A 56,665-nucleotide genomic window follows, 5' to 3' on the forward strand; every position below is an offset into this window, starting at 1 on the left:
GGGATCGGGGCCGGGGCGGAGACGGACGCGCAGGTCCTGGTCTGGACGGACATGATGGGGCTGACCGGGGGGCGGATGCCCAAGTTCGTGAAGCAGTACGCGAATCTTCGACAGGTCATGGGCGACGCGGCGAAGGCGTTCGCGGAGGACGTCGTCGGCGGAACGTTCCCTCAGGACGAGCACTCGGTCCACTAGAGCCATCTCGGTACGACGGCAGCCCGCCGACCATCCCCCAGTCGGCGGGCTGCCCCTTTGCGTTTCCCGCCCCCGCCGCCCCTTCCCGACCCGAACCTGGGGGCTGCCGCCCCCCAGACGCCTGCGTCCTCGAACTCCCCAGAGGGGGGACCCCCGGACGGGCTGAATTACCTGACTGGCTCTTTTCATCCCCTTGGGCCCGGCCCTGTCGGCGGGATGTCGGCGGCTGTCGGTCGGGTGTAGGTCGTCTGTCGGTGGGGGGTGGCACCGTCAGTGACATGACACGCATCGACAACAACCCCAACGGCGCGTCCCGCGCCGTCACCGTGCGGGGGCTGGTCAAGCACTACGGGGAGACCAAGGCACTGGACGGGGTCGACCTCGACGTGCGGGAGGGCACCGTCATGGGGGTGCTCGGCCCGAACGGCGCCGGTAAGACCACCCTCGTGCGGATCCTGTCCACGCTCATCGCTCCCGACGCCGGCCGGGCGACCGTCGTCGGCTACGACGTCGTACGCCAGCCCCGCCAGCTCCGCCGCGTCATCGGCCTCACCGGCCAGTACGCCTCCGTCGACGAGAAGCTCGCCGGCTGGGAGAACCTGTACATCATCGGCCGGCTGCTCGACCTGCCCCGCAAGGAGTCCAGGGCCCGCGCGGACGCACTGCTGGAGCGGTTCTCGCTCACCGAGGCCGCCCGGCGTCCGGTGGGGACGTACTCCGGCGGTATGCGACGACGACTCGACCTCGCCGCGTCCATGATCGGCCGGCCCGCCGTCCTCTTCCTCGACGAGCCGACCACCGGCCTCGACCCCCGCACCCGCAACGAGGTGTGGGACGAGGTGAAGTCGATGGTCGGCGAGGGAGTGACCGTCCTGCTGACCACCCAGTACATGGAGGAGGCCGAGCAGCTGGCCTCCGAGCTGACCGTCGTCGACAAGGGCAAGGTCATCGCCACGGGCGGCATCGAGGAGCTGAAGGCCCGCGTGGGCGGACGGACCCTGCGGGTGCGCCCGGCCGACCCGGTGCACCTGCGCCCGCTGGCCCACGCGCTGGACGAGCTGGGCATCACCGGCCTCGCCAACACCGTCGTGGACACCGAGCGCGGTTCGGTGCTGGTGCCGGTGCTGAGCGACGAGCAGCTCACCGCCGTGGTCGGCGCCGTCACCGCGCGCGGTATCACGCTCTCCTCCATCACCACCGAACTGCCCAGCCTGGACGAGGTGTTCCTGTCCCTCACCGGCCACCGTGCCGGTGCGCCGCAGGGCACCGTCCCCGCCGACAACACCCTCGAGGAGGTCGCCGTATGAGCGCCGCCACCGCCACTCTCACGCCGGCCGACCTCCAGGGCGCCGACGCGCCGATCTCGCTGCGGGCCCACCTGCGGCACACCGGCGCGCTGGTGCGCCGCAACCTGTTGTGGATCCGGCAGGACCCGGAGTCGATGTTCGACGCGATCCTGTTCCCGGTCGTCTTCACCCTGCTGTTCGTGTACGTCTTCGGCGGCTCCATCGGCCAGTCGCTGGGCGGCGGTCAGGAGGCGTACGTCCAGTACGTCGTGCCCGGTCTGCTGGCCATGACGGGGATGAACATGGCGCAGGGCGTGGGCACCGGGTTCAACCAGGACTTCAACTCCGGTGTCATGGACCGCTTCCGGTCGCTGCCGATCGGGCGCGGCTCGGTGCTGTTCGCGAAGATCGCGGTCGAGCTGATGCGGATGCTGTTCGCGACGGTGGTCCTGGTGATCGTCGCGGTGCTGGTCGGCTTCGACATCACCAGCTGGCCCGGTCTGCTGGCCTCCGTGGGGCTGTCCGCGGCGTTCGGGTTCGCGCTGATGTGGGTGTTCCTCACGCTCGGCGTGACGATGAAGAACGCACAGTCCGTGCAGGCGATGGGCTTCCTGGTGCTGATGCCGCTCCAGTTCGGCTCGTCGATCTTCGCGCCGACCGCCTCGATGCCGGGCTGGCTGCGCAACTTCACCGAGTTCAACCCGCTGTCGGCTCTCGCGGACGCGGCCCGCGGGCTGATGATCGGCGGTCCGGTCGCGCACGGTCTGTGGGTGACGCTGGCCTGGTCGGTGGGGCTCACCGCGGTGATGGCGCCGATCTCGATCCACAAGTTCCGCACCAAGAGCTGACCGGGTGCGTCACACCAGGGCGGCGGCCTCCTCGTAGGAGAGGCCGCCGCCCTCGGCGTATGCGGCGGTGTACGCCTCCTCGCCGAGCGCGGCGCGGGCCCCGGCCCTGGCCCGCTCCCGGCTCTCGGCCTCCAAACGCGGCGCGATGTGCCGGGGCGGGAGGTGGGCGTCGGCGGCGCCCAGGCAGCGGGCGGCGGCCCCGGCGCGGGCGCCGTCTCCGGTGTCGGTCCCGCTGAGGGCGATGGCGGCGATGGTCAGGTAGAAGGAGCGCAGGTGCGGGGCGATGGCCGTGGACAGCGGGTCGTGGGCCTGTCGCAGGGCTTCGCGGATCGCCGCCAGCGCCTCCTCGTACCGCTCCTCGACCGCGTCCAGCCAGGCCTCCGCGCCCAGGATCATCGCGTCGAAGACGACGAAGTGCGCGAGGCCGAACTCCTCGCGCAGCATCCGCAGCTGCTCGCGTCCCTCGGTGGCGCGGCCGGTCATGGCGAGATGGCCGCAGAGGAAGAGCCGGGCGGCCGGCAGGGCCTCGTTGACGGCGCCGTCGACGCGGTCGATGACATCGCGCAGCATGCGTTCGCCGCGCTCCGCCTCGCCGGCCTCCAGGAGTGCGCCGCCGAGCCGGGCCTCCAGAACCGCCGACTGGCTGCGGGCGTCGAGCCGTTCGGCGTACACCATGGCGGCCTCGTAGTCGGCCGCGGCCCTGCCGTAGGCGCCCATCCGTTCATGGGCCTCGGCGCGCGCCGAGAGTGCCTCGGCGGTGCCCCAGGCGTCGTCGAGACGGCGGAAGATCTCCAGGGACTCGTCGGCGTCGCGGGTCGCGTCGCCCGCCCAGTCGGAGCGGTTGGCCAGCAGGTTGGCGCGCATCTGGAGGCAGCCGGCCAGCTCCCACTCGTAGCCGGGGGTCTCTCGGGCGGTGCGGATGTTGGCGTCGATGATGACGCGGATGCGTTCCATGTCGCCGGTGAGCATGACGGCGTAGAACCAGAGCAGGCCGGGGGTGCGGCAGGTCTGCGGGAGGCCGGGGCTGTAGGTGTCGGCGATCGCCCGCAGCTTGGCCTGGGCGGCCGGGGTCTGCCAGGCGTCCAACTCGGTGTCCATGCAGGCGAGATGGGCGAGGTGGACGCCCCGCCGGGCCTCCGCGAGGACCTCGCCGGTCATCGGCGGCGGGGCGTCGGTGCAGGGTTTCCACACGGGGGCGGCGGGGCGTACGGGCTCGGCGAAGGGGTCGGGGCCGAGGGACATCACCTCGCTGCACCAGCTGCGGGCCTCGATGCGCAGGTCGCGCATCTGCCAGTACGTGACGAGCGAGTGGACGAGGCAGAGCGCCTCCTGCTCGTCGCGCTCGGCGACGGCGCGGCGCAGTGCGGTACGCAGGTTCTCGTACTCGAGCTGGAGCCGGTCGATGGCGGCCCGCTGCCCTCGGCCGCGCAGCAACGGCTCGGTGGTGCGGGCGAGTTCGCGGTAGTACGTCAGGTGCGCGCGCTCGGCCCGGGGGCGGTCGCCGGACTCGTCGAGGCGGGCGGCGGCGTACTCGGCGACGGTCTCCAGGAGCCGGTAGCGCATGGCGCCGCCGGGGGCGGGGGCGGCCACGACGAGGGACTTGTCGACGAGGGAGCCGAGCGCGTCGAGGGCGGCCGGACCGCACACGGCCTCGGCGGCGGCGAGGTCGCAGCCGCGGGCGAAGACCGACAGATGGCGCAGGACCTCGCGTTCGTCCTCGTCGAGCAGGTCCCAGGACCAGTCGACGACGGCCCGCAGGGTCTGCTGGCGGGGCAGGACGGTACGACTGCCGGAGGTCAGCAGCCGGAAGCGGTCGTCGAGCCGGTCGGCGATCTGGCGGGGGGTGAGCATGCGCAGGCGGGCGGCGGCCAGTTCGATGGCGAGCGGCAGGCCGTCCAGGCGGCGGCAGATCTCGGCGCAGGCCTCGGGGTCGCCGTCGACGCGGAAGCCGGGGCGGGCGGCCGCTCCGCGCTCGGCGAGCAGCCGCAGCGCGGCCGGTTCGGGCAGCGGCTCCACGGGCCGCAGCAACTCGCCCGGTACGCCGAGGGGTTCGCGGCTGGTGGCGAGGACCGTCAGCTCCGGGCAGCGCTTGAGCAGCTCCTCGACCAGGCGCGCGGCGCCCTCGACGACGTGCTCGCAGTTGTCGAGGACGATCAGCATCCGGCGGCGGGCGCAGTGCTCGACGAGGCGCTCCACGGGGTCGTCGAGCCGCTCGGCGACCGCCGCCCGCATCTCCTCCGCGCCGGCACCGTAGAGCACGGTCTCGCGTGCCCCGACGGCGGTCAGGACGGCCTGCGGTACGGCGTCCGGGTCGGCGACCGGCGCCAGCTCGGCCAGCCACGCCCCGTCCCGGGCGACGTCCCCCGCGCTCTCGGCGGCCTCCTGCGACAGCCGTGTCTTCCCGGCGCCACCGGGCCCGAGCAGCGTGACCAGCCGGGCGCCGGCCAGGTCCCCGTGGATGGCCTCGATGTCCCCTTCCCGCCCGACGAAGGAGGTGAGCCGGGCGCGGAGGTTGCCGGGGGGCCGGGTGGGGCGAACGGGGGCCGGGGCGTTGGGGCGGGCCGGCGCGGGCGGGGGTTCCGCGGGGCTGAGGAGTTCCGTGTGGAGGGCGCGGAGTTCGGGGCCGGGGTCCGAGCCGAGGCGGTCCGCGAGCAGGCGCCGTACGGACTCGTAGGCGGCCAGGGCCTCGGCGGTGCGGCCCGCGTCGCGCAGGGCGCGCAGGCGCAGGGCCTGGAGGGGCTCGTCCAGGGGGTGGGCGTCGCACAGGGCGGTCAGCTCGGGCAGGGACTGCCCGGCGTGGCCGAGGGCGAGGGCGGCGGTGTGCCGGGCGCGTACGGCGTCCAGGCGGCGGGCCTCCCGGCGGGCCGCCTCGGCGGTGCGGTCGGGCAGGTCGGCGAGGGCCGGGCCCTGCCACAGGGCGAGGGCGTCGTCGAGGAGGACGGCCGCCTCGGCGGGGTCGCCGTCGGTGAGCGCGCCCAGGCCGTCGGCGGTCAGCCGCTCGAACCGGTGCAGGTCGACGGCGTCGGGCGGGGCGGTGAGCCGGTAGCCGCCGTCCGCGGAGGCGATGGCGTCGGCGCCGACGGTCCGGCGCAGCCGGCCGACCAGTGCCTGCAGCGCGGCGGGCGCGTCTGCGGGCGGGTCACCGGCCCAGACCTCCTCCACCAGCAGGTCCACGGGCACGGTCCGCCCGGCCCGCAGCGCCAGCACGGTCAGCAGCGCGCGCAGCCGCGCCCCGCCGACGGCGACGGCGGTGCCGTCGGTCCGGAGTGCCTGGGTGGTGCCGAGGATGCGATAGCGCACGGGGTCCATTCTCTCCGGTGGGAGCGGGAAGGGTCACAGGGTTCCGGGCGGGGGCGGCGTGGCAGGAACGGCGGCCGGACGGCCGCCCATGGAGGGATTGCCCCGCTCTCCCAGGAACCGATGACCGGCCGCGAGACGTTTTCCCCTTGCGCCCGGTACGGTCGGGCAGCCGGACACCCGGTCCCGACACCGCACCCCAGGAGCATCCGCTGATGACCACCGCCCTCTCCCGCCACAGCGACCGGCGGATCAGCCCCGTCTTCCTCGGGATACTGGCCGTCACGGCGGTCACGGGCTGGGCCACCTGGACCGGCTTCGCCGAGCAGCCCGGTCTGGCCGTGTTCCTGTTCGTGACCGGCGCCTGGATCGTCTCCCTCTGCCTGCACGAGTACGCGCACGCGCGCACCGCCCTGCACAGCGGCGACATCTCGGTCGGCGCCAAGGGGTACCTGACGCTGAATCCCCTCAAGTACACGCACGCGCTGCTGAGCATCGTGCTGCCGGTGCTGTTCGTGATCATGGGCGGGATCGGCCTGCCGGGCGGCGCCGTCTTCATCGAGCGCGGCCGGATCCAGGGGCGCTGGCGGCACAGCCTGATCTCGGCGGCGGGCCCGCTGACGAACGTGCTGTTCGCCGTCGTGTGCACCGCCCCGTTCTGGCTGGACGCGCTGGACGGCGTGCCGGCCGACTTCCGGTTCGCCCTCGCGTTCCTCGCCCTCCTCCAGGTCACGGCGGCGATCCTGAACTTCCTGCCGGTGCCCGGCCTGGACGGCTACGGCATCATCGAGCCCTGGCTGTCGTACGACGTGAAGCGGCAGGTCGAGCCGTTCGCGCCGTTCGGACTGCTGTTCGTGTTCGCGCTGCTGTGGGTGCCGACGGTCAACGGGGCGTTCTTCGACGTGGTCGACTCGGCGCTGAGCGGTCTCGGCATCGGTGACCTCGAGACCTACTGCGGTGAGACGCTGTACCGCTTCTGGCAGGACACGCCGGACATCTGCTCGATCAACTCGTGACGGACCGGCGGATCTTCTCGCGCTTGAAGTAGTACCAGGTCATGTTGGACGACAGGCCCGCCAGCAGCACCCACACGACGCCCAGGAAGCTGCCCTGGACGAAGGACACGACCGCCGCGGCGACGGCGAGGAGGCAGACGATCAGGGCGTAGACGGCGAGGCGGGGCATGGGGGCGGTTCTCCTGTCGGGGGACACTGCTGACGTCGGCATCCAGTGTCCCCCATCCGCTCAGACGTCGGTGACGCGGAGCCCGGCGTGTGCCTTGTAGCGGCGGTTGACGGAGATCAGGTTGGCGACCAGGGACTCGACCTGGTGGGCGTTGCGCAGCCGTCCGGCGAAGACGCCCCGCATGCCGGGGATGCGGCCGGCCAGGGCCTGCACGATCTCCACGTCGGCACGCTGCTCGCCCAGCACCATCACATCGGTGTCGATCTCGTCGATCTCCGGATCCTGGAGGAGGACCGCCGAGAGGTGGTGGAACGCGGCGGTGACACGCGAGTCGGGCAGCAGGGCGGCGGCCTGTTCGGCGGCGCTGCCCTCCTCCGGCTTGAGCGCGTAGGCGCCCTGCTTGTCGAAGCCGAGCGGGTTGACGCAGTCGACGACGAGCTTGCCCGCCAGTTCCTCGCGCAGCGACTCCAGCGTCTTGCCGTGGCCGTCCCACGGCACGGCGACGATCACGATGTCGCTGCGGCGGGCGGTCTCGGCGTTGTCGGCACCCTCGACACCGTGCCCGAGTTCCTCGGCGGCGGCCTGCGCGCGGTCGGCGGCACGCGAGCCGATGATCACCTTCTGGCCGGCCTTGGCGAGGCGGTAGGCGAGGCCCTTGCCCTGCGGTCCGGTCCCGCCGAGGACGCCGACGACCAGCCCGGAGACATCGGGAAGGTCCCACGGGTCCTTGGCGGGGGCCTTCGCGGGAGCGTTGTGTGCACTGTCGGTAGAGGTCATGGGCCGACCTTACGTGCGCGGGGGCAGCCCCATCGGGTGACGGCCGTCACGGCCGCCGGGCGGGTCCCCAGGTCGGGGGAATCGGCGGCGAACGCCGGTCCCCGGGCGCCCGATTGGGGCAGGATGCGGTCGCATGGACGCCGTACGGGTCGCGCTGCTGCGGGAAGTGCTCGCCGGGACGGAGTGGCTCGGGGCCACCCGCCGGTTCGCCGGGGTGCTGCGGGGGTCGGTGGTGTCGCACGGGGGCGGGCTGCTGCTGGTGGGCACCGCGGCGTACGAACCGTGGCATCTGGCCGCCCATCTGGTGGACGAGGCCGCCTGGTCCGGTACGCCGGAGCTGGCCCCCACGCTCGTACGGCACGGCGCCCGTCCGTCGGACCCGGCGCATCTCGCGGTGGGCCTCGGCCGGATCGAGGCGGCCCGGCGGGGCGAGACCCTGCTGGTGGTGACGCCGGAGGGGGACGCGCCCCTGCTGCAGCGGGTGTCGGACGCGCGGCGGGCGGGGGTGACCGTGCTGGCCCTCGGTCCGGGCGAGGGGGAGCTGACGGGCCTGGCCCACGAGACGCTGGCCGTGCCGGACGGCTCGGAGCTGGACCTGGACACGGTTCAGCACCTGGTGAGCGCGGCGGCGGGCGAGCAGGCGGTGCCCTCCCCGAGGGGACGCCGCCGGCTGCGCGACAGGTTGTCGAGGCTGGCGGAATCCCTGACGGCACCGCCGCCGGCCCCTTGGTGAGGGGGTGCGGTCATCGGTCCGGCCGCGCGGACCGACGCACACGCGGTGCGGCGGCCCGGGGAAGCGTGCCGCCGCGCCCGTGGGGGGGAAGACTGATCAGTCGTCGTCCTCGGTGGCGCCCGCCGGAGCGTCGTGCCACTTGGGGTCGTTCTCCCACTGGAGGTTGCGCTCGCGGGCCGTCTGCATGGCGTGCTCGGCCTCGGCTCGGGTGGTGTAGGGGCCGAAACGGTCCTTGGCCGGGCACTCGGGCCCTTCCTCGACCTTCTTGTGTTCCAGGCAGTAGTACCACTCGCCCGGCTTGCCGACCGTGCGCTTCTTGAACAGGGCCATGACCAGCTCCTCTCGCCACCGTCATGTTCCCCCATGGCCGCTGGTTAGACTCGCTGGCATGTCTGGCCAGTCGCTGCTCGCGCCCGGGGAGCTGTCCCCCATCCGTTCCGTGCCCGGAAACATCCGCCGTCCCGAGTACGTCGGCAAGCCCGCGCCGACCCCGTACACCGGGCCGGAGGTGCAGACGCCCGCGACGATCGAGGCGATGCGCACCGCCGGGCGGATCGCCGCGCGGGCCATGGCGGAGGCGGCGAAGCTGATCGCGCCGGGCGTCACCACCGACGAGCTGGACAGGGTGGCGCACGAGTACATGTGCGACCACGGCGCCTACCCCTCGACGCTGGGCTACCGCGGTTTCCCCAAGTCCCTGTGCACGTCCGTCAACGAGGTGATCTGCCACGGCATCCCGGACTCGACGGTGCTGCGGGACGGCGACATCGTCAACCTGGACGTGACGGCGTACATCGGCGGGGTGCACGGCGACAACAACGCGACGTACCTGGTGGGGGACGTCGACGAGGAGAGCCGGCTGCTGGTGGAGCGGACCCGGGAGTCGCTGGAACGTGCGATCAAGGCGGTCCGGCCGGGGCGGCAGATCAACATCATCGGCCGGGTCATCGAGTCGTACGCCAAGCGGTTCGGGTACGGCGTGGTGCGGGACTTCACGGGGCACGGCATCAACTCGTCGTTCCACTCGGGGCTGATCATCCCGCACTACGACAGCCCGCACGCGACGACCGTGATCCGGCCCGGCATGACGTTCACGATCGAGCCGATGCTGACGCTCGGGACGCACGAGTACGACATGTGGGACGACGGCTGGACGGTCGTGACGAAGGACCGCAGGCGGACGGCCCAGTTCGAGCACACACTGGTGGTGACGGACACCGGCGCGGAGATCCTCACGCTGCCCTGAGCCGTCCCTCCCGCCCGTTTCCCCGGGTTCCCGCGTTCAGCCCGCTCTCCCTTTCCCGGAGGGCGGGCTTTCTGCCGTCCGGGTAGGTTTTTACCGACGCGCTGTCGGAAAAGTTACCGACAGCAAGTCGGCAAGACATTGACTTAGGTAACCCTAACCAGAGAAACTCGGGTCATGGACTCCTTCTCGACAGTCATCCGGACCGCCTCCCACGAGCAGCACGTGGAGGCGGAGACCTCCACGTTCATGAGCGACCTGCTCGGCGGCCGGCTCGGCGTCGACGCGTACGCGCGCTACACCGAGCAACTGTGGTTCGTGTACGAGGCACTGGAGGCCGGGGCCGGGCGGCTGGCGTCGGACCCGGTGGCGGGGCCGTTCATACGGCCGGCACTGTTCCGGCTCAGCGCGCTGGAGCGGGACCTGGCGCATCTGCGGGGTGCCGGCTGGCGGGCGGGGCTGTCCGCACTGCCGGCGACGCGGGCGTACGCGGAGCGGGTGCGCGAGTGCGCGGAGTCCTGGCCGGGCGGGTACATCGCCCACCACTACACGCGCTACCTCGGCGATCTCTCCGGCGGGCAGATCATCCGCGACCGGGCCGAGAAGGCGTGGGGCTTCGAGAAGAAGGGCGACGGCGTCCGCTTCTACGTCTTCGAGGAGGTCGGCAACCCGGCCGCCTTCAAGCGGGAGTACCGGGAGCTGCTGGACGCGGTGCGCGCGGACGACCTGGAGAAGCAGCGCATCGTGGCGGAGTGCAAGAAGGCGTTCGCCCTGAACACGGGCGTGTTCCGGGCGCTGGGCGAGGAGTTCCCGCTCTCGGCTTGACCCTCCCCCACACGCCCGGGCCGGGCCCGCCCCCTCGACCGTGAGGGGGCGGGCCCGGAGCCGCGTCAGTTCTCGTGGCCGACGGCGTACTCCGAGCACTGGGCCCCGCCCCAGACGAGCTTGCTGGTGACCGTCTCGATCCCTCCGAAGTACGGGCTGCAGACGACCTTGTCGTCGCCGTCCTCGAAGTGACGGTCGGCCGCGCCGGCGCTGGTGGCGCCCGCGGCGGTGAGGGCGGCGCCCAGGACGACGGCGGCCAGGGCAGAACGGATGCGCATGGTGCTCCTCTCAACGTGACTGAGTGATCACGCCCAGAGGTCCCCGTTCGCCGCCTCCCGCACACGCGGCTCCACCCGTACGGGGGTGCGCCTGACCACCGATGCCACGCCGGGTCAGCGCTCCAGGAGGACCCGGCCGCCGATCTCGACCCAGCCGTACGGCTGCGGGGCGGTGAGGATCTGGGATCCCGCCCCCTGGGTGACGTTCAGGGCCCGGCCGAGCAGGTCGGTGAGGAGCAGGGCCGCCGCGCCGGTCGCCTCGTCCTCGTCGACGCCGTCGTCGCGGCCGGGGAAGCCCCGCGCCCGGACGCGTCCCGCCGGCTCGTCCTCCCAGGCCCAGGCGTAGATCCACTCGCCGGGCGGCGGCACGGGCAGGTCGTCGACCTCGGCGGCGGACGCGTACTGACGCAGCGTGCGCGGCGGGACCCATTCGGCCCGTGCCTCGATCCAGCTGAACTCGCCGTCCAGGCGGGCGCCCACCACCCCGGCGGGGGTGACGAGTTCGGGTACGTCGAGCAGCCACGCCGTGCCCACGCAGGGGTGTCCGGCGAACGGCAGCCGCAGGGTGGGCGTGTAGATGTCGACGACCCCGCGCTCGGGGTCGTCCACGAACACGGTCTCGCTGAAGCCGAGCTTCGCCGCGAGGGTCTGCCGGTCGTCGCGGTCGGGCAGCACCGATCCCTCGCGGACGACGCCGAGTTCGTTGCCGTATCCGCCGTTCGGTGCGCAGAACACGCGGAGCACGTCGTAATCAGTCACCGGGGAATTGAAGCACTGGCACGGGCCGCGCCGCCCCCCTGACCGGGTGGCGGGCGAAGGTAAGGCTAACCTAAGCTTCCGGCATGACCGTCCTGGACAAGCGCGCCGAGCCCGCCGCAGAGGCAGCGGTCGCCGTCGGCCCCCTCAAGAAGCGCGGCACCGCCTGGCTGTTGACGGCCGGGCTCGTCCTCGGGCTGCTCGTACTCGTGCCGGTCGCCGCCGGGCTCGGGGCCTATCCGGTGCCCGTCACCGATGTGCTGTCGTCCGTGCAGCACCGGCTCGGGCTGGGCGGCACCGGGTTGGACCGGGTCGCCGAGTCGGTGCTGTGGAACGTGCGGTTCCCGCGGATCGTGCTCGCACTGCTCGTCGGGGCCTCGCTCGGCTGCGCGGGCGCGCTGATGCAGGGCGTGTTCGGCAACCCCCTCGCGGAGCCCGGCGTCATCGGGATCTCCTCCGGCGCTGCCGTCGGCGCGGTCGCCGCGATCGCGTTCGGGGTGAACTTCCTCGGCACCTGGACGGTGTCGGCGTTCGCCTTCGCCGCCGGCCTCGTCACCGTCCTGCTGGTGTACGTGCTGTCACGCTCCGGGGGCCGTACGGAAGTGGTGACGCTGATCCTCACCGGCATCGCCGTGAACGCCTTCGCGGGGGCGCTGATCGGGCTGTTCCTGTTCTTCGCGGACACCGCGGCGATCCAGCAGATCACCTTCTGGCAACTCGGCTCGCTCTCCCAGGCGACCTGGCCGAAGGTGCTCGCGGTGCTGCCGTGCGCGGCGACCGGGCTGGCTCTCGCGCCCCTGTACTCGCGCCGTCTCGACCTGCTGGCGCTGGGCGAACGGCCCGCCCGCCACCTGGGCGTGGAGGTGGAACGGCTGCGGACCGTGCTGATCCTCGTCATCGCGCTGCTGACCGCGGCCGCGGTGAGCGTGTCCGGCATCATCGGCTTCGTCGGCCTGGTCGTGCCGCACCTGCTGCGGATGGCCGCCGGTCCAGGGCACCGGTTCCTGGTGCCGGGCAGCGCCCTGCTCGGCGCGCTGGTGCTGCTCGCCGCCGATCTGGCGTCCCGCACGGTCGCGGTCCCGGCCGAACTCCCCCTCGGGGTCCTGACGGCGCTGCTCGGCAGCCCGTTCTTCTTCTGGCTGCTGCGCAGGACGCGGCGCAGGCAGGGCGGTTGGGCCTGAGACCCGTACCGCGGCCGTCCCGAACCCACTCAAGGAACCCGTATGAGACTCCTGCGCCCCCGCCCGGCCCCGCCCGCTCCCGCCGCCCCCGGCGACCTGGTCGCCGAGGCCGGCTCCCTGCACGTACGGCTCGGCGGCCGGGAGGTGCTGCGGGGCGTGGACGTGGCCGTCCGGGCCGGGGAGGTGCTGGCCCTCGTCGGCCCCAACGGGGCGGGCAAGTCGACCCTGTTGGGCGCGCTCGCCGCCGATCTGCCGGCCGCCGAGGGCGCCGTACGGATCCACGGCCGGCCGGTCGGGGAGTGGACGGCGCCCGAACTGGCCCTGCGCCGGGCGGTGCTGCCGCAGGCGGCGGCGCTGTCCTTCCCGTTCGCCGTGGCGGACGTGGTGCGGATGGGCCGGGCACCGCACGCCTCCTCCCCCGCCGAGGACGACCTGGCGGTGGCCGGGGCGATGGCCGCGACCGAGGTGACCGCCTTCGCCGCCCGCCCGTTCTCCGCGCTGAGCGGCGGCGAGCGGGCCCGCGTCGCGCTCGCCCGCGTCCTCGCCCAGGGCGCCCCCCTGCTGCTGCTCGACGAGCCGACCGCCGCCCTGGACCTCAGACACCAGGAGTTGGTGCTGCGGCTGTGCCGGGCGCGGGCGGCGGCGGGCGACGCGGTGGTGGTCGTACTGCACGACCTCGGGCTCGCGGCCGCCTACGCGCACCGGGTCGCGATCCTGCGGGCCGGCCGGGTCGCGGCGGACGGCCCGCCCGCCGAGGTGTTCACCGAGGGGCTGCTGTCGGAGGTCTACGACCAGCCGGTCGAGGTGCTGCCCCATCCCCGGACGGGCGCGGTCCTGGTGACCCCGCGCCGCGGCCTTTGAACTCCCTTTGTCCTCCCTGTGGGTGGGCTTGACCGGACCATGGGGTCCGTTTTGAGCCACCGTGATCGGGTCGTGCTCTTACGGTGTCCATGAGAGGTGAATCACGGTCCGAGGGGGTATCGCGCAGGTAAGCCTTGGATAAGTTAGGCAAGCCTCACTGAGACTTGTGAACCCCGTCACGTAATTTTTCAGCCACGCTGGGAGCCTTCATGCGCGCCGCCAGACTCTCCGTCGCCACCGCCGCCGCAGCCGTCGCGGCCCTGACCGCCGTCACGGGCTGCACCGAGAAGAGCGACGCCGGCGCCGGCGACCGGGTGATCGGCGTGACCGCGACCGACGACAAGTGCGAGACCACCACCGAGGAGATCTCGGCCGGACACGTCGAACTCGCCATCGAGAACAAGGGCTCCAAGGTCACCGAGGTCTACCTGCTCTTCCCCGACGACCGGGTGGTGACCGAGCGGGAGAACATAGGCCCCGGCACCAAGCAGCGGGTCACCGCGGAAGTGAAGGCCGGTAGCTACCTGATCGCCTGCAAGCCGGGCATGAAGGGCGACGGCATCCGCCAGGACCTCAAGGTCACCGGCGGCGGTGCGACCGCCGCGCGCGACCCGCGCCTCGACAAGGCCGTGGCCGCCTACCGGGCCTACTCGCAGCAGCAGGCCGACGAGACCCTGCCCAAGGTCGAGGCCTTCGTGAAGGCGGTCGAGGCGGGAGATCTGGAAGCCGCGAAGAAGGCGTACGCGCCCTCCCGCATCGGCTGGGAGCGCACGGAGCCGGTCGCGGAGTCCTTCGGCGACATCGACCCGAAGGTCGACGTCCGTGAGGACGGTCTGGAGGACGGGCAGAAGTTCACCGGCTGGCACCGCCTGGAGAAGGCCCTCTGGCAGGACAAGAAGATCACCGCCGAGGAGAAGACCCTCGCCGACCAGCTCGTCACCGACCTGACCGACTGGCAGAAGCGGGTCGGCAAGGCCGAGATCAGCCCGACCTCCATGGCCAACGGCGCCAAGGAACTCCTCGACGAGGTCGCCACCGGCAAGGTCACCGGCGAGGAGGAGCGCTACTCGCACACCGACCTGGTCGACTTCAAGGCCAACGTCGAGGGCGCCGAGAAGGCCTTCGACCTGCTGGAGCCGGTCGCCAGGGAGAACGACCCGGCGCTGGTCACCGAGCTGGACAAGCAGTTCACCGCGCTGAACACACTGCTCGACAAGTACCGCCCGAACACGGCCTCCTACGAGTTCACCTCGTACGACAAGGTCGGCGCCGCCGACCGCAAGGAGCTGTCGGACGCGGTGAACGCGCTCGCGGAGCCGCTCTCCAAGCTCGCCGCCGCCGTGGCCAAGTAACGGAGGGCCACCGACATGACGGACACCGACAGCACCCCGCCCGCGCCCAGCCGGCGGGCGCTGATCGGCTGGGGCGGTGCGGGCCTCGCGCTCGGCGCCGCCGCGGCCGGCGGCGCGGCGGCGATGACCCGCACCGGCAACGACGTCGACCCGGCCGGTGCCGGGGCGGGCGGCGCGATCCCCTTCCACGGCGCCCGCCAGGCGGGCATCGCCACGCCCGTCCAGGACCGGCTGCACTTCGCCGCCTTCGACGTGACGACCACCGACCGGGCCGAGTTCGTCGAGCTGCTGAAGGACTGGACGGAAGCCGCCCGGCGGTTGACAGCCGGCCGGCCGGTGGGTGAGGGCGCGTACGGCGGGCTCGCCGAGGCGCCGCCGGACGACACCGGCGAGGCGCTGGGCCTCAAGCCGTCCCGGCTGACGCTGACGATCGGCTTCGGGCCGTCCCTGTTCACGAAGTTCGGGCTCGCCGGGCAGCGGCCCGAGGCGCTGGTGGACCTGCCGAAGTTCGCCGGGGACAACCTGGACGCGAACCGCAGCGGCGGCGACCTGTGCGTGCAGGCCTGCGCGGACGACCCGCAGGTCGCGGTGCACGCGATCCGCAACCTGGCCCGGATCGGCATGGGCAGGACCGTCATCCGCTGGTCGCAGCTCGGCTTCGGCAAGACCTCCTCCACGACGCCCGACGCGCAGACCCCGCGCAACCTGATGGGCTTCAAGGACGGCACCCGCAACATCGCGGGCACCGAGACGGACCGGCTGGAGAAGTTCGTCTGGGTCGGCGAGAAGGACGGTCCCGCCTGGATGACGGGCGGCTCCTACCTCGTGGCCCGCCGCATCCGCATGCACATCGAGACCTGGGACCGCACCTCGCTCCAGGAGCAGGAGGACATCTTCGGCCGCGACAAGGGCGAGGGCGCCCCGGTCGGCAAGGCCAAGGAGCGCGACGAGCCGTTCCTGAAGGCCATGAAGCCCGACGCGCACGTACGGCTCGCGCACCCCGACTCCAACCACGGGGCGACGCTCCTGCGCCGCGGCTACTCCTTCACCGACGGCACCGACGGTCTGGGCCGGCTGGACGCGGGCCTGTTCTTCCTCGCCTACCAGCGCGACGTGCGCGAGGGGTTCATCCCCGTACAGCGCAACCTCGCGACCGACGCGCTCAACGAGTACATCCAGCACGTGGGTTCGGCCGTCTTCGCGATCCCGCCCGGCGTCCGGGACGCGGACGACTGGTGGGGCCGCACCCTGTTGGCCAAGGAGGCCTAGCCCGTGTTCTCCAACTACCTGATCGGACTGCGCGAGGGCCTGGAGGCCAGTCTCGTCGTCTGCATCCTCATCGCCTACCTGGTCAAGACCGACCGCCGCGACGCCCTGAAGCCGGTGTGGGCGGGCATCGCCGTCGCGGTGCTGCTCGCGCTGGGCTTCGGCTCCGCCCTCGAATTCGGCTCCCAGGAGCTGACGTTCGAGGCGCAGGAGGCGCTCGGCGGCTCCCTGTCGATCCTGGCCGTCGTCCTGGTGACGTGGATGGTGTTCTGGATGCGGCGCACCGCCCGGCATCTGAGGTCCGAGCTGCACGGCAGGCTGGACGCCGCCCTCGCCATGGGCACCGGCGCGCTGGTCGCCACCGCGTTCCTCGCGGTGGGCCGGGAGGGCCTGGAGACGGCCCTGTTCGTGTGGGCGTCGGTGCACGCGGCCGGTGACGGCACCCCGCGCCCGCTGATCGGCGTGGCCCTCGGCCTGGCCACGGCGATCCTCCTGGGCTGGCTGTTCTACCGCGGCGCCCTGCGGATCAACCTGGCGAAGTTCTTCACCTGGACGGGCGGCATGCTCGTCGTCGTCGCGGCGGGCGTGCTGGCGTACGGCGTCCACGACCTCCAGGAGGCCGACTGGGTACCGGGTCTGACGGACAAGGCCTTCGACATCAGCGGCACGATCCCGCCCGACAGCTGGTACGGCACGCTGCTGAAGGGCGTGTTCAACTTCCAGCCGGATCCGACCGTCGTCCAGGTCACGGTGTGGCTGCTCTACCTGGTCCCGACACTCGCGCTGTTCCTCGCCCCGGTAGGGTTCGCCTCCGGGAAGGGGAGGGTGAACGCACCTGATGACCAGGGAACGCAGCCTGACGACCGGCCGTCCGCGGCGCCGCGGACGTGACCGTGACGCACTGATCGCCGTCTCGCTCACCGCCGTCACACTGACGGCGAGCGGATGTGTCGTGGTGCACGGGGAGCGCGAGGTGCTCCCCACTGCCACGAAGGCCGAAGCCGCCAAGGCGGTCGAGCAGTTCACGACCGCCTACAACAAGGCGGACGCCGCGTACGACCCCTCCCTCGACGCCGAGTACACCACCGGGGCGCTCGGCGCGATCGACGCGGCACGGCTGAAGGCGGGCCGCGTCAACAACCCGGACGGCAACCCGCAGCACACGCCGCTGACGCTGACCGACGTCAACTACACCATCCCCAAGAAGCCCGGCTGGCCCCGCTGGTTCGTCGCCGACGCGCAGGCCAACAAGGGCGGCGACGCGCGCTGGGTGCTGGTGTTCACCCGCGGCGGCCTGTCCGAGCCGTGGCAGGCGGCGTACCTCACGCTGGTGGCGCCGGGCGCGCTGCCGGAGTTCCCCAAGGACAAGGACGGCTGGGCCGAGGCCGTACCGGTCGACACCGCCGGACTGACGCGCTCGCCCGCCGGCCTGAGCGCCGACTACACGACGTACCTCAAGGACGGCGGGGACACGTTCGCCGACGGTGCCTACACCAGTGAGCTGCGCGCCACGCGCGCGAAGAACGCCAGCAAGCCGGGACTGGCCACGCAGTACATCGACGAGCCGCTGAGAGACGGCGACTTCGCGCCGCTGGCGCTGCGCACGGCGGACGGCGGAGCCGTGGTGTTCTTCGCCACGCACCACTACGTGAAGCAGACGGCGGCGGCGGGCGCGGCGGTGCCGACGCCCAACCGGAACGTCCGGGCGTTGACCACCGGGGAGATCAAGCAGTCCTTGACGATGGAGTTCGTCGCCAACGAGATGGCCGTGGTGCCGGCCGCCTCCGGCGCGGGCAAGGTGTCGATGACGAGCCGGCTGGAAGGGCTCACGGCGGCGAAGGGGGAGTAGGGGCGCTGCCCCCGCTCAGTGGCGGGTGGGCCAGGTCGCCGTCGCCTGGTCCTCGCCCACGTACTTGGCGCAGGCGTCCGTCAGGGACTCCAGGAGGGTCAAGGGGTCCGGCAGGGGGTGTTCGGGGCCTCGGAGCCAGTGCATGGCCTGGCCGTCGTCGCCGGGGAGGCGGGCCGGGGGGACCAGGACGTAGGAGCCCCGGCAGTGCCAGCGCAGGCCTGGGTGCTCGTCCATCGTCTCGGGGTGACAGTCCAGCTGGCAGGGCCACCACTCGTCCTCGTCCTCGGGGGTGCCCCGGGTGAGGGTGAAGAACAGCATGCGCCCGTCGTCGCTCTCGGCGACCGGGCCGACCTCGATGCCGGCGCCGAGCAGCCGCTCCAGGGCCTCGCGGCCGGCGTCCAGGGGTACGTCGAGGACGTCGTGGGTGGTGCCGGTCGCGGTGATGAAGTTGGCCTGCGGCTGGTGCCGGGCCCAGCGCTCGATCTGGGCGCGGTCGGTCGTGGACTGCGTGTGCCAGGCGAAGGAGAGCGGGTGCCGGCCGGGCGTCGGGCAGCCGACGCGGTCGCAGGAGCAGCGGTAGCCGGAGACCGGGTGGGCGGCGGGCGCGAGGGGCAGTCCCGCTCCGGCGGCGGCGAGGAGCAGGGCTTCACGGCCGCCGTCGTCGGCGGCTTCCTTGGGGCGGCGGCCCCGCAGCCACTGGGAGATTTTGCCCTGCTTGCCGGTCCGGCCGCCGAACTCCGCGCTCATCTATCCCCTCGCCTCGCTGTGGTGCGGACAGCATGCCCTATGGTCCCACCATCTGGCGCATCGGGGGTCCGGAGCCCCAAAAGGGGCAGGTGGGGCGAGGGTACCGATGTGCCCCACGGGGACCCCGGGCACATGGCGCCGGAGTGGTCAGCGGGGCGCGAGGCCGTACAGGGCGTAGTCGACGAGGGTGTCGGTGTACTCGTACGAGATCGGGCCCGTGTACTGGAGCCAGCGCTGGGCCAGTGGGGAGATGAAGAACTCCAGGGCGATCCGCGGGTCGACCTCGGGGCGGACCTGGCCCGCCCGCTGGGCGGCGCGCAGCCGGTCGACGTACAGCTGGAGGCTGGGTTCCATGAGCTGGGTCATGAAGCGGCGGCCGACCTCTTCGTTGACCACGCCCTCGGCGGCGAGGGCCCGGGAAGGCGCCTCGAAGCGGGGGTCCGTCAGCTGGTCGACGGTGGCCCGCAGCACGGCCTTGATGTCGGCGGCGAGGTCTCCGGTGTCCGGGATGGCGAAGTCCTCGCCCGCTTCGCGGGAGGCCTGATGGCTGAGGTCGAGGAACGCCTCCAGCAGGACGTCGGCCTTCGAACCCCACCAGCGGTAGATCGTCTGCTTGCCGACACCGGCGCGGGCGGCGATGCCCTCGATGGTTGTCCTCGGGTAGCCGACCTCCGCCACCAGGGCGAGCGCGGCGTCGTAGATCGCACGCCGGGACCGCTCGCTGCGGCGGGTGGTGTCGGGGGCCGGCTTTCCGGGTTGGGTGACCATGGGACGACGGTACCAAGAATATGAGACGGGCCGTCTCGCCATCCGGTCCGGTCGGGCGCCTACTCGCCCGGGTACCGCACGCCGATCCGTTCCCGGACGGTGTCCAGCGTCCGCATCACGGCGAGGGTGCCGTCGAGCGGGACGAGCGGGGACTCGGTCTCCCCGGCCCGCAGCGCGCGCATCACCTCACGCGCCTCGTGCCGCATCGTCGCGCGGGGCCCGTCGGCCGGGTCGGCGGTGAACTCCTCCGGGTCGCGGCCGGCCCGGTGCAGGACGAGGCGGTCGGGGTGGAAGAAGCCCGACGGGATGTCGATGCGGCCCCGCGTGCCGGTGACCGACGCGGTGACGCCCGTACCGCCGACGAGGGAGCAGTGCAGCGCGGCCAGCGCGCCGGAGTCCCAGGACAGGGCCGCCACCGTCTGGAGGTCGACGCCCTCGGCGGAGATCACGGCCTGCGCGGAGACGCTCGTGGGCTCGCCCAGCAGCAGGTGGGCGAAGGAGACCGGGTAGACGCCGAGGTCGAGGAGGGCGCCGCCGCCCTGGGCGGGGTCGCGCAGCCGGTGCGAGGGCGGGAAGGGGCCCTCCAGGCCGAAGTCGGCCTGCACGGTCCGCACGTCACCGATCGCGCCGTCGTCGACGAGCGCCTTCAGCCGGCGGATGACGGGGTTGCAGTACATCCACATGGCTTCCATCAGGAAGCGGTTGTTGTCGCGGGCCAGCCCGACGAGTTCGGTGGCCTCGCGCAGGTTCAGCGTGAACGCCTTCTCGCACAGCACGTTCCGGCCGGCCTCCAGGCAGAGCCCGGCGGCGGTGCGGTGCGCGGAGTGCGGGGTGGCGACGTAGACGACATCGATGTCCGCGTCCTTGGCCAGCGTCTCCCAGTCGCCGTACGCCCGGGGTATCCCGAAACGCTCGGCAAACGCTTGCGCCGACGTTTCGGTGCGTGACGCGACCGCCACCACCTCCGCGTCCGGCAGGTCGATCAGGTCCGCGGTGAACGCGGCGGCTATCCCGCCGGTCGCCAGAATCCCCCACCGCACCGTGTCCGTCGTCATGCGCCCACCCTCATGCCGTCCCAGCAGTCCGTACGATCCGTACGAGCTGAGAGCATAGGTGGCGCAGACGTCACCGAGGGAGGGGCCACATGGCCGAGGGTGGGGCGATACCGGACGTGTCGCAGGCGGCCGTGACCGGACAGGGGGCACCACCGCGGGCAGCGCGCCGGGCGGGGCTGCTGGTCACGCTCGTGCTGGGCGGCCTGACCGCCACTCCCCCGCTCGCCATGGACATGTATCTGCCGTCGCTGCCGGAGGTCACCGACGCGCTGCACGCGCCCGCCACCACCGTGCAGCTCACGCTGACCGCGTGCCTGGCCGGAATGGCGCTGGGGCAGCTGGTGGTCGGCCCGATGAGCGACCGCTGGGGCCGCCGCCGCCCCCTGCTCGCCGGGCTCGCCGTGTACGTCGTGGCGACCGCGCTGTGCGCGCTCGCGCCGACCGTCGAGCTGCTGGTCGCCTTCCGGCTCGCCCAGGGCCTCGCGGGCGCCGCCGGAATCGTCATCGCGCGGGCCATGGTGCGCGACCTGTACGACGGCGTGGCCATGGCCCGCTTCTTCTCCACCCTGATGCTGATCTCGGGCGTCGCCCCGGTGGTCGCGCCGCTGATCGGCGGGCAGATCCTGCGGGTGACGGACTGGCGGGGCGTGTTCGTGGTCCTCACCGCCGTCGGCATCCTGCTGACCTGTGTCGTCGCGGCCCGGCTCCCCGAGACGCTCCCGGCCTCCGAACGCCACTCCGGCGGCGTCGGGGAGGCCCTGCGCTCGATGCGCCGGCTGCTCGCCGACCCGCCCTTCACCGGCTACCTGCTGACCGGCGGCTTCGCCTTCGCCGCGCTGTTCGCGTACATCGCGGCGTCGCCGTTCGTGATCCAGGAGATCTACGGCGCCTCACCGCAGACGTTCAGTCTGCTGTTCGGCGTGAACTCCGTCGGGCTGGTCGTGGTCGGGCAGATCAACGGCAAGGTGCTGGTCGGGCGGGTCAGCCTGGACCGGGTCCTGGCGGCCGGCCTCGTGGTCGTCACGCTGGCCGCGACCGCGCTGCTGCTGATGGCGACGGGCGTGTTCGGCGAGGCCGGGCTGGTGCCCGTGTCGGTTGCCCTGTTCGTGCTGATGTCCGCGATGGGCGTCACCCTGCCCAACGCCCAGACCCTCGCGCTGTTGCGGGTACGCCACTCCGCCGGGTCCGCCTCCGCGCTCCTCGGCACCACCTCCTTCGCGATCGGCGCCGTCGCCTCCCCGCTCGTCGGTGTCGCCGGCGAGGACACGGCCGTCCCGATGGCCGTCGTCCAGTTGGTGGCCGCGGTGGTGGCGCTGGCCTTCTTCGTGGGAATGTGCCGTCCCTGGAAGGACACGGGGGCGACGGGGAGCGAGAATCCCGCCAAGGGGCCTTCCGAGCCTTCCGCTCGTGCGAGGCCGGAAGTGGGAGAGGACAGCTGAGCGCTCCGAGACTGCGGGTCGACACCCCGGAACGGGCCGGGCTCGACCCCGAGGAGATGCGTCACCTCGCGCGCGGGGTCCACGAACTGACCACCGGGGAACGCCCCTGGGCGGCCGGCGTCGTCGTGGTCGCCGGGCGCGGGCCCGTCATCGCCGTGCAGGAGGCGGCGGGCTGGGCGGTGCGGTACGCGCGCTACGACCCGGAGGCCGACGCCGGAGTGGAGCTGCCGGCCGCGTCCCGCGTCCCGATGACCGTCGACACGCCCTTCGACCTCGCGTCCCTCACCAAACTGTTCACGGCGGTGGCCGCGGTGCAGCAGATCGAGCGCGGCACGCTGGGGATCGACGCGCGCGTGGGTGCGTACCTGCCCGACTTCCGGGCCGCGTCCGCCCATGACATCACCGTGCGCGGGCTCCTCACCCACACCTCGGGGCTGCGGCCCGAACTGCCGCTGTACGACTGCGCCGACGACGCCGGGCGGCTGGAGCTGCTGCGGGCGGAGGCGCCGGTGAGCGAGCCCGGGACGTACGTCTACTCGGACCTGAACATGCTGCTCCTCCAGCAGCTCCTCGAACGGCGCACCGGCCGGACGCTCGACATCCTGATCCACGACGGGATCACGCGTCCGCTGGGCATGACCTCCACCGGCTTCGGGCCCTGCCCCGGTGCGGCCGCCACGGAGGACCAGCGGCGGCCGTGGGCGAAGGCGGACCGGGGGCTGCTGCGGGGCGAGGTGCACGACGAGAACGCCTGGGCGCTGGGCGGGGTGGCCGGTCACGCGGGCCTGTTCTCGACCGGGCGTGACCTCGCGGTGTTCTGCCGGACCTTGCTCGCGGGCGGCTCGTACGGCCCCGCGCGGATCCTCGGACCCGACTTCGTGGAGCTGCTCCTGACCCCGCCGGGGCTGGGCTTCTCGGTGGACCAGGCCTGGTTCATGGGGGAACTGGCGGGGCGGGGTGCGGCCGGACACACGGGGTTCACGGGAACGTCCCTGGTGATCGACCCGTCGACGGACACCTTCCTCGTCCTGCTGGGCAACACGGTGCACCCTCGGCGGCGGGGGGTGGGCAGCGCGCCCCGGGCGGCGGCGGGGACGCGTCTGAGACGGGCGGTCCGGTGAGGGCGTCTGGGAGGAGGTCCGGGGGGCTGGGGCGGAGGCCTCCGGGGCGGGGCCCGGCGCGGTGGGGGCGCGTTTAGAATTTGCGGGTGAACGACCCCGTATCTCCGGCGGACGCCCTCCATGAGTTGCTCGACGGGCTTCCGGCCCGGCAGGCCGGTCAGGCCGTGGAGCGGCTCATCGCGAACTATCGCGGGGCGACCCCGACCGACACCCCGATCCTCCGCGACCGCGCGGACGTCGCCGCGTATGCCGCGTACCGCATGCCGGCCACCTTCGAGGCGGTCCGCTCGGCGCTGGAGGCGTTCGCGGACGCCGTCCCGGAGTGGACGCCCGGCAGCCATGTCGACGTGGGCGGGGGTACGGGCGCGGCGACCTGGGCGGTCAGCGCGACCTGGCCGGGCCGCCGCCCGGTGACGGTGCTGGACTGGGCGGAGCCCGCCCTGGCCGTCGGCCGGGAGCTGGCCGCGTCGAACCCGGCCCTGGAGCAGGTCCGCTGGCAGCGTGCCCGGATCGGCTCGGCGCTCACCCTGGAGCCGGCCGACCTGGTCACCGTCTCGTACGTGCTCAACGAACTGCCCGCCCCCGACCGCGCCGCCCTCGTGGACGCGGCCGCCTCCGCCGCGCAGGCGGTGGTGATCGTCGAGCCGGGCACCCCGGACGGCTACGGCAGGATCATCGAGGCCCGGGACCGGCTGATCGCGGCCGGCTTCCGTATCGCCGCGCCCTGCCCGCACAGCGCCGCCTGCCCGATAGTGCCCGGTGAGGACTGGTGTCACTTCTCGGCGCGGGTGAGCCGTTCCTCGCTGCACCGGCAGGTCAAGGGCGGCTCCCTGCCGTACGAGGACGAGAAGTTCGGCTATGTGGCCGCCGCCCGCTTCCCCGTCGACCCGGCCCCGTCCCGCGTGGTACGGCGGCCGCAGATCCGTAAGGGCCAGGTGCTCCTCGACCTGTGCGAGGCCGAGGAGCGGCTGACGCGGACGACGGTGTCGAAGCGGCACGGCGACCTGTACAAGGCGGCGCGGGACGCCGACTGGGGCGACGCCTGGCCGCCGCCCGCCCCCTGACTCAGGCGGGCTTGAGTCCCTGGTCGCCGACCTCGGTGAGCCGCGGGGCAGGTCGGCAGCAACCGCTCCCGTACGCTGCGGGGCCATGAACGCCATCAACGCCATGCGAACCGCCGGAGAGGCGGTGTCGGAGTCGAGGCCGGAGTCGAGGATCGCGGTGGTGACCGGTGCCGGTTCCGGCATCGGCCGCGCGGTCGCCGTGGAACTGCTGCGCGCGGGCTGGTCGGTGGCCCTGGCCGGCCGCCGCACCGGGACCCTGGAGGAGACGGCCGCACTGGTGCCGGACGCCCCGAGTCTCGCCGTACGGACGGACGTCTCACATCCCGACGAGGTGGCGGCCCTGTTCACCGCCGTGCGCGACCGGTTCGGCCGCCTCGACCTGCTGTTCAACAACGCGGGCACGTTCGGGCCGGGCGGGGTGCCGGTCGAGGAACTCCCTTACGACGCCTGGCGGCACGTGGTGGACACCAACCTCAACGGGGCGTTCCTGTGCGCGCAGGCGGCGTACCGGCAGATGAAGGAGCAGGAGCCGCGGGGCGGGCGGATCATCAACAACGGGTCGATCTCCGCGCACGCGCCCCGCCCGCACTCCGTCGCCTACACGGCCACCAAGCACGCGCTGACCGGCCTGACCAAGTCCCTGTCGCTGGACGGGCGGGCGTACGGCATCGCGGTCGGGCAGATCGACATCGGCAACGCGGCGACCGACATGACGGCGAGGATGCAGACGGGCGCGTTGCAGGCCAACGGCGAGATCGCGCCGGAGCCGGTGATGGACGTGGCCGATGTGGCGCGCACCGTGCGGCACATGGCGGAGCTGCCGTTGGAGGCGAACGTGCAGTTCGCGACGGTGCTGGCGACGGCGATGCCGTACGTGGGGCGTGGCTGAATCGTCAACCTGCACAAGTGGAGTTGAACATTCTGCGCCATAAGGACCGGTCGGAGGCTTATGCTCGACACCTCCTCCACAATTGCTTCACAGTTGGAGGGCAGAGCTTCCGCCGACCGCACCGAGGGGGGAGGACGGCAGCCGTTCCGCCGCACCGGATGGGGGTGGACCTCGCGTGAACGCCCGCGAGGTGCGCACCGGACCGCGGAACGGCTGCCGTGCACCACACACGCAGACCCAGGTGGCGGAGGTCTGGATAAAGATCCGGTCTCGGAAGCGTTTTCCCAGCTCGCGCACATCCCTTGCCCAGGGTCACTCAAAGGTTCCTCCCTAGTTTGAGGCCGCGCCCACAGCGGGCGCCAAGAACCTCTGGGGAACGGGATGTTTGGCATCTATCTCAAGCGCGAACTGGGCCGGCGCAAGAAGGCGGCCCTGGTCATCGCACTGGGTCTGGCGCTCGGTATCGCCCTGGTCATCACCGTCAACTCGGTGTCGGCCGGCATGACACAGGCACAGGACAAGGTTCTTCAGTCGCTGTACGGCCTCGGCACCGACATGACCGTCACCAAGGCCCGGACGGCGCCCACGGGCGACAGTTCCGGCGGCCCCAGATTCGAGTTCGACGCGAAGTCCGACGACGAGAAGACGGAGCAGAGTTCGGACCGGGTGACGACACAGGGAGGTCAGGCCCTGAAGTCCTCGCTCGTGGCCCAGGTCGCCGAGCAGAAGGGTGTGGCGAGCGCGGTCGGCGCCCTCACTCTCAACGTCACCAAGGTGGACGGCTCGTTCACCCAGGGCAAGGCGGAGAGTTCGACCGGCGGCCAGGCCCAGGGGCAGGGCGGCCCCGGCGGGGGCGGCGGCAGCACCGCGGCACCCCAGGTGCAGGGCGGCGGCGCCTCCTTCGACGTCAACTCGTACTCCGTGTCCGGCGTCGACGTGAGCGACCAGACCCTCGGCCCGCTGGCCGGCTCGGAGATCAGCTCCGGCGTGACCTTCACCGCGGCACAGAGCAACGCGAAGGTGGCGGTCGTCAGCACGTCGTACGCCAAGGAGAACTCGTACAAGGTCGGCTCGACGCTGACCGTCTCCGGTACGAAGTACAAGGTCATCGGCCTCGCCACGCCCGAGAGCAGCGAATCGACGACCGACGTCTACCTGCCGCTGAAGCAGGCGCAGACCCTCGCCGACGCGGCCGGCCAGGTCACCACCATCTACGTCAAGGCGACCGACTCGAAGCAGATCGACACCGTCAAGGCGGCCATCCAGAAGAACATCGCCGGTACGACGGTGACGACCTCCGCCGACCTCGCCGACACCGTCTCCGGCTCCCTCTCCACCGCCTCGGACCTCGCGGCCGGCGTCGGCAAGTGGCTGTCGATCGCGGTGCTCGTCGCGGCGTTCCTGGTGGCCGCGCTGCTCACCTCCTCGGCGGTGTCCCGGCGCGTGCGCGAGTTCGGCACGCTGAAGGCGCTGGGCTGGCCGAGCCGCCGGGTCACCCGGCAGGTGGTCGGCGAGTCCATGCTCAACGGCCTGCTGGGCGGTGTCCTCGGCATCGCGCTCGGTCTCGCTGCGGCGTACACGGTGACCGCGATCAGCCCCAAGCTGACGGCCGAACTCGGCGGCACCGGCGGTGGCGGCGGCATGGGCGGCGGTCCCGGCGGGGGCGGCCCCGGCGGGCAGGCCGCGAGCAACACGATGGAGATCGCGCTGTCCGCGCCCGTCTCCCTCACCACGGTCGCCCTCGCCGTGGGCCTGGCGGTCGCCGGCGGACTGATCGCCGGTGCCATGGGCGGCTGGCGCGCCTCCCGGATGCGTCCGGCGGACGCCCTGCGCAGCGTCTCCTGACCCGTCGACGTCTTCGCCATCTTCCTTACGGAGAAAACTCCCATGTACAAGCTCACCGGCGTCACCAAGCGCTACACGCGCGGCAAGGAGACGGTCGAGGCACTGCGCGGCGTCGACCTGACGATCGAGGACGGCGACCAGCTCGTCATCCAGGGCCCCACCGGCGGCGGCAAGTCGACGCTGCTCCAGATGATCGGCGCGCTCGACCGGCCGACCGAGGGCAGCGTCGAACTGGACGGCGTCGACCTCGCCCGCATCGGCGAGGCGAAGCTGACCCGGATGCGGGCCGAGAAGATCGGCATCATCTTCCAGTCGTTCAACCTCATCCCCACGCTGACCGCGCAGGAGAACGTCGAGACGGCCCTGGTGCCGCTCGGGGTGAAGGCCGCGGAGCGGCGCGAGCGGGCGGCGGAGGCGCTGCGCTCGGTCGGGCTCGGCGAACGTCTCGGCCACGCTCCGGCCGAACTCTCCGGCGGCCAGCAGCAGCGCGTCGCGATCGCCCGCGCGCTGGTCAAGAAGCCGAAGGTGCTGCTCGCCGACGAGCCCACCGGCAACCTCGACGAGGGCACCCGCGACGACATCATGGGCCTGCTGGAGGGCCTGTGGCACGAGTACGGGCTGACGTTCGTCCTGGTCACCCACGACTCGTCGATCGCCCGGCGGGCGCCGCGGCTGGCCACGATCGACGCGGGGAGGATCACGCTGACGGAACAGCCGGCGACCGCCGCCCGGTGAGGCAGGCCGCGCCCTCCTCGCCGCTCCGCCCTGCTAGGCCTGTCCGGTCTCGAAGCGGGAGATCCGGCCGTCGTCCTCGACGACGAAGCTCCACTTGGTGCGCATCTCGCCCCAGGTGTCATTGCTGTAGCGGGCGAGGAGGGCCCGGCCGCCGTCCGACTCGTTGTCGACCTCCAGATGACCGTGGGAGGAGAAGATCTCCCGGTCGATCCACTCGGTGAGATCGCGGTCGGAGCCGTCGTCGGCCATGGTCGCGTCCGGGGTGAGGAGCTTCAGGAAGGCCTCCCGGTCATGGGCGTTGACCGCGGAGACGAAGGCCCGGACGGCCGGGTCGGTGAGTTTTCCGGCATGGATCGTCATACGCGTCAGCCTCACACCGCGCCCACCGCCCCGCCACCCGAACGGCTTCCGGGGCGGGGCGGTCAGGTGTGAGGGGTGCCACGGTGGACACGCGGAGGGGGTTGTTCCTGTTGTCCGCCCACCTGTCCGTCCGCTCATCTCCCCGGGAGTCACCGTGACCAGTTACGACCGACGCGATCTGGGCCTGCTGCTGCTCCGGCTGGGAACCGGAGGGGTTCTGATGGCGCACGGCGCGCAGAAGCTGTTCGGCTGGTTCGGCGGCCACGGCCTGGCGGGAACCGGCCAGTTCATGGAGTCAGTCGGATACGCGCCGGGCAAGGCGAGCGCCACGGCGGCGGGCCTGGCGGAGGCCGGCGGCGGCGCGCTGCTCGCGCTGGGCCTGGCCACCCCGGCGGCGGGCGCCGCGGCGGCCGGCGCGATGACGGGCGCCTCCGCGGTCCACGTACCCAACGGCTTCTTCGCGCAGAGCGGCGGCTACGAGTACGCCGCCTCCCTCGGCCTGACCGCCGCCGGACTCGCCGTCACCGGCCCCGGCCGCCTCTCCCTGGACCACGCCCTCGGCCACACGGTCAACCGGAACTGGATGGTCCCGGCCGCCCTGGGCGCGACGGCGGCGGCGACGGCGGTCATCGTCGGCCTGCGCACCAAGCGGCTGCGGCGGCGCGAGGAGGGGGAACAGGAGGCGCTGTTCGAGGAGTGAGGGGGTGGACGGAAGCCGCCGTTCGAGGAGTGAGGGGTGGACGGAAGCCGCCGTTCGAGGAGTGAGGGGTGGACGGAAGCCGCCGTTCGAGAAGTGAGGGGGTGGACGGAAGCCGCCGTTCGAGGGCTGGCCACCGTGGGCAGGCTGCGCCCATGAACGACAGCCGACCCGGCACCCCGCAGCACCCGCCCGCCTCCGTCTCCCCTTCCGTCTCCCCGTCCCCCTCCACCACGACCGATCTCTGGGACACCGTCGACGCCCTGTGGGCCTGGCTCGACGCCGGTCAGCCGGTCGCCGGTCGGGAGGGCCTGGTCCTGCGCATCCTGAAGCTGTCCGAGGAGGTCGGCGAGGTCGCCCAGGCGGTGATCGGCGCGACGGGCCAGAACCCCCGCAAGGGCACCTCCCACTCCTGGGAGGACGTCCAGTCGGAGTTGTGCGATGTGGTCATCACGGCCCTGGTGGCACTGCGGACGCTGACACCGCAGGCACGGGAGGTGTTCGCGGGGCACCTGACGCGGGTGGCACGGCGGTCACTGGGAACCGCCGGGAAGAGGACCGCCCACTGAGCCGATGTGCGGGCGATTTCCATCGGATGGGTATCGCCGTCGAGCAGTCAACTATCTTCGCTCCCGAGAGGCGGTAACACCGCCTCCTTGATGCAGGGTCATCACAATCGGGAGCCTACGTGGTAACGCTCGTAGAGCGCGAAGAGCAGCTGCGGGAAATACACGCGACACTCGTCGATCTGCGTGAAGGAAAAGGCGGGGTGGCCCTGATCGACGGCCCCTCCGCGACGGGTAAGACCACTGTTCTCCACCATTCCTCGGCACAGGCGGCAAAATCAGGAGCCATCCTTCTGACCGCGATGTGTTCCCGCGCCGAGCGCACTCTTCCGTTCGGTGTCGTACGGCAGTTGTTCCGCCATCCGGACGTCCCCGCCGAGGCCGGCCGTCGGGCCGACGCCCTGCTGGACGCCGCGGCAGCGGCGAGTCTGCCGCGGGACGAGCACACCGACGCCCTGGGCGCCCCTCTGCTGCACGCCTTCGAAAAACTGTCCCGCATCCTGTTCGACCTCGCCGCGCAGCGGCCGCTCGTCGTCGAGATCGACGACCTCCAGCACGCGGACACCCCGTCCTGGCACTGTCTGCTGCACCTGGTGCGCAGACTGGCCACCTCACGGGTGGCGATGCTGCTCACCGACGACCCCGCGGTGGAGGCCTCATGCCTGCCCTTCCGCACCGAACTCAACCGGCAGCCGCGGGTGCGCCACGTCCGTCTGGAGCCGCTGTCCCGTGACGGCGTCGCCCAGCTCGTCCGTACCCGTCTGGGCGCCGAGCAGGAGCCCCGGCTCATCGCGGAGTTCCACGCGGCCTCCGGGGGCAACCCCCTTCTGCTGGAGGCGATGATCGACGACCGGCTGCGTCCGGGCGGCGTCCCCGGCCGGCACTACGGGCTCGCGCTGCTGAGCTGTCTGCATCGCGGGGAGCCGCTGATGCTCCGGGTGAGCAGGGCACTGGCGGTGCTCGGCCAGGACGCGGAGCCCGCGGGAGTCGGCCGCCTGGCGGACACCGGTGCCGACGACGTCCGGCAGACGGTGCGGGCGATGGAGGCGGCCGGACTGCTCGACGGCGGACGGCTGCGGCACGAGTGGGCGCGGACCGCTCTGCTGGCGGACCTGCCGGCGGCGAACCGCCGCGAACTGCACCACCGGGCGGCGCTGTTGCTGCACGAGCTGGCCCGCCCGGCCCACCGCATCGCCCCCCACCTGGTCGAGGCCGACCGGGCAGGCGAGCCGTGGGCGATCGCCGCGTTGCTGGCGGCGGCCTCCCAGGCGACGGGTGAGGACCGTACGGCCGCGGCGGTCGCCTTTCTCGCCCTGGCCCACCGTGAGTGCGCCGACCCCGGGCAGCGGACCGCGATCCTCGCCCGGCTCGTGCAGGCGCAGTGGCAGTCCGACCCTGCGACCGCCGCACGCCACCTGCCGGAACTGCTCCGCGACGTACGGGCCCGGTCCGCCTCCTCCCGCGACCGCGCCATGCTGATACGGCAGTTGCTGTGGAACGGCATGACCGAGGAGGCCACCACCGTCCTGGAGGAGCTGCGGCTCTCCACGCACGGTCGGGGTGGTGAGGAACTTCGCTCGCTGCGCGATCTGGAACTGTGGCTGCGCGCCACTCACGCGCCGCTCGCCCGTCTGCTCCACCCGCCGGCCTCCCCCGCCGGCCTGCGACCCGGCGGCGCGGTGCCCGACCAGCACACCTGGCTGGAGTCGACGGGGCTGCTCTCGGACCGTATCGCCCGGGGTCAGTGCAGGTCGGGGGTGGAACAGGCGGACCGCATGCTGCGGGAGCTGCGCCTCACGCCGGACGACATCTGGGCCGAGGAGTCCGCACTGCTGGCGCTGCTGACCCTGGTGTGCGCCGACCAGAGCGGCAAGGCGGCCGCGCACGGCGAGCGGCTGGCGGCCGAGGCGGAGACGCGGCGGGCCCCGACCTGGCAGGCGGTGTTCGCGGCGGCGCGGGCCGACATCGCGCTGCGCCAGGGCCGGCTGGCCGATGCCGCGGAGCTGGCCGAGACGGCTCTGGACCGGCTGGCGCCCAGGTCGTGGGGCGTGGCGGTCGGCTTTCCGCTGGGCGTCCTCATCCTCGCCCGGTCGCGGATGGGGCAGTACGAGGAGGTGACCACGCTGCTGGCGCAGCCGGTGCCGGACGCCATGTTCCAGAGCCGGTACAGCCTGCCGTACCTGTTCGCCCGCGGGCACCACCACCTGGCCACCAACCATCATCACGCGGCGCTCGCGGACTTCCTCTGCTGCGGGGAGCTGATGCGGAACTGGGGCCTGGACGTGGTGGGTCTCGCCGCCTGGCGGACCGGGGCCGCGGACGCGTGGTTCCGGCTGGGCAACCAGGACCAGGCCAAGCAGTTGCTGCACGACCAGCTGGCGCGGCCGGGCATCGACGGCACATCCACCCGCGCGGTCGCCCTGCGTCTGCTGGCCACGACCTGCCAGCCCGGCCGACGGCTCCAGTTGCTGACCGAGGCCCTCGAGCTGACCGAGGCCACGCTGGACCGGTTCGAGCAGGCGCGCGTGCTGGCCGACCTCAGCCGTGCCTCCCACGCCCTCGGTCAGAGCCGGCGGGCGCGGCTGCTGATCCGGCAGGCGTTGCACATCGCGGACCTGTGTGGGGCGAAGCCGCTCTCGCGGGACCTGCTCTCGGTGGCCGGCGGGGGCGACACGCTCGTGCCGCTGTCCGGTGGCTCCGACGGCATCCGCGACCTCAGTGAGTCCGAGCGGCGAGTCGCCTCGCTGGCGGTCATGGGTCACACCAACCGGGAGATCGCCGGGCGGCTGTACATCACGCCGAGCACCGTGGAGCAGCACCTCACCCGCGTGTACCGCAAGCTCAACGTCAAGCGTCGCAAGGACCTGCCGGCCGATCTGTGGACGGCCTCCAGCAGCGCGGGCTGACCCGCGGACCGTCCTCCCGCTCTCCCCGCCCCTGCCATCGATCCGAAGGACCGGGTAGCACTGTGCCGAGAGACCTCGCGGCCGGCAGCGAACTGCTGACCACGCATGCAACGGAAACCGACGAACCACCTCCTTCCGCCCCGTGGTCCGGGCCTGCCGGGCTGCCCGGCAGGCTGCGGTCGGAGATCTCGGCCGCCTTCGCCCGGCCCGCCGGTCAGCAGCCGGACTGGCCCGACCCGGCCGCGGCCGACCGGGCGACGGACCTGCTCGCGACGCTTCCGCCGCTGACCCCGGCCGCGGAGATCGACCGGCTGCGGGGCCGGCTGGCCTCGGTGGCCAGGGGCGAGGGGTTCCTGCTCCAGGGCGGTGACTGCGCGGAGACCTTCGCCGGCAACACGGAGTCGCACATCCTCGCCAACATCCGCTCCCTGCTCCAGATGGCGTCGGTGCTCGCGCACGCCTCGCGCCGGCCCGTCGTGACGGTCGCCCGGATCGCCGGGCAGTACGCCAAGCCCCGGTCGAGCCCGGTGGATTCACTGGGCCTGCCGTCGTACCGCGGCGACATCGTGAACTCCGCCGGCGCCGATCCGCAAGGGCGGGTCCCCGACCCCGGCCGGATGCTCCGCGCGTACGCCCACTCCGCGACGGCCCTCAACACCGTGCGCAGCTTCACCGGCACGCCAGGACTGGCCGGTCTGCGCCAGGTACACGCCTGGAACCGGGAGTTCCTGCGGGTCTCCCCGGCCGGTGGCCGCTACGGAGAGCTGGCCGACCGGATGGACCGGACGCTGGCCCTCGCGAACGGCCGTCTGGGCGTTCTCGGCGCCCCGCCGCCCGCCGCCGACGTCTACTCCAGCCACGAGGCACTGCTCCTGGAGTACGAACGGGGCCTGCTGCGGGCGGGGCCGGACGGGCGGGAGCCGCGGCTGTACGGCACCTCCGCACACTTCCTCTGGATCGGCGAGCGGACCCGGCAACTGGACGGCGCGCACATCGCGCTGGCCGCGCTGCTGGCCAACCCCATCGGCCTGAAGATCGGTCCGGGCACGACGCCGGAGCAGGCCGTCGAGTACGTCAACCGGCTCGACCCCGACTTCAGCCCCGGCCGGCTCACCCTGATCAGCAGGATGGGCAGCGACCGGGTGCGTGACGTGCTGCCGCCGATCGTGGAGAAGGTCACCGCCACCGGCCACGAGGTGGTCTGGCAGTGCGACCCGATGCACGGGAACTCCGAGGTCTCGGGCACCGGACACAAGACCCGCCGGTTCTCGCGGATCGCGGACGAGGTCCGCGGCTTCTTCGAGGTTCACCGGGCGATGAACACTCACCCCGGTGGAATCCACGTCGAGTTCACCGGTGATGACGTCACGGAATGCCTGGGCGGTGCCCAGGGGATTTCCGAGGACGATCTCGCGTTGCGTTACGAAACCGCCTGCGATCCGCGTCTCAACGCACAGCAGGCGATGGAACTCGCTTTTCTGGTGGCGGAATTGATGGGCGAGCGGACGCGAACGGCGCGGGAAACCAGCGGGGGTGTCGGGTCGGAATTCGTCACCGAATGACGTCCGTCGGCATCGCTCGGACGAGCGCCTTCAGCAGTGGCGCACCAGTTCCATGACAATCAGGGGGAACCTTGCTCAGCAGACGATCTCTTCTTCGGGCCGGCGGCGGTGTGACCGCGGCGGCCGTCGCCCTGGGCGCCGCGCCGGCGTCCGCGGGGCACCGCACCGAGTGGGACCGGCTCCGCGGCCGCGTCCAGGGTGACGTGGTCCTGCCGTCCGACGCCGGGTACGACACGGCCAAGCAGTTGCAGATCGCCGAGTACGACTCGGCGAACCCGCGGGCCGTCGTCTACTGCGAGACCGAGTCGGACGTCCGTACCTGTGTGCTCTTCTCTCAGTACAACGGCATACCGGTGCGGATCCGCAGCGGTGGCCACAACCTGGCCGGCTGGTCCACGGGTGACGGTCTGGTCATCGACCTGTCGCGGATGAGCCACGTGCGCGTCGGCAGCCGTACCGTGCACGCGGGACCGGGCACCCAGTCGGTGGACGCGATGCGTCGACTGGAGCCCTACAACAAGCAGTTCGCGACGGGCACCTGCCCCACCGTGTGCCTGGGCGGGTTCGTCTCCGGCGGTGGCGTCGGCTGGCAGACCCGTAAGTTCGGCCTGGGTGCCGACCGGATCGTGTCGGCGCGGGTGGCTCTCGCCGACGGGCGCGTCGTGCGCTGCTCGGCCACCGAGGAGCCCGACCTTTTCTGGGCGGTGCGCGGTGGCGGTGGCGGTAACTTCGGTGTGGTGGTGGACTTCGAGGTCCTCCCCATCGAGGCGCCCACCATGGTCATGTACAGCACGGCCTGGTCGTGGGACCAGGCTCCCGAGGTCCTGACCGCCTGGCAGGAGTGGACCACGTCCGCCGCCAAGGACCTGGGGTCCTCGCTGCTCGTCGTGCCGCCGAACGACTCCGGCAGCGGCGCCCCGCTGCTGCGGATCTTCGGCGGTCACTACGGCACCCAGGCCGCCCTCGACGGCGCGCTCGACGAACTGGCCGAGCGGGTCGGGGCGACGCCCATGCAGCGGTCCGCCAACCTGATGCCGTTCGCCACCGCCATGAAGACGGCGTACGGCTGTGGCGAGCTGACGGCGGAGCAGTGCCAGCGGGCGGGGACCAACCCGGACGCCGTGCTGCCGCGCACTCCGTACCAGCGCCAGGAGTACCGGCTCACCAATCGGACGACGACCAACAGCCAGGCGGCGGCGCTGTTGTCGGCCTGGGACTCGCACCGGTCGCTCAAGCACCGCTACCTCCAGGTGATCGCGCTCGGGGGCGCGGCGAGCGAGGTGCGCCCGGAGGACTCGGCGTTCTTCCACCGCGACGCGCGGTTCCTGGTCGGCTACCAGGTGGGCCTGGACAGTGCCGCGCCGCCGGCCGAGGAGCGCGCCGACGTCGACGCGTGGACCGGCGGAGGCGCGAGTGCGCTGGAGCCGGTCGCCAGCGGGTCGTACATCAACTTCCCGACCACCCGGCTGGTCACCGGCTGGGGGGCCGACAACTACGGCGCGAACTACGCCAGGCTGCGGCGGGTGAAGACCGCGTACGACCCGACCGGCTTCTTCCGGCACCCCCGGAGCATCGGCAGCGGCTGACCGGTTCCCCGGCCGACATCGCCGTGGGCCGGCGAACCGGTCAGCCCACGGCGATGTCGGCGGTGACCGTCTCCTGGTCGATCTCCGACGAACGGACCGTGACGCGGAGGGTCCAGGTGCCGGTCCTGGGCAGGATGAGGGCCTCGGAGCGGTAGTTGCCGGGGCCCTTTCTGCCGAGCGTCACCTGGAGCGGCCCGGTCTTCGGGGCGGGCAGTTCCAGGGCGGCGCGCACCTCCGGCACGTCCCACGGCCGTCCCGCCCTGTCGCGGACCGTCAGGGTCAGGGTGTTCGGGCCCGTGCCGGCAGGCGTGAGGACGGCCCGCACGGTGCCCTTCTCCAGGGGCACGTCGACGCTCCGGTGGGCAGCGGGCACCGCCTGGGCGCCCGCTCCCGCCTCGGGCCGCGATCCGGGCGGGGTCGCCACCAGCGCCGACGCGACCGCCAGCGCGAACACCGCGAAGCCGGTCTCGGCCCGCAGGGTCCATCGCAGCTGTCTGCGTGCGCCTGGGCCCGCGGAGGCCCGGGTGGTTCCGCCATAGCGGCGTCTCACCACCGACCGGGACATCGAGCCGAGCCAGAGCACGACCCCCGTGGCCGCGATCTTCAGCACCAGCAGGGTGCCGTACGGGGTGCCGGCCAGGGCCTTCCAGGATCCGACGCCCTCCCAGGCGCGGTGCACGCCGGAGGCGACGAGCACGACCACGGCCCAGGTGGCCAGGACCGAGAAGCGCCGCAGGGCCGTGCCGGCCTCGTCGGGCGGTGTGCTCGCGGCACCGCGGACCAGGCAGAGCAGCAGGAACACGAGCCCGCCGAGCCAGCCCGCCATCGCGGCCAGGTGCCCGACCACGGACAGCGTGGACAGCACTCCCGGCTCGGCGTTGGCATGGCCGGTTCCGACCCAGGTCAGGGGTGCTCCGACGAGGAGCACCGCCGAGGCCGCCCAGCCCCACGCCCGTTCCCCCGCGCGTCGCCACCGGGCGTACAGCAGCCCGCCCGTCAGCAGGAGCAGCGCGAGACGGGCCGTCACCGAGACGCCGTAGTCGGTGTCCAGCGTGCCGGCGAGCAGACCCGGATCGACGACGGCACCGAGACCGCGTCCCGCGGAGTACGGGCCCTGGAGCAGCCCGACGCCCAGCGTTCCCGTGACGGCGGTGAGCCAGGCGGCGGTGAGGACGCGTCGCGGCCGGCGTTCCGCCCAGCCCGCCGGCCAGCACACGGCCAGCAGGGTGGCCCCGCCCGCGAGGAGGCCGTAGCCCGTGTAGCCGACCAGCCGGAAGGCCCAGAAGACGGCTCCGAGGGCGTCGATGCCCTCGGCCTCCGCGCCCGTCGTGGGCAGTTTGCCGAGGTCGGCGGCGCCGACCCCGAAAACGAACGCGCCGTGGATGGGGTGCGAGTCCGCCGAGACGACACGCCAGTCGACGGTGTACACGCCGTCGGGCAGCGACGCCGGCAGCGGCATGACGATGCGCTGCGGGGCCTTCGGGTCGACCCGCCCCTGGCCGGGCAGGCTGACCGGCCCGTCGGGGCCGGTCAGCCGGATGCCGTCCTCGACGGGGCTGAGCCGCTCGCTGAAGACGAGCACCAGCTCGGCGGGGGCGGCGGGCAGCACCTCCCCGTTGCGGGGGGAGGTGGACATCAGCTGTGCGTGTGCCGCGGCCGGCTGTGCCGGAGCGCCGAGCAGCACTCCGAGCACAGCCACCGTGACGAGCAGCAGCCGGCCGGGCCATCGGTGACGCCGGCTGCCGTGGGGCGGGACCGACGGGGGTCGCCTCACAGCGGTGCGGGCGCCCCGGGCGCACCGGGCCCGAGGATGCGGAGGATGCCCCACATCCCGGCGGCCGCGAACGGCTGCCGGGCGTCGGCGAACACATAGTCCCCGGTGTATCCGAACCGTCCGCCGGCCGGGCCGAGCCGGGCGTCGAGGGTCTCGCCCGCGGTGATGGTGCGGGCGCTCATCATCTGGGAGCCGGCCATCCCCGGTTCGAGGGGGAAGGCATGTCCGCTGACGGTGAAGGAGTGGACCTGGTCGGACGCGCCGACGCCCACCCGGAAGACCACCGGATCCTTGGTGTTCGCCCGGAAGACGGGGGTCTCCGGTTCGCCGTACGGGGTGGAGCTGAACGCCGCGCCGTAGGAACCGACGACGGTGGCTCTGGTGAAGTCGTTCACCTCGGCGGTCAGTCCGAGCCGCTCGGTCAGGGGCGCGCCGTGGTAGTTGAAGTGGTTGTAGCCCTTGTCGAAGGAGCCGCTGTTGCCCGAGGTGCCCGGCGGTGCGCCGGGTACGGGCGCGACCGGGCGGTTGGCGGCGGTGACGCTGTTCAGGCCGTTGCCCGCGACCTGGTCGCCGTAGGGCAGGATGCTCCGCCCGAACTGCTGGTCCGTGCTCTGCATCTGCAGGGCGAACTCACGGAACCTCGTCCCGTCCGGTCTGCGGATGATGGCCTCCGTGCTTGTCCTGGTGGCGCCCAGCGGCTCGTTCGTCGCGCTGTCCGACCAGGTGGAGCCGGCGGGTTCGACGACGAACATGCCGTACGCGCCGTGCCGCAGGGAGGCCGGGCTGCCGAGGTTCTGGAACAGCGAGCTGCCGAGTTCCCGGTCGGCGTGGAAGGTGTACGTGATCGCCCTTCCGCGGGCCACGGTGGTGTCGGCGTTGAGGCCCACCGCGGAACCCGCCGCCAGCTGCTGGTTGCGCACCAGCATGCCGAGGTCCAGTCCCGCGCGGGTGCCGCCGTACAGTGAGCCCTCCGAGAGGGAATTGTGCAGGGTGATCGAGACGCAGTCGCCCTTGTTCGCGCGCAGGACCAGCGGCGTGACGGGCTTGCTTCCGTCCTTGATGCCGACGACGTCGGAGGTCAGGGCGTAGATCACGCCGCCCTGGTCCGGGAAGGGCCGGGTCGGCAGCGGTCGGTCGATCACCGACACGTCGTAGGCGAGGCGCCGGGCCGTGGCCGGGCAGCTGCCGGCGACGGCCGACACGACCGACGGGTCGGGGGTGCCGTCCGCACGGTACGCGGGTGCCGGGTCGGGTCCGGGCCGTGCCTGGGTGTCGCCGGTGGCCGCGGTCTGCTTGGGGAAGCCCGCTCCCTGTGCAGGGGTACGGCCGGGCAGCGGCCGGAGGTTCTTCTGAAGGCGGTCGTGCACCCGGAGGATGCCCCAGGCTCCGCTCTCCAGGGCGAAGGTGCGGGTGGAGTAGTACAGGTAGTCGCCGGGACTGGCCGAGGGGCCGCCCGCGCCGCCGTCGAGGACGTAGTCGAAGCGTTCGGAGATGCCGGTGGTGGCCGTGTCCATCAGCCGGCCGTCGGCGTTGAAGCGCTCCATCCGGAACCGGTGGCCCTGGATGCGCAGGGCCTCGGCGCGGTCGTTGACGCCGACCGTGCGGATCACGACGGGGTCGCCTGCGTAGGCCCGTAGCAGCGGTGTGCGCGGATCGCCGTACTTCACCGACGAGAAGGCGTACGGGTCGACGGTGGTCACCGTCGCCCTCACGGTGTTGGCGTCCGGGCCGGCCGGGTCGTCGGGGGCGCGGCTGAAGGCGTTGCGGCAGCGCGAACCGTTGTACTCCTGGCGCTGGTCGGTGGTCGCCGGGTCGGCCGGGGTCGCTCCGGGCGAGGATCTCTCACCCAGGGGTGCGGCTCTCAGGTTGATCGTCCCTTCCTCGCACTCCTGTCCGGCGTTGAAGGGGTTGAGTCCGGGACCCGGTGGTCCGTACAGCTCGCCGCGGCCTCTGCGCCCGTTGTGCAGGAAGACGGTGAACTCGCGGAACGAGCCGCGCTGTCCGACGCCGACGCTGCCGCTGGTGTTGAGGATGTCGGCCACGGGGCCGCTCCTGGCCTCGGCGCCGGTGACCGGATCGCGGTAGACGGAACCCCTGGGTTCGATGATGTGCGCGGCGAACAGGCCGTGCGCCCAGGACGCGATGGCGTCGACGTGGTCGTGCCAGAAGACGGTCCCGGTGTCGACGTCGGAGAACCACCGGTACTGCACGAACTCCACGGTCACCGGCTCCCCCGCCTCGTGCGGTTTCGCCAGCGGGCGGTCGAAGGTGAGCCGGTCACCGTCGATCGCGGTGATGGTCCGCACCTCGATGTTCTCGCGCCCGACGCCGACGGCCACGGACACGCCGGGCCGGATCCTGCCGACCGTGGAGACGCGGATGCCGTCCGGGGACTCCGTCGACGTCAGTGTCCGGTTCTCCCGCGAGGCGTTGAAGACGGACTGCTCGAAGGCGTAACCGGCGACGACTCCGTCGGAGGCCAGCGGGTCGAACTGGACCAGGTGCGTGTGCATGTTGACCTTGCTCTGTACCTCCTTCTTCAGTTCGCTGCCGAAGGTGATCGCGACGCAGTCGCCGACGTTCGACCGGATGACCAGCGGGTCGACGGGCTTGCGGCCCTCCTGCACGGCCTTCTTGTCCTCGTTGAGGACGTAGATCTCGCCGTTCTTGTCGCGTTCGCGGTCCGTGGCCTGGATCTCGACGGGGAGCGCCGTTACGTCGTAGTCGCGGACCCGGGCGTTCTTCGGGCAGAGACCGCCCGGCCGTCGCTGGGTCGCCGTCTCACCCACTCCGGGTGCTCCGGCGTGTCCGTTGGGCGCGAACGGTGGACGCTGGCCCAGATGGGGTCTGAGCATCGGGTAGGCGGGTCTGCCGGTCACCGGGTTGAAACCGATCTCCGGCCGCTCGCCCGGGTTCGGGGAGCGATAGTTGGCCCAGACCGAGGAGGTCTCGGGTTCTCCCAGGTAGACAGGTCTCTCGACGCTGCCGGACTTCTGCCAGTCCCAGACGGTGGCGTCGTCGGGATCGGGCCCGTCGGCGGTGCTCCAGCGTGCGCCCCGGGGCGGCAGACGGCCCTCGACGAGATCCTCCAGGGCGGTCTGCCGGGCCGGGTCGGTCAGGTCGTCTCGCAGAACCACCTTCTTGCCCTCGACGGTACGGCCGAGCAGACCCGCGGAGTTCACGGCGGCGGGTGGCGCCGTGCGTCCCGGCAGGGGGGCCAGGGTGGGTTGCGCGGTGTCGAAGACCCGCCACAGCCCCCACATGCCGGTGAGGTAGTGGTGCGAGATGTGGCAGTGGTAGAGGAAGTCGCCGGCGGCCTGCTGGCAGCCGCCGGCCCCGCACTCGTGCTCGAGGTTGAAGGACTCCAGGGGGCTGACGGTCTGCGAGTCGAGCCGGATCGACCTGGCGTCCTGGACGGGGGTCTTGGACAGCCCCGAGTCCATCGCGGTGTCGTCGGAGCCGGGGTTCAGCCGCCAGCGGGTGCCGCCGCCGTGGACATGGTGCACATGGAGCTGTTCGGCACCGGCGTGCACCAGCCGGGTCTTGGTCGGCTCGCCCAGGTAGGAGCGAGGCATCGGGGTGGCCGGGTCGCCGTAGGTGTACGAGCTGTACGCCAGCGACTTGTTGGCCTTCTGCGCGTCCGCTCCCCGGGCCGCCTCCAGTTGGAGACGGCGGTAGAACGGCTCGCTGCGGTAGTTGATGGCGCGGCTGCCGGGCCGGTAGGCGTTGGTGCTCGCCCCTCCCTCGTTCGGGATGGACGGGGTGGGCGGCCGCACGTCGATCATGGGCAGTGGCCGCCCCAGCTCGATCTGGTCGCCGACCGGGATGCCGGTGTCGCCGCCGATGGGGATGCCCTCGTCGTTCTCGCGCAGTGGGCGGCGCAGGTTGAAGTTCTCGTCACCGATCTCGTGGTACATCAGGGTGAACTCGCGGAAGGCGGGGCCGTCGAGCGGCCGGATCATCGCCTCCCAGTTGCTCCAGGTGTTCTGGTTGGTGCGGTCGGCGCCGGTGACGGGGTCGAACCAGCGGGAACCGGCCGGTTCGGCGACCAGGGTGCCGAACAGCCCGTGCGCGGTGAGCTGGTTGGACTCGCCGCCGCTGCGGAACACCTTGGCGCCCTCACCCATCAGCGGGTCGAGGTAGTAGCGGTACTGCTTGGTCTCGCCGGGCCGCGCCGGCGAGTTGCCCGGGTTGTCGCCGACGGGCTGGCCGCCCTCGCCCGCGGCGGCGTCGTAGGCCACGCCCGCCATGTCGACGGAGACGGCGGGGACGCCGCCGGGCTGGACGATGGCGGGGTTGCCGAGCGGTCCGCTGCGGGGTGCCTTGGTCAGCTTGTTGGTGAGGTTGATGACGACGCACTCGCCGAGGCGGGCCCGCGCCACGAGGGGCTGGATGGGGTCCTTGCCGAGACCGGGCGACACCTTCGCCGCGGTCGGGTCGTCCTTGTCGAGGGCGGAGGCCCGGCGGAGCGCGGCCTCCTGGGCGCGCACCTCGTCCTCCTGGTCGTCGAGGACGTACATGTAGCCGTAGGGGTCGTGGTCGCCGAACCGGTCGACGACGATGTCGACGTCGATGGCGCTGATGTCGAAGACCCGCTGAGGGGCGGTGGCACATCCTCCGGCGGCGGGGGTCTCCCGCTCCGGGCCCGCGGTCGCGCCGGTCGGGCTGAGCAGCGCGCCCACGAGGAGGGCGACGACTCCCCTGCGGAACAGGGCGGCACGGTCGTCGCCCCGGAGCAGCCGGGCGACCGCGTGGCGCAGGCGGCCGAAGGACGTCTGGGCCAGGGCGACGCCTGCCAGGGCGGCCAGCAGGGCCGCGATCTCGATCTGCAGCGCCTGTCCGGCGCCGTAGCGCAGCAGGCCGACCGCGTCGGTGGCGGGCAGGCCTGACGCGCCGTGGTGGTGACCGTCCGCGGGCGACATCACCGTGTGGGCGACGGTCTGCGCCACGGCGAGCGGTATGTGGAGGACGGTGACGACGAGGGCGACCGCGGCGGCGCGGGCTGTCGGCTCCCAGCGGCCGCCGGCCCGCGCGCCGAGCGCTGCGGCGGCGCGGTCCACGAGATGGACCGCGTATCCGGCGACGGGCAGCGCGAGCATGACGTCGACGAGGAAGTAGGGCAGTCGGGACCGCAGGGACGGGCCGGGCCCGAAGACGATCCACTGCTGCCACGCCGCTGTGCCGAGCGCCAGCACGACGGTGCTGATCATCCGGGCCCGGAACGCGACGAATTCCCCGCCGGGGGCGGGTTCGTGTCTCTCCGCGCGCGGGGCCTCGCCCCGGGGCACGAGGGCTGACTCGCCCATGACGGGTTGTCCTCCTTGAGAGGTCCTGAGGACCTCATCGTCGGCTGTCTCGTGAACGGTCGTCAGGAACCGTGGGCGTGGGGGGCCGAGGCGCCGGTGACGCGTACCGTCATCCGGGCCTGCTCGCCGTCCCGCCGCCACACGAGGTACAGGGGCGGATCGCCCTTCTCGGGCGCTTCGACGTCGAAGTAGAGGACACCGCGCACGGCGCTGCCGGGGCTCAGCCGGGGCAGTGTGCCGAGGGTGTCGGAGTGCAGCGGGTGCGGCTTTCCGGTACCGCCGTCGAGGAAGAACTCCTCGGGGAGGGTGAACTCCCGGACCCGGTCACCGGTGTTGGTGAGCGTGATCGGTACGCCGAGCCGCTGGTCGTCGCCCTCGGGCGCGCCCGGCATCATCTGCGAGGGCATCTGGTAGCCGTTGTCGGCGTGGTGCTGCTCCATGGTCGCCCAGGAGGCCTGCCGGGGGACGGCTCTGAGCCCGCCGAGTTCGGCGGTGGCGACCGGCTCCGGTACGGCGGCGGCCCGTCGTTGCTGCCACAGCACCGTTCCGGCGACGGCGAGCAGGACGGCGGTGACCACGGCGGTCGCCGCGAGGACTCGGGACAGCCGGCCGGGCTCCGCCGGCGCGACCGTGGTCACGGAGGTGGCGAGTTCGTCGCGGCGCGCCATGTCAGGCCCCCCGTCCGACGGTGGCGCGGGGCAGGGACCGCTCGGCCAGCAGCAGGGCGCCGTCGAGCGAGGAGAGGCCTCCGAGCGCGGCGGGGCCGACCGGGGCGGGCGGATGGCCGGGGCGGGCGAGGGAACGGACGTGTTCTCCGACCAGCTCCGCGTAGCCCGGCAGGGCCTTGGCGAATCCGCCGCCGATGAGCGTGAGGGAGGGGCGGAAGATCTCGTTGAGGCCGATGAGCGCGGCGGCGAGCGCGGCGCAGCCGTCGTCGACGGCCGTGACCGCCCAGGGAGTCCGGGCCGACCAGCCCTGTCGTAGCGCGGCGAAGTCGACTTCGGAGCCGCTGAGTTCGGTGGCCCGGCGCAGGGTGGCGGGGCCGGAGGCGAGGGCCTGGACACAGCCGCGGCGCCCGCAGTCGCATCGTGGGCCGCGGCTGTCGACGACCAGGTGCCCGATCTCGCAGGAGCCCTTGTCGGGTCCGGGGCACAGTCGGCCGTCGAGGACGACGCCGCCCCCGACGCCGGTGCCCACGCCGACGTAGACCACGTCGGCGCACCGGGCGGCCTCGGCCTCGGCGAGAGCGGCCAGGTCGCCGTCGTCCGCGCAGCGCACGACGGCCGTGGGGAACAGGGCCCGCAGGACGCCGTGGACGTCCACGCCCTGCCAGGACGGTCGTCCCGGCCAGGCGAGGATCCGACCGGCCGGGTCGAGGGTGGCGGGCATCGCGACGCCGACCGCGTCGACGGGGGTGTCCAGGCGTGCGAGCAGGGTGGTCACGCACCGGTCGAGGGCCGCCAGGTCGTGCTCGGCGTCCGGACCGGGCCAGCGCAGGGTCTCCTCGTGGAGTTCCTGGCCGGCCGCCCTGGCGCGCAGCGCGACCTTCGTGCCGCCGACGTCAATGCCGAGACGAGCCGTGGAACCGATCATGTGCCGAGCGTGCCACGGCCTCGGCGGACGGTAGGTAACTGTCCGACCATCGCCGGCGCAGCGGTTCCCACCAGCGCCGGTTGTGGACGTACCAGTCGACCGTCTCGGGCAGCGCCTCCTCGAAGGCGACCATCGGCCGGTAGCCCAGCTCGTCGACGATCTTGCTGATGTCCACCGAGTAGCGGCGGTCGTGCGCCTTGCGGTCGGAGACCATCTCGACGCGGGACCAGCCCAGCCCCAGGTGCTTCAGGACGAGCTCGGTCAGGTCGCGGTTGGACAGTTCGGTGCCGCCGCCGATGTTGTAGACGGAACCCGGCCGGCCCTTCTCGGCGACCAGGGCGATGCCCCGGCAGTGGTCGTCGACGTGCAGCCAGTCCCGGCGGTTCTCGCCGTCGCCGTAGAGCGGGACCTGCTTGCCCTCCAGGAGGTTGGCCACGAAGAACGGGATGAGCTTCTCCGGGTACTGGTAGGGGCCGTAGTTGTTCGAGCAGCGCGTCACGCAGACCGGCAGCCCGTGGGTGCGGTGGAAGGCGCGGGCCAGGAGGTCCGACGAGGCCTTGGACGCCGCGTAGGGCGAGTTGGGTTCCAGCGGGGAGTCCTCCCGCCAGGAGCCCGAGGCGATCGACCCGTACACCTCGTCGGTCGACACGTGGACGAACTTGCCGACGCCGGCGTTGACGGCCGCGTCGAGGAGCACATGGGTGCCGAGCACGTTCGTCCTGACGAACTCGGAGGACCGGGAGATCGACCGGTCCACATGCGATTCGGCGGCGAAGTGCACCACGAGGTCGATGCCGTACATCGCCTGGGTCACGACCTCCTGGTCGCAGATGTCGCCACGTACGAAACGCAGCCGCGGGTCCTCGACCACGGGTTCGAGGTTGGCGAGGTTGCCCGCGTAGGTCAGGGCGTCGAGCACCAGAATCTCGGCATCCTTGTAGGACGGGTAGGCCCCGCTCACCAGTTGCCGTACGAAGTGTGAGCCGATGAAACCGGCTCCACCCGTCACCAGAACACGCACGCGGATCTCCTTCAGTTCCCCTGGGACGCGATGGTCATGAGGTATTCGCCGTATCCGGTGTGGCCGAGCTGGGCGCCGAGCGCGTAGCAGGCCGCGGCGTCGATGAAGCCCATGCGGAAGGCGATCTCCTCCAGGCAGGCGATGCGTACACCCTGCCGGTGTTCCAGGACCTGGACGTACTGGCTGGCCTGTAGAAGCGAGTCGTGGGTACCGGTGTCGAGCCAGGCGAACCCGCGGCCCAGGTCGACCAGTCGCGCCCGGCCCTGGTCGAGGTAGACCCGGTTGACATCGGTGATCTCGAGTTCGCCGCGGGGCGACGGGGTCAGGTTCTTCGTGATGTCGACGACGTCGTTGTCGTAGAGGTAGAGCCCGGTGATGGCCAGGTTCGAGCGGGGCGCGCTCGGCTTCTCCTCGATCGAGATCAGCCGGCCGGTGGTGTCCGTGGTGCCCACGCCGTAACGCTCGGGGTCCTTCACGGCGTACCCGAAGAGCACGCAGCCGTCCATGTCGGCGGTGAGGCCCTGGAGCAGGGTGGGGAATCCCGGGCCGTGGAACACGTTGTCCCCGAGGACCAGGGCCACGGAACCGTCGCCGATGTGGTCGGCTCCTATGAGGAATGCCTCGGCGATGCCGTTCGCCCGCTGCTGGATGGCGTAGCTGATCTCGATCCCGAGCTGGCTTCCGTCACCGAGCAGCGCGCGGTAGAGGCCCACGTGGTCGGGTGTGGAGATGACCTGGATCTCGCGTATGCCGCCGAGCATGAGGACGGAGAGCGGATAGTAGATCATCGGCTTGTCGTAGACGGGGAGGATCTGCTTGGAGACCGCTCGGGTCAGCGGATGCAGGCGCGTGCCGTTTCCTCCCGCCAGCACGATGCCTTTCACAACGGCCGCCGGATGTCGGTACTGGGCATGTCACTCCTTGGGATGCACGTCGACCGTGCCCGCTCGGGCACGGATCCGACTGACCAACGCGGCCTGACGCGACGAGAGAGCGGCGTGGACGTGGCGCCCCTCGCCCTCTCGTACGGCCGTGACGAAGGCCCGTGTCACGTTGGCGAATTGGTGGTCGGGCGGGAGCACCAGCTCCTCCCGGTGGTTCTGCCGCTCGATCCTGACGACCGGCTGGTGGTGCGGGGGCGGGGTGAAGGCCCGGTCGAGTTCGATCCGGCCCTCGCTGCCCGACAGGACGTATCCGGATCGGTACGAGTGCTCCATGCCGAAGTGGATCCGGCCGAGGACGCCCTCGGGTGTGTGCAGCAGTGCCATGCCCGCCAGGTCGACCCGGCGGTCGGGGTCCCGGCGCAGCACCGCCCCCGCCACCTCCAGTTCGGATCCGAGGAAGTGCAGGGCCGCGCGGACCGGATGGACTCCGATGTCCAGCAGGGCTCCGCCGCCGATGTCGGCCAGGTACCGGATGTCGTCGGCGGGTTTGGGCGGGATGGTGAACGTGGCGGAGAACGCCCGGAGTTCGCCGATCACGCCGTCGGAGAGCAGCTCGGCGATCCTCCGGTGCTGCGAGTGGTGCAGGAACATGAAGTTCTCGAACAGGGCGAGGTCCTTGGCACGGGCGAGCCGCGCGAGCCGCTCCGTGTCCTCGTGGGTGGCGGTGAGCGGCTTCTCCACGAGCACGTGCCGGCCGGACAGCAGCGCCTTCTCCACCCATGGGGCGTGCAGCATGGCGGGCAGCGGCACGTAGACGGCGTCGAGGTCGGTGCGGTCCAGCAGCCGGTCGTAGCCGTCGACCGCCTCGCAGCCGAACCACCGGGCGAACCGGGCGGTCTTCGCGGGATCGCGGCCGGCCACGGCGACGACGCGGACGTCGTCGTTGGCTGTGAGGGCGGGCAGCATCTGGCGTCGGGCGATGTCGGCGCAGCCGATCACACCGATCCGCACCGGGTCCACGGAGGTCTCTTGGGGCACGGGATCCGGCTCCTGGTTCACAGGGTGAGCAGACAGGCGATCAGGCTGCGCAGTTCGACGTTGACGTAGTTGCTGTGCTGCAGCAGGCCGGCGATCTGGCCCAGCGTCAGCCAGGTGAAGTCCGGTGCGGGATGCGGTAGTTCACCGGGGCGGGTCTCCAGCACCAGGTAGCGGTTGAGCGCGTGGTGGAAGCGGCCGCCCTCCTCGGAGTGCACGACGTCCAGCCGGACCCGCGAGGGGTCGTGGTCGAGTGCCTGCGCCAGGTAGGGCGGCCGGTGGGCATCCGGCACCCCGGCGTGGTTGGCGGGCAGGCACTGGACGGTGGGGCCGAGTTCGGCGACGTTGAGGGTGCCGGCCTCCGTCCTGGCCCGTACCAGGGCGTGCAGTTCACCGCCGATCTGCTGCACCATCAGCGCCACCAGGCCCTGTCCGGCGGGTGCGATCAGCGGCTGGCCCCACGAGGCGACCTCCCTCCGGCTGGCCCGCACCTCCACGCCGATGACCTTGAAGTAGCGGGCGTCGGCACGGCTGATCTCCTCGTCGGTGAGCCGCCAGCCGTCCTCGGCGGTCCGCCCCAGCGGCACGCGTCGGCGGGCCAGCGGGGTGGTGGCCCGTACGGAGGTGAGCCGGCTGAGTGCCTCCCGCGTGGTGTGGCGGGGGCGGCCGGCCCCGCTGAAGGAGCGGCGCGCCAGCTCGCCGAAGTCGTCGCCGGTGGGCCGGCCGCCGGCACCGCGGGCCTGTTCGACGATGCTGGGGGGCAGGCAGGACAGGACGGTCCGGGAGTCCATGTTGATGACGTTGTCCTCGCGCAGCAGGGCACCGATCCGGTCCAGGCCCACCCAGCGGAAGTCCTCGTCGACCTCGACGTCGTCCATGACCTGCACTATCATGTTGCGGTTGCGTTTGCCGAGGAACCAGCTGCCCTGCTCGGACTGGAGCGAGTCGACCAGGACGCGGCCGCCCCGCTCTCCGGTGAAGTGCTCCAGGTACTTCACCCGGCGGCCGCCGTGCACGGCGGTGAAGTTGCTCCGGGTCGCCTGCACGGTCGGGGACAGCTGGAGGCCGTTGACGTTGCCGGGCTCGACCTTGGCCTGCATCAGGCAGTGGAGCAGGCCGTCGATCTCCTTGACGAGGATGCCCAGCATCCCCACCTCGTCCTGGAGCATGATCGGCTGGGTCCACTCGGCCGCCCAGGCGCGGTCCGTGCGGACGTGGAGGCCCTCGACGGTGTAGAACCGCCCGCTGTCGTGGACGAGGTTCCCGGTCTCGGGGTCCTGCCGCCAGCCGCTCATGGCGGCCAGCGGGACGCGGGTGACCTCCATGCGGTTGTGCGCGGCCCGGTCGGCCAGCCAGTTGTGCAGATCGTCGAGGCGGTCCTCCTCGACGACGGCACTGCCGCTCACACCGCCCGCTTCGCGTACGCCTCGATCTCGTCGGCGGCCCGGACCGCGCCGCCGGCCTCGCGCGTGTGGCGCCGCATGTCCTGCACGCGGGCCCGGACCTGTGGGTCGTTGGCAGTGCGTACCAGTTGCTTGCGCAGCAGGTCCACGTCGAGGTCGGCGGGCCGCAGCGAGGTGCCGAGGCCCAGTTCCACGATCCGGTCGGCGTTGGGCACGACGTCCGGCCACGGGGGTACCACGAGCAGGGGGCAACCCCAGTGCAGCGCCTCCATGACGCTGCCCATGCCGCCGTGCGTGACGAACAGGTCGGCGTGCTCCAGCACCTTGAGGTGAGGCACCCAGCGGTGCACCTCCACGTTGGCCGGCAGCGGCCCGAGCGTGTCGGGGTCGATTCCGTCACCGACGGACATCACCGCGCGCCAGGGCAGCCCGTCGAAGGCGCGGGCACAGGTCCGGAAGAACTCCGGGTCGTTGTTGTAGGAGGTGCCGAGGGAGACGAGGGCGAGGGGGAGCCCGTCGTCGCGGGGCGACCAGTCGCCGAGGAACGACCGCTCGCCCAGGCAGGGCCCCACGAACGCGAACCGTTCGTCGAAGGTCTCGCCGCGCGGCTGGAAGGCGCGCGGGCCGAAGACGACGTTGAAGTCCTCGACGGCCATCATGAAGTCCTGCATGGACTGCTCCACACCGCGGGAGGCGAGCAACTCCCCCATTCTGGCGCCGAACTGCATGATGGCCTCGCTCGGCGGGGCGTCGCCGACGCCGGCCGCCTCCATCATGGCGCGGGCGTACGAATAGGACTCGTTGGAGGCGAAGACCGGGCTGAGCTGTACGGCCGGTACACCCCAGGCACGGGCGAGGATACGACCGGCCTGGGCCGCCACTCCGTCGTAGACCACCAGGTCGGGTGCCTGGTCGGCGAAGTGTGCCTCGGCCGCCTCCAGGATGGCGAGGTTCTCCTCCAGGAAGAGCAGCGGGGCCCGGTCGGAGTCCTTCCCGCCCACGACGGCGAACGGATCGACGGTCGGGTAGGCGAGGGGCGTGGCACCCGCCTGCGCCACGAGTGCGGCGTACTCGTTCACCGTGGCGTAAGTGATCTCGTGGCCCCGGCGGGCGAGTTCACCGACCATCGCCAGCGTCGGGTAGATGTGACCGCCTGCCGGTATGTTCGCGATCAGGATGCGCATCGTCATGAGCCGTTCCGTTCGTCGTCGGGGCGGAAAGGGGAGGGGCGCTACTTCCGGAGCGGTGCGAGTGCCTCGCCCCAGGCGACGACCTGGCCGAGCATCGTGTTCAGCGTGGCCTCGTGGTGGTCGCCGGGCTTGAAGACGCTGAAGTGCTCGAAGTCGGTGAACACGGAGAGCGCCACCTGGGCCTGGACGTCGGCCACCTGGAGTTCGCCCAGGACGAGACGCAGGTGCTCCACCGCGCGCACGCCGCCGTTGCTGCCGTAACTGACGAACCCGGCGGCCTTGTTGTGCCACTCGGCGTGCAGGAAGTCGATGGCGTTCTTGAGGGCGCCGGTGGTGGAGTGGTTGTACTCGGGGGTGACGAAGACGAAAGCGTCGAAGGCCGCGACCTTCTCCGCCCAGGCCCGGGTGTGCGGCTGGCTGTACTGCCCCATGGCGGCCGGCATCATCTCGTCGAGGTGCGGCAGGTCGAAGTCCTTGAGGTCGACGAGTTCGAACTCGGCGTCGCCCCGCTTGGCGGCGAGTTCGTGGACCCAGCGGGCCACGGCCTCGCCGTTGCGTCCGGGGCGGGTGGAACCGATGACGATCGCGACTTTGGTCATGTTCGAACCTTTCGAGGGCATGCCTGACCCATGGTCGGCGGGAGGCATGGAGAGGAGGAGGGAGGAAGGGAAGGAAGAAAGGAGGTGCGGTGGCGCGGGATCAGTTCGCGCTGGCCGGCGCCTCGTCGGCGGTGGCGGGCGCGGGCGGCGGCCCGTCCGGGACGACGGGGGTGCGCAGCATCAGGAAGGCGACGACCGCGGAGAGCAGGACCACGCCGGCCGACAGGTAGAAGACGAAGTGGAAGCCGCCGTTGAGCGCTTCGAGCGGGGGCCGGCCGTCGGCCAGCAGGTCCTTGGTACGGCCGGCGGAGAGCGCCGTCCAGACGGCGAGGCCCAGCGAGCCGCCCACCATGCCGGTGGTGCCCGCGAGCCCGGAGACCAGGCCCGCGTCCTGGGGCGTGGCGCCCGACATGGCGAGGGTCATGACGGCGGGCATGGACAGACCGGCACCGGCGCCGAGCAGCACCATCATGGGCAGGACGTCGATCCAGAAGTCGGCCTCGACGGGGGCGCGGCCGGCGAGTGCCAGAGCGCCCGCGATGAGCAGGAGGCCGACGAGCAGGACGTTGCGCGAGCCGAAGCGGAGGTTCAGCTTGGGTGAGAAGACCAGGGAGACCACGGCGAGCGCCACGGCGACCGGGAGCGAGGCGAAGCTGGCCTTCAGCGGGCCGTAGCCGAGCACCTGCTGGAGGTAGAGCGCGCTGAGGAAGTTGAACCCGAACATACCCGCGGTGAGCAGGAGTTGGACGAGGTTGGCGCCGGAGAGATTGCGTGACCTGAAGATGCGCAGCGGCATCAGGGGGTTGACGGTGGCGGCCTGACGCAGCACGAAGGCCACCAGCAGGGCGACCGACAGGACGCCGAAGCCCAGTGTGTGGGCCGAACTCCAGCCGTGCTCAGGGACCTTGACCATGGTGTAGACGCCGAGCATGAGCCCGCCGGTGACCAGGCCCGCCCCCAGCCAGTCCGCTCCTTCGCGGAGGCCGGGCCCGCGGTCGTCGTCGATCAGGGGGATCGCGAAGACGGCGGCGGCGATGCCGATCGGGACGTTGATGAAGAAGATCCAGTGCCAGCTGATGCTCTCGGTGAGGACACCGCCGGCCAGGACGCCGATGGAGCCGCCGGCGGCGGCCACGAAACTGAACGCGCCGATCGCCTTGGCGATCTCGGCGGGATCCCGGAAGAGCGTGATGACGATGCCCATGACCACGGCCGCCGCCATCGCCGCGCCGATGCCCTGGAGCAGGCGTCCGGTGATGAGCAGTCCCTGGGTCTGGGACACACCGCAGAGGAAGGAGGCCGCGGTGAAGAGACCCACGCCCGCCAGGAACATGCGCTTACGGCCCATCAGGTCGCCGAGGCGGCCGGAGAGGAGCAGCAGGCCGCCGAACGCGATCGTGTAGGCGTTGGTGGTCCAGGCGAGGCTGGACTGCGAGAACTTGAGGTCCTCCTGGATGGTACGCAGGGCCACGCTGACGATGCTGGTGTCGATGAGGATCATCAACTGCACCGAACACAGCACGGTGAACGCTAACCACCTTCGCCTGCTGGCTTCTTGCTCGATCGCTGACATGACTGGGCCTCCCGAGGTGTGGACTCGGGTGCAACACTAGCAGATAGGTCAGTTATATATCTTCTACTTGGAGACTATCTGCTTCGCGTAGCGCGCCGGCGCGGTGGCCGTTCGCAGTCGGGCAGGGACGCGAGGCGTCCCTCCACGAGCTGAGTGAGCGCGCTGACGAGCGGTTGACGCAGTTCGAACGGGAGAGTGCCGAGGATCTCGTCGTTGACCTTGGTGACTATGGCGGTCGCCTCGGCGACCACCTGCTTGCCCTTCTCGGTCACCGAGATGATCCGGGCCCGCCGGTCACGGGTCGACGCCTTTCGCTCGGCCAGTTCCTTCTTCTCGAGTTCGTCCATCGTCAGGACCATCGTCGACTTGTCGAGCCCTCCGGCCTCGGCGAGCTGACTCTGCGTCAACTCACCTTCCATGGCCTTGTAGAGCACGCAGTACGAACGTGGCGTGATGCCGAGGCCCGCCAGGGCCGCGGTGTGCTCGGTCGCGAGAGCGTGGCTGCACCAGGAAAGCAGGAACATGAGGTCTGTGTCGGATGACATCGGTTCGGCGGCCATGCATGCCATGATAAGCGGTTACGAAATTCTGTAGATGGTTTGTTTTGACACTATCTACACTTGACCGAACCGCGTTCGCCGTCGCCTAGCCCTCCCTCCGCTGGTCAGACGGGGTCGCGCGCCGCCTGGGAGGGCGGTGTCGTGACCTCCGCCACCGCCTCTGCGGACCGCGTGCGGGGCATCCGGAACGCCACCACGGCACCGACCGCCACCACGGCCGCGCCGACGCCGAACGCCAGACGGTATCCCCCGGCGAGCGCCTCGGCGACGGGCCGGCCGTCGAGGCCGTCCGTCCGGTGCGTGGCGAGCGTCGCCAGGGCGGCCAGTCCGAGCGCCCCGCCCGACATCGCCGCCGTGCCGACCAGCCCCGAGGCCAGGCCGACCTCGTACGGCGCCGCCTCCGACATGGCCAGGGCGATCACCGCGGGCGCCGCCAACCCGGCTCCCGCGCCCAGCAGCGCCATCACCGGCGCGACGTCGACCAGATATGCGCCGTCCGCCGGGAACCGTGCGGCGAGAAGGAGTCCGGCCGTGGTCACCAGCAGCCCCGCCGCCAGGACCCGGTGGGGTCCGAAGCGCGCCTGGAGGCGCCCCGCGAAGCCGAGCGAGCAGACCGCCATCACCGCGTCCAGCGGCAGGAAGGCGAGGCCCGCCCCGGCAGCCCCGAACCCCAGCACGCGTTGCAGGTACAGCGCGCCGAGGAACTGGAAGCCGGACAGCCCGGCGATCAGCAGGAACTGCACGAGATTGGCCCCGGAGACGGTGGCCGACCGGAAGATCTTCAGGGGCACCAGCGGTGTGGCCGCCCGAAGCTGGCGCAGCAGGAAGGCCGCGATCAGCAGCAGTGACAAGGCCCCGCCGCCCCAGATGCGCGTCGCCGCCCACCCGAGGTGCCCCCCTTCCACCACGGTGTAGATGCCCAGCATCATGCCGCCGGTGATCAGGAGCGCACCCAGCGCGTCCGCGCCCTGCCGCAGTCCCGCCCCCCGGTCGGCCTCCACCCAGCGCAGGGCGAGTGCCAGGGCGACAACGCCGACCGGCAGGTTCACGTAGAAGACCCAGTGCCAGTTGACGGCCTCGGTGATGAGTCCGCCCGCCACGAGGCCGAGCGAGGAACCCGCGGCGGCGATGAAGCTGAACACCGCGAGTGCCCTGGTACGGTCCCGGGGCTCCCGGAAGAGACCGACGATCATGCCGAGGACGACCCCCGAGGCGAGCGCGGCCCCGACCCCCTGGGCCAGCCGGGCGCCGATCAGCGTGCCCCGTGAACCGGCCAGTCCGCAGACCAGGGACGCCGCGGTGAACAGGCCGAGACCGGTGAGGAACACCGTGCGCCGGCCCACGAGGTCCCCGAGCCGTCCGGAGAGCAGCAGCAGCCCGCCGAACGCGACGGTGTAGGCGTTGACGACCCAGGCCAGGCCCGACTGGGAGAAGCCGAGGTCGTCCTGGATGGAGCGCAGCGCCACGTTCACGATGCTGCCGTCCAGCAGGATCATGAGCTGCACGCTGCACAGGACGGCGAACGCGGGCCAGGGCGGGCGCGGGGCCCGGGAGACGTTCCGGGACATGCGGTCTGCTCCTTCGTCGCCGCGGACGGGGCCGGTCACGGCGAGAGAGGTGAGAGGGAGGAGGCGGCCGGGGCGGACGAGAGGACAGACCCCGGCATCAGGCGCCGCAGCCCCTCGACGAGGACCGCGCCGCCCGCCGGATCGCGGACGGCGCCGTAGACATAGAAGTCCGGGCGCACCAGGACGGCCGGAGTGCGGGACGCGGTGAGGAACGGCAGATAGACGTCGTCGTTGTCGACGACCGTGTCCGCCGCGTACGCCGCGTCCGCCGTGGCCGGGGTGGAGCGGGGGACGATCCGCAGCAGCCGCGCACCGATCCCGTCGAGGAACGCCCGGCACGCGTCGTCCACCAGGGCGTGCGGGTCACCGTCGGCGAGCAGGAACCAGCCCCGCCCGACGACGTCGTCGAAGAGTCCCTCGCGACCGCCGTGTGTGACCCGGCCCTGCGGCACCGGCAGGCCGGCCGGGGCGACGGGCCGGCGCCGCTCGTCCAGGTGCAGGAAGCCGCGGGTCAGCGGTTGCAGCGGCGACTGCTGGTCGCCCGGTGCCGGTGCGCGCCGCTTGGCCGCGAGCATCACGACGTCCCGGTCGGCCGCCGCGGCCGGGTCGGTCTGACAGATGATCCGCCCGAGGTTCACCGACATGCCGATGGCGTGCTGCACATGGGTGCGGCGCTCGTCGGTGTACGTGTCGAGCAGCCGCTCGTCGGCCCGGCCCTCGAGTACCAGGTCGAGCTTCCAGGCCAGGTTCGCCGCGTCCCGGAACCCGGAGCACATGCCCTGCCCGGCGAACGGCGGCATGAGGTGCACCGCGTCCCCGGCCAGCAGCATCCGTCCGGAGCGCCATTCGTCGGCGTAGCGCGCCTGGAAGGTGTAGACGGCGTGCCGCTCCAGGACGGCGTTGTCCGGCCGGATGCCGAAGGTGTCCAGCAACCGCCAGGCGGTGTCCGGGCGGTCGAGTTCCTCGATGCTCTCACCCGGCACCCGCATGAACTCCCAGCGGCGGTGGCCGGGGCCGGCCGACACCGAGGTGCTGGGCCGTTCCGGATCGCACACCTGGAGGTTGTTGGGGCGGAACTCGCGGGCCTCGTTCGGTGCGACGTCGCAGATCAGCCAGTCGCTGGAGAACCCGTAGTCGGTCGCCGAGGTGCCCACGCGGTCGCGGACGAAGCTGTTGGCGCCGTCGCAGCCGACCACCCACCGGGCGGTGAAGACGCGTTCCTCGACGCCGCTCTCCCCGCCGGTCTGCCCGCCGGTCTCCTGGGCGACGACCGTGACGTGGCCGTCGTCCTCGATCAGCTCGGTGGCGGTCCAGCCGCGCTTCACCGTCAGCGTCGGCAGGGTCGCGCCGTGCGCGGCGAGCGCCGCCTCCAGACCGGGCTGGTACATCGAGATCGAGTCCGGCCAGCCGCAGCGGCCGCGTTCGGCCACGTCGATGTGCAGGAGCACCTCCCCTGCCGCGTTGCGCCAGGTGTAGTCGCGGGACGACTCGCCGACGTCACCGATGAAGTCGCCCAGTCCGGCGGCGGCCAGGACCCGGGCGGACTCCCCGTCGAAGGAGACCGCGCGCGGCATGGTGTACGGCTGCGGCCAGCGCTCCAGCACGGTCACCGTCCTGCCGCGCTGGGCCAGCAGGTTGGCGAGCACCTGGCCCACCGGTCCGTAGCCGACGATCAGGACGTCGGCGTCGCCGCCCCGGACGGCTTCCGGGCGCTCAGAGGTTGGCATCGTCGTGTCTCCCCTCGCTGGTCAGGCGGATGCGGACGGGGCCAGGATGGCGTCGGTCGTCGCCTTGTACAGGTCGCGGTCGACGAGGACCTTCACCTCTTCGACGCCGTCGACGACCCGGACGTACCGCTTGCCGATCAGGACCATCTGGCCGTTGTCGAAGGCGCGGCTGCGGATGAGGGTGCCGACGGCCAGCAACTCGGCGGGGAATTCGACCAGTTCGTAGGCCGGGTCGGTCCAGTCCTCGATCTTCCGCAGCTGCGGCTTGAAGCGGTACACGTTGCGCCACTCCTCACCCCTGCTCCTGCGCTGGAGGACGCGGTAGCGGTTGTCGTCGGTGCCGTCGGCGGCGGTGTCCTCGCCGTCGTCCTGGGGGACGAGCCGGTAGCCGACGCCGTACTGCTCCTGGACCTCGTCGTCCGTCAGGCGCAGCGGCTCCAGGTAGGAGGGGCCGGCCAGGCCGACATCGACGAGCCAGCGGTCGCCGTCGAGTTCGACGAGGTTGAAGATGTGCTCCAGTTCGGGACCGAACTGCCCGTCCACCTGGATGACCGCGCCGGCGAGGATGCCGACCTCGAAGCCGAGGTCGGTCAGCAGCCTGCGGAAGAGGCCGTTCAGTTCGTAGCAGACTCCGCCGCGCCGCCCGGTGATGACGCTGTCGAAGGTCTCGTCGACGTCGATGTCCACCTCCTGCCAGACGGCCAGGCCACGGTCCTCCGCGGAGTTGAGTGCGTTGTCGAACGGCACGTGCATCAGATGCCTCTTGTGGAGGTCGCGCAGCGTCTCCAGGGTCGGTGCGGGCACGGGGCCCTCGTATTGGAGGTGCGCGAGATAGGCGCCGACGTCGAACATGAGTGATACCGCCTTTGCGGGGAGACCGGCAGAGAAGGGAGCGGAACGGTGGACCGTCGGGACGCCGTCAGGCGGCTTCCGCGAACAAAAGCTCGAGGATGTGCTCGGCGACGTAGTCCGGGGTGGGGTAGTCGAACAGCAGCATCGGCGTCAGCTGGAGCCCGCTGAACTCGTTGAGGCGGTTGCGCAGTTCGACGGCGGTCAGGGAGTTGAAGCCGATCTCGAAGAACGCGGAGTCCTTCTCGACGCTCTCGCCCGGCGGCAGTCCGAGGGCCGCCGCCGCCTCGTCGCTCACCAGCTCCAGCAGT

The 56,665-nt window shown here is 72.0% G+C and carries 49 protein-coding genes and 1 pseudogene (2 of these 50 only partly in view); 24 read left to right on the top strand and 26 right to left on the bottom strand.

The genetic code is table 11. The annotated features are described in order from the left end of the window. From panB to ACFWJX_RS28020, 3 genes are all read left to right on the top strand, one after another. Positions 1–195: the 3' portion of a 3-methyl-2-oxobutanoate hydroxymethyltransferase gene (gene panB, locus ACFWJX_RS28010; RefSeq protein ID WP_383248530.1), read on the top strand. The gene continues 672 nt to the left of window position 1, outside the view; 195 of the gene's 867 nt are visible here — the last part of the coding sequence; the start codon falls outside the window, past its left edge; it ends in the stop codon at positions 193–195. A gap of 278 nt (positions 196–473) precedes the next feature. Further along, positions 474–1,502 carry an ATP-binding cassette domain-containing protein gene (locus ACFWJX_RS28015; protein ID WP_383248532.1) on the top strand — a complete coding sequence of 343 codons (1,029 nt, stop codon included), beginning with the start codon at positions 474–476 and terminating at the stop codon, positions 1,500–1,502. Further along, positions 1,499–2,329: an ABC transporter permease gene (locus ACFWJX_RS28020; protein ID WP_383248534.1), complete on the top strand. Its 831-nt coding sequence runs from the start codon at positions 1,499–1,501 to the stop codon at positions 2,327–2,329. The genes ACFWJX_RS28015 and ACFWJX_RS28020 overlap by 4 nt, the downstream gene beginning before the upstream one ends. Before the next feature lie 9 nt (positions 2,330–2,338). On the opposite strand, the gene ACFWJX_RS28025 is transcribed toward ACFWJX_RS28020, so the two are convergent. Then, positions 2,339–5,638 (bottom strand): BTAD domain-containing putative transcriptional regulator, encoded by a 3,300-nt coding sequence (locus ACFWJX_RS28025; protein WP_383248536.1) that lies wholly within the window; start codon positions 5,636–5,638, stop codon positions 2,339–2,341. Positions 5,639–5,841: 203 nt separating this feature from the next. Here ACFWJX_RS28025 and ACFWJX_RS28030 point away from each other — a divergent pair, with 203 nt between their 5' ends. Next, entirely contained in the window at positions 5,842–6,642 is an 801-nt protein-coding gene (locus ACFWJX_RS28030) for a site-2 protease family protein (RefSeq protein WP_383248538.1), read from the top strand. Here ACFWJX_RS28030 and ACFWJX_RS28035 read toward each other — a convergent pair. Beyond that, positions 6,632–6,811, bottom strand: coding sequence for a hypothetical protein (locus ACFWJX_RS28035; RefSeq protein WP_383248540.1), 180 nt, complete (start codon positions 6,809–6,811; stop codon positions 6,632–6,634). The two genes, ACFWJX_RS28030 and ACFWJX_RS28035, sit on opposite strands and share 11 nt — an antisense overlap. Before the next feature lie 60 nt (positions 6,812–6,871). Then, positions 6,872–7,588 carry an NADPH-dependent F420 reductase gene (npdG, locus tag ACFWJX_RS28040; protein WP_383248542.1) on the bottom strand — a complete coding sequence of 239 codons (717 nt, stop codon included), beginning with the start codon at positions 7,586–7,588 and terminating at the stop codon, positions 6,872–6,874. A 133-nt stretch (positions 7,589–7,721) separates the two neighbouring features. On the opposite strand from npdG, the gene ACFWJX_RS28045 reads away from it, so the two are divergent. Continuing rightward, complete coding sequence (locus ACFWJX_RS28045; RefSeq protein ID WP_383248544.1) at positions 7,722–8,321, top strand: hypothetical protein; 600 nt, start codon at positions 7,722–7,724, stop codon at positions 8,319–8,321. A 96-nt stretch (positions 8,322–8,417) separates the two neighbouring features. Here ACFWJX_RS28045 and ACFWJX_RS28050 read toward each other — a convergent pair whose 3' ends face one another. Beyond that, on the bottom strand, positions 8,418–8,651 hold the full coding sequence (locus tag ACFWJX_RS28050) for a hypothetical protein (protein ID WP_383248546.1): 234 nt from the start codon (positions 8,649–8,651) through the stop codon (positions 8,418–8,420). A gap of 58 nt (positions 8,652–8,709) precedes the next feature. Here ACFWJX_RS28050 and map point away from each other — a divergent pair, with 58 nt between their 5' ends. Together map and ACFWJX_RS28060 are read left to right on the top strand one after the other, a co-directional pair. Further along, entirely contained in the window at positions 8,710–9,567 is an 858-nt protein-coding gene (map, locus tag ACFWJX_RS28055) for a type I methionyl aminopeptidase (RefSeq protein WP_383248548.1), read from the top strand. Between the two features lie 174 nt (positions 9,568–9,741). Next, complete coding sequence (locus ACFWJX_RS28060; protein WP_383248550.1) at positions 9,742–10,389, top strand: heme oxygenase (biliverdin-producing); 648 nt, start codon at positions 9,742–9,744, stop codon at positions 10,387–10,389. A 65-nt stretch (positions 10,390–10,454) separates the two neighbouring features. Here ACFWJX_RS28060 and ACFWJX_RS28065 read toward each other — a convergent pair whose 3' ends face one another. Further along, positions 10,455–10,667 (bottom strand): hypothetical protein, encoded by a 213-nt coding sequence (locus tag ACFWJX_RS28065; protein WP_383248552.1) that lies wholly within the window; start codon positions 10,665–10,667, stop codon positions 10,455–10,457. 114 nt (positions 10,668–10,781) lie between these two features. Further along, the gene (locus tag ACFWJX_RS28070) at positions 10,782–11,426 is read right to left on the bottom strand and encodes a PhzF family phenazine biosynthesis protein (protein WP_383248554.1); all 645 of its coding nucleotides are present in this window, start codon (positions 11,424–11,426) and stop codon (positions 10,782–10,784) included. An 83-nt stretch (positions 11,427–11,509) separates the two neighbouring features. Here ACFWJX_RS28070 and ACFWJX_RS28075 point away from each other — a divergent pair, with 83 nt between their 5' ends. The 6 genes from ACFWJX_RS28075 to ACFWJX_RS28100 all read left to right on the top strand — a co-directional run bounded on the left by ACFWJX_RS28075 (position 11,510) and on the right by ACFWJX_RS28100 (position 17,932). Beyond that, complete coding sequence (locus ACFWJX_RS28075; RefSeq protein WP_383248556.1) at positions 11,510–12,604, top strand: FecCD family ABC transporter permease; 1,095 nt, start codon at positions 11,510–11,512, stop codon at positions 12,602–12,604. A 42-nt stretch (positions 12,605–12,646) separates the two neighbouring features. Next, positions 12,647–13,465 (top strand): heme ABC transporter ATP-binding protein, encoded by an 819-nt coding sequence (locus ACFWJX_RS28080; RefSeq protein WP_383248558.1) that lies wholly within the window; start codon positions 12,647–12,649, stop codon positions 13,463–13,465. A 209-nt stretch (positions 13,466–13,674) separates the two neighbouring features. Beyond that, entirely contained in the window at positions 13,675–14,817 is a 1,143-nt protein-coding gene (efeO, locus tag ACFWJX_RS28085; RefSeq protein WP_383248560.1) for an iron uptake system protein EfeO, read from the top strand. A 15-nt stretch (positions 14,818–14,832) separates the two neighbouring features. Beyond that, on the top strand, positions 14,833–16,086 hold the full coding sequence (gene efeB, locus ACFWJX_RS28090; protein WP_383248562.1) for an iron uptake transporter deferrochelatase/peroxidase subunit: 1,254 nt from the start codon (positions 14,833–14,835) through the stop codon (positions 16,084–16,086). A gap of 3 nt (positions 16,087–16,089) precedes the next feature. Further along, on the top strand, positions 16,090–16,974 hold the full coding sequence (efeU, locus tag ACFWJX_RS28095) for an iron uptake transporter permease EfeU (protein WP_383248564.1): 885 nt from the start codon (positions 16,090–16,092) through the stop codon (positions 16,972–16,974). Next, positions 16,922–17,932, top strand: coding sequence for a hypothetical protein (locus ACFWJX_RS28100; protein ID WP_383248566.1), 1,011 nt, complete (start codon positions 16,922–16,924; stop codon positions 17,930–17,932). Before efeU ends, ACFWJX_RS28100 begins: the two co-directional genes overlap by 53 nt. Before the next feature lie 15 nt (positions 17,933–17,947). Here ACFWJX_RS28100 and ACFWJX_RS28105 read toward each other — a convergent pair whose 3' ends face one another. The 3 genes from ACFWJX_RS28105 to ACFWJX_RS28115 all read right to left on the bottom strand — a co-directional run bounded on the left by ACFWJX_RS28105 (position 17,948) and on the right by ACFWJX_RS28115 (position 20,502). Beyond that, a complete protein-coding gene (locus tag ACFWJX_RS28105) occupies positions 17,948–18,679 on the bottom strand; it encodes a bifunctional DNA primase/polymerase (RefSeq protein WP_383248568.1) in 732 nt (243 codons plus the stop codon). A 147-nt stretch (positions 18,680–18,826) separates the two neighbouring features. Then, a complete protein-coding gene (locus ACFWJX_RS28110; protein ID WP_383248570.1) occupies positions 18,827–19,447 on the bottom strand; it encodes a TetR/AcrR family transcriptional regulator in 621 nt (206 codons plus the stop codon). 59 nt (positions 19,448–19,506) lie between these two features. Then, positions 19,507–20,502, bottom strand: coding sequence for a Gfo/Idh/MocA family protein (locus ACFWJX_RS28115; protein ID WP_383248572.1), 996 nt, complete (start codon positions 20,500–20,502; stop codon positions 19,507–19,509). Positions 20,503–20,591: 89 nt separating this feature from the next. Between ACFWJX_RS28115 and ACFWJX_RS28120 the strand changes: the two genes are divergently transcribed. The 6 genes from ACFWJX_RS28120 (at position 20,592) to ACFWJX_RS28145 (ending at position 27,595) form a co-directional block, all read left to right on the top strand. Beyond that, entirely contained in the window at positions 20,592–21,941 is a 1,350-nt protein-coding gene (locus ACFWJX_RS28120) for a multidrug effflux MFS transporter (RefSeq protein WP_383248574.1), read from the top strand. 56 nt (positions 21,942–21,997) lie between these two features. After that, entirely contained in the window at positions 21,998–23,062 is a 1,065-nt protein-coding gene (locus tag ACFWJX_RS28125) for a serine hydrolase domain-containing protein (RefSeq protein WP_383248576.1), read from the top strand. Positions 23,063–23,148: 86 nt separating this feature from the next. Continuing rightward, entirely contained in the window at positions 23,149–24,126 is a 978-nt protein-coding gene (locus ACFWJX_RS28130; protein ID WP_383248578.1) for a small ribosomal subunit Rsm22 family protein, read from the top strand. A 103-nt stretch (positions 24,127–24,229) separates the two neighbouring features. Then, positions 24,230–25,015 carry an SDR family oxidoreductase gene (locus tag ACFWJX_RS28135; RefSeq protein ID WP_383248636.1) on the top strand — a complete coding sequence of 262 codons (786 nt, stop codon included), beginning with the start codon at positions 24,230–24,232 and terminating at the stop codon, positions 25,013–25,015. A 381-nt stretch (positions 25,016–25,396) separates the two neighbouring features. Beyond that, positions 25,397–26,860 (top strand): ABC transporter permease, encoded by a 1,464-nt coding sequence (locus tag ACFWJX_RS28140; RefSeq protein WP_383248580.1) that lies wholly within the window; start codon positions 25,397–25,399, stop codon positions 26,858–26,860. 42 nt (positions 26,861–26,902) lie between these two features. Further along, positions 26,903–27,595 carry an ABC transporter ATP-binding protein gene (locus tag ACFWJX_RS28145; RefSeq protein WP_383248583.1) on the top strand — a complete coding sequence of 231 codons (693 nt, stop codon included), beginning with the start codon at positions 26,903–26,905 and terminating at the stop codon, positions 27,593–27,595. Positions 27,596–27,628: 33 nt separating this feature from the next. Here the strand turns inward: ACFWJX_RS28145 and ACFWJX_RS28150 are convergent, their stop codons facing one another. Further along, the gene (locus tag ACFWJX_RS28150; protein WP_383248585.1) at positions 27,629–27,955 is read right to left on the bottom strand and encodes a nuclear transport factor 2 family protein; all 327 of its coding nucleotides are present in this window, start codon (positions 27,953–27,955) and stop codon (positions 27,629–27,631) included. Positions 27,956–28,109: 154 nt separating this feature from the next. Between ACFWJX_RS28150 and ACFWJX_RS28155 the strand changes: the two genes are divergently transcribed. The 5 genes from ACFWJX_RS28155 to ACFWJX_RS28175 all read left to right on the top strand — a co-directional run bounded on the left by ACFWJX_RS28155 (position 28,110) and on the right by ACFWJX_RS28175 (position 35,272). Further along, entirely contained in the window at positions 28,110–28,655 is a 546-nt protein-coding gene (locus tag ACFWJX_RS28155; protein ID WP_383248587.1) for a DoxX family protein, read from the top strand. 152 nt (positions 28,656–28,807) lie between these two features. Then, positions 28,808–29,221 carry a MazG-like family protein gene (locus ACFWJX_RS28160; protein WP_383248589.1) on the top strand — a complete coding sequence of 138 codons (414 nt, stop codon included), beginning with the start codon at positions 28,808–28,810 and terminating at the stop codon, positions 29,219–29,221. Positions 29,222–29,340: 119 nt separating this feature from the next. Continuing rightward, a complete protein-coding gene (locus tag ACFWJX_RS28165; protein WP_383248591.1) occupies positions 29,341–32,124 on the top strand; it encodes an AAA family ATPase in 2,784 nt (927 codons plus the stop codon). A 161-nt stretch (positions 32,125–32,285) separates the two neighbouring features. Continuing rightward, entirely contained in the window at positions 32,286–33,686 is a 1,401-nt protein-coding gene (locus ACFWJX_RS28170; protein ID WP_383248638.1) for a 3-deoxy-7-phosphoheptulonate synthase class II, read from the top strand. Between the two features lie 71 nt (positions 33,687–33,757). Continuing rightward, on the top strand, positions 33,758–35,272 hold the full coding sequence (locus tag ACFWJX_RS28175; RefSeq protein ID WP_383248593.1) for an FAD-binding oxidoreductase: 1,515 nt from the start codon (positions 33,758–33,760) through the stop codon (positions 35,270–35,272). Between the two features lie 40 nt (positions 35,273–35,312). Here ACFWJX_RS28175 and ACFWJX_RS28180 read toward each other — a convergent pair whose 3' ends face one another. The 16 genes and pseudogenes from ACFWJX_RS28180 to ACFWJX_RS28255 form a co-directional block, all read right to left on the bottom strand. Further along, positions 35,313–36,908, bottom strand: coding sequence for a FixH family protein (locus ACFWJX_RS28180; RefSeq protein WP_383248594.1), 1,596 nt, complete (start codon positions 36,906–36,908; stop codon positions 35,313–35,315). Positions 36,909–37,042: 134 nt separating this feature from the next. Beyond that, positions 37,043–42,352: a hypothetical protein gene (locus ACFWJX_RS28185; RefSeq protein ID WP_383248596.1), complete on the bottom strand. Its 5,310-nt coding sequence runs from the start codon at positions 42,350–42,352 to the stop codon at positions 37,043–37,045. 62 nt (positions 42,353–42,414) lie between these two features. Then, on the bottom strand, positions 42,415–43,020 hold the full coding sequence (locus ACFWJX_RS28190; RefSeq protein WP_383248598.1) for a hypothetical protein: 606 nt from the start codon (positions 43,018–43,020) through the stop codon (positions 42,415–42,417). 1 nt (position 43,021) lies between these two features. After that, a complete protein-coding gene (locus tag ACFWJX_RS28195) occupies positions 43,022–43,945 on the bottom strand; it encodes an ROK family protein (protein ID WP_383248600.1) in 924 nt (307 codons plus the stop codon). Further along, positions 43,914–44,966, bottom strand: coding sequence for a dTDP-glucose 4,6-dehydratase (gene rfbB, locus ACFWJX_RS28200; protein WP_383248602.1), 1,053 nt, complete (start codon positions 44,964–44,966; stop codon positions 43,914–43,916). The genes ACFWJX_RS28195 and rfbB overlap by 32 nt, the downstream gene beginning before the upstream one ends. An 11-nt stretch (positions 44,967–44,977) precedes the next feature. Continuing rightward, positions 44,978–45,850, bottom strand: coding sequence for a glucose-1-phosphate thymidylyltransferase RfbA (gene rfbA, locus ACFWJX_RS28205; RefSeq protein ID WP_383248604.1), 873 nt, complete (start codon positions 45,848–45,850; stop codon positions 44,978–44,980). Between the two features lie 30 nt (positions 45,851–45,880). After that, complete coding sequence (locus ACFWJX_RS28210) at positions 45,881–46,888, bottom strand: Gfo/Idh/MocA family protein (RefSeq protein ID WP_383248606.1); 1,008 nt, start codon at positions 46,886–46,888, stop codon at positions 45,881–45,883. A 17-nt stretch (positions 46,889–46,905) separates the two neighbouring features. Beyond that, complete coding sequence (locus tag ACFWJX_RS28215; RefSeq protein WP_383248608.1) at positions 46,906–48,291, bottom strand: NDP-hexose 2,3-dehydratase family protein; 1,386 nt, start codon at positions 48,289–48,291, stop codon at positions 46,906–46,908. Next, the gene (locus ACFWJX_RS28220) at positions 48,288–49,478 is read right to left on the bottom strand and encodes a macrolide family glycosyltransferase (protein WP_383248610.1); all 1,191 of its coding nucleotides are present in this window, start codon (positions 49,476–49,478) and stop codon (positions 48,288–48,290) included. The genes ACFWJX_RS28215 and ACFWJX_RS28220 overlap by 4 nt, the downstream gene beginning before the upstream one ends. Before the next feature lie 41 nt (positions 49,479–49,519). Further along, positions 49,520–50,077 carry an NADPH-dependent FMN reductase gene (locus ACFWJX_RS28225; RefSeq protein ID WP_383248612.1) on the bottom strand — a complete coding sequence of 186 codons (558 nt, stop codon included), beginning with the start codon at positions 50,075–50,077 and terminating at the stop codon, positions 49,520–49,522. A 100-nt stretch (positions 50,078–50,177) separates the two neighbouring features. Next, positions 50,178–51,650, bottom strand: coding sequence for an MFS transporter (locus tag ACFWJX_RS28230; RefSeq protein ID WP_383248614.1), 1,473 nt, complete (start codon positions 51,648–51,650; stop codon positions 50,178–50,180). A gap of 74 nt (positions 51,651–51,724) precedes the next feature. Next, positions 51,725–52,210: a MarR family winged helix-turn-helix transcriptional regulator gene (locus tag ACFWJX_RS28235; RefSeq protein WP_383248616.1), complete on the bottom strand. Its 486-nt coding sequence runs from the start codon at positions 52,208–52,210 to the stop codon at positions 51,725–51,727. A gap of 104 nt (positions 52,211–52,314) precedes the next feature. Beyond that, positions 52,315–53,778: an MFS transporter gene (locus ACFWJX_RS28240; RefSeq protein WP_383248618.1), complete on the bottom strand. Its 1,464-nt coding sequence runs from the start codon at positions 53,776–53,778 to the stop codon at positions 52,315–52,317. 35 nt (positions 53,779–53,813) lie between these two features. After that, positions 53,814–55,505, bottom strand: a complete 1,692-nt coding sequence (locus ACFWJX_RS28245; protein WP_383248620.1) for a bifunctional 3-(3-hydroxy-phenyl)propionate/3-hydroxycinnamic acid hydroxylase — start codon at positions 55,503–55,505, stop codon at positions 53,814–53,816. Between the two features lie 21 nt (positions 55,506–55,526). After that, positions 55,527–56,357, bottom strand: coding sequence for an arylamine N-acetyltransferase (locus ACFWJX_RS28250; RefSeq protein WP_383248622.1), 831 nt, complete (start codon positions 56,355–56,357; stop codon positions 55,527–55,529). A 67-nt stretch (positions 56,358–56,424) separates the two neighbouring features. Next, a pseudogene (locus ACFWJX_RS28255) lies at positions 56,425–56,665 on the bottom strand (beta-ketoacyl synthase N-terminal-like domain-containing protein) (its annotated part continues 2,861 nt past the right edge of the window); the annotation flags it as partial.

This window comes from Streptomyces sp. NPDC058335 (genome assembly GCF_042723915.1).
Lineage (GTDB): Bacteria > Actinomycetota > Actinomycetes > Streptomycetales > Streptomycetaceae > Streptomyces.

Excerpts from the sequence above, each read along its gene's own strand:
- ACFWJX_RS28135 (WP_383248636.1), top strand. The coding sequence starts at position 24,230 with ATGCGAACCGCCGGAGAGGCGGTGTCGGAGTCGAGGCCGGAGTCGAGG.
- map (WP_383248548.1), top strand. The coding sequence starts at position 8,710 with ATGTCTGGCCAGTCGCTGCTCGCGCCCGGGGAGCTGTCCCCCATCCGT.
- ACFWJX_RS28150 (WP_383248585.1), bottom strand. The coding sequence starts at position 27,955 with ATGACGATCCATGCCGGAAAACTCACCGACCCGGCCGTCCGGGCCTTC.
- efeO (WP_383248560.1), top strand. The coding sequence starts at position 13,675 with ATGCGCGCCGCCAGACTCTCCGTCGCCACCGCCGCCGCAGCCGTCGCG.
- ACFWJX_RS28100 (WP_383248566.1), top strand. The coding sequence starts at position 16,922 with ATGACCAGGGAACGCAGCCTGACGACCGGCCGTCCGCGGCGCCGCGGA.
- ACFWJX_RS28050 (WP_383248546.1), bottom strand. The coding sequence starts at position 8,651 with ATGGCCCTGTTCAAGAAGCGCACGGTCGGCAAGCCGGGCGAGTGGTAC.
- ACFWJX_RS28220 (WP_383248610.1), bottom strand. The coding sequence starts at position 49,478 with ATGACGATGCGCATCCTGATCGCGAACATACCGGCAGGCGGTCACATC.
- ACFWJX_RS28190 (WP_383248598.1), bottom strand. The coding sequence starts at position 43,020 with ATGGCGCGCCGCGACGAACTCGCCACCTCCGTGACCACGGTCGCGCCG.
- ACFWJX_RS28245 (WP_383248620.1), bottom strand. The coding sequence starts at position 55,505 with ATGCCAACCTCTGAGCGCCCGGAAGCCGTCCGGGGCGGCGACGCCGAC.
- ACFWJX_RS28125 (WP_383248576.1), top strand. The coding sequence starts at position 21,998 with ATGCGTCACCTCGCGCGCGGGGTCCACGAACTGACCACCGGGGAACGC.
- ACFWJX_RS28115 (WP_383248572.1), bottom strand. The coding sequence starts at position 20,502 with ATGACGACGGACACGGTGCGGTGGGGGATTCTGGCGACCGGCGGGATA.
- ACFWJX_RS28235 (WP_383248616.1), bottom strand. The coding sequence starts at position 52,210 with ATGGCCGCCGAACCGATGTCATCCGACACAGACCTCATGTTCCTGCTT.
- ACFWJX_RS28180 (WP_383248594.1), bottom strand. The coding sequence starts at position 36,908 with ATGTCCACCTCCCCCCGCAACGGGGAGGTGCTGCCCGCCGCCCCCGCC.
- ACFWJX_RS28250 (WP_383248622.1), bottom strand. The coding sequence starts at position 56,357 with ATGTTCGACGTCGGCGCCTATCTCGCGCACCTCCAATACGAGGGCCCC.
- ACFWJX_RS28140 (WP_383248580.1), top strand. The coding sequence starts at position 25,397 with ATGTTTGGCATCTATCTCAAGCGCGAACTGGGCCGGCGCAAGAAGGCG.
- efeB (WP_383248562.1), top strand. The coding sequence starts at position 14,833 with ATGACGGACACCGACAGCACCCCGCCCGCGCCCAGCCGGCGGGCGCTG.
- ACFWJX_RS28035 (WP_383248540.1), bottom strand. The coding sequence starts at position 6,811 with ATGCCCCGCCTCGCCGTCTACGCCCTGATCGTCTGCCTCCTCGCCGTC.
- ACFWJX_RS28240 (WP_383248618.1), bottom strand. The coding sequence starts at position 53,778 with ATGTCCCGGAACGTCTCCCGGGCCCCGCGCCCGCCCTGGCCCGCGTTC.
- ACFWJX_RS28225 (WP_383248612.1), bottom strand. The coding sequence starts at position 50,077 with ATGACCAAAGTCGCGATCGTCATCGGTTCCACCCGCCCCGGACGCAAC.
- ACFWJX_RS28195 (WP_383248600.1), bottom strand. The coding sequence starts at position 43,945 with ATGATCGGTTCCACGGCTCGTCTCGGCATTGACGTCGGCGGCACGAAG.
- ACFWJX_RS28080 (WP_383248558.1), top strand. The coding sequence starts at position 12,647 with ATGAGACTCCTGCGCCCCCGCCCGGCCCCGCCCGCTCCCGCCGCCCCC.
- ACFWJX_RS28065 (WP_383248552.1), bottom strand. The coding sequence starts at position 10,667 with ATGCGCATCCGTTCTGCCCTGGCCGCCGTCGTCCTGGGCGCCGCCCTC.
- ACFWJX_RS28020 (WP_383248534.1), top strand. The coding sequence starts at position 1,499 with ATGAGCGCCGCCACCGCCACTCTCACGCCGGCCGACCTCCAGGGCGCC.
- npdG (WP_383248542.1), bottom strand. The coding sequence starts at position 7,588 with ATGACCTCTACCGACAGTGCACACAACGCTCCCGCGAAGGCCCCCGCC.
- ACFWJX_RS28145 (WP_383248583.1), top strand. The coding sequence starts at position 26,903 with ATGTACAAGCTCACCGGCGTCACCAAGCGCTACACGCGCGGCAAGGAG.
- ACFWJX_RS28110 (WP_383248570.1), bottom strand. The coding sequence starts at position 19,447 with ATGGTCACCCAACCCGGAAAGCCGGCCCCCGACACCACCCGCCGCAGC.
- ACFWJX_RS28075 (WP_383248556.1), top strand. The coding sequence starts at position 11,510 with ATGACCGTCCTGGACAAGCGCGCCGAGCCCGCCGCAGAGGCAGCGGTC.
- ACFWJX_RS28025 (WP_383248536.1), bottom strand. The coding sequence starts at position 5,638 with ATGGACCCCGTGCGCTATCGCATCCTCGGCACCACCCAGGCACTCCGG.
- ACFWJX_RS28060 (WP_383248550.1), top strand. The coding sequence starts at position 9,742 with ATGGACTCCTTCTCGACAGTCATCCGGACCGCCTCCCACGAGCAGCAC.
- ACFWJX_RS28230 (WP_383248614.1), bottom strand. The coding sequence starts at position 51,650 with ATGTCAGCGATCGAGCAAGAAGCCAGCAGGCGAAGGTGGTTAGCGTTC.
- ACFWJX_RS28120 (WP_383248574.1), top strand. The coding sequence starts at position 20,592 with ATGGCCGAGGGTGGGGCGATACCGGACGTGTCGCAGGCGGCCGTGACC.
- ACFWJX_RS28030 (WP_383248538.1), top strand. The coding sequence starts at position 5,842 with ATGACCACCGCCCTCTCCCGCCACAGCGACCGGCGGATCAGCCCCGTC.
- ACFWJX_RS28045 (WP_383248544.1), top strand. The coding sequence starts at position 7,722 with ATGGACGCCGTACGGGTCGCGCTGCTGCGGGAAGTGCTCGCCGGGACG.
- ACFWJX_RS28105 (WP_383248568.1), bottom strand. The coding sequence starts at position 18,679 with ATGAGCGCGGAGTTCGGCGGCCGGACCGGCAAGCAGGGCAAAATCTCC.
- ACFWJX_RS28015 (WP_383248532.1), top strand. The coding sequence starts at position 474 with ATGACACGCATCGACAACAACCCCAACGGCGCGTCCCGCGCCGTCACC.
- ACFWJX_RS28185 (WP_383248596.1), bottom strand. The coding sequence starts at position 42,352 with ATGGGCGAGTCAGCCCTCGTGCCCCGGGGCGAGGCCCCGCGCGCGGAG.
- ACFWJX_RS28160 (WP_383248589.1), top strand. The coding sequence starts at position 28,808 with ATGAACGACAGCCGACCCGGCACCCCGCAGCACCCGCCCGCCTCCGTC.